Origin of the sequence: Streptomyces sp. ID05-39B (assembly GCF_033794725.1) — a bacterium.
GTDB lineage: Bacteria > Actinomycetota > Actinomycetes > Streptomycetales > Streptomycetaceae > Streptomyces > Streptomyces bobili.
This window is the reverse complement of the sequence record NZ_JARGEF010000011.1, coordinates 1-57,671: the sequence shown is the minus strand read 5'-3', so window position 1 is coordinate 57,671 and position 57,671 is coordinate 1. Positions and strand designations below refer to the sequence as shown.

Below are 57,671 nucleotides of genomic sequence, written 5' to 3'. Positions count from 1 at the left end.
GTCGTGGCCCATGGCGACACCGGCCTGCACAATGCCCTGTTTTCCGTACACGAGTTCGGCGGCGGCCATGACGTGCTGACGGGTCCAGCGGTGATAGACGAGCCAGCGTGTTTTCAGGCGGCCGAGTCCCCCGCGGGGTGAGGTGGCGGCCAGGGCGAGGTCCATCGCATAACTGCGTCCGGCGCTCAAGTCCACGATGATGACGTCGAATTCGCGCTTCAGGCGCAGCACGAGATCGATGCAGCGGTGCAGGTTCTCCTCGTCGGTGACGAATTCGCCGCCGGTGCGGTCGCCGGGCAGCAGGACGAGCCGTCCCGAGCCGCCCGGCCGGCTGCGCAGCACGGGGTGTTCGGTGCGCGACCAGACGTCGACGCGCAGGGGTTCGCCGGTCTTGCCCTTGAGGTAGGAGTGCAGTCCGCGCCCCTCGGCCTCGGAGAGGACGTCGGGCAGGTCGAAGACGGCCGCCGCGGTGGGCGAGCCGAAGTCGAAGTCCAGGTAGCAGACGTCGTCCCCGTCCAGGGCGCGGTGGTAGGCGAGGTTGGCGCTGGTCACGGACCGGCCGGTGCCCCCCTTGTCGGAGGCGGCGAACACGAGCACGCCTCAGACCCCCCGGTAGCCGGAGCCGCCGCGGGCCCGGGAGAGCGAGTCCAGCCGGCTGAGCACGCCGAGCGCCAACGCGTAGGCGGTGCCGGGCTGTTCGTCGACGAGCAGGCGGGCCCGGCGCAGGTCGGCCTCGATGCCCTTGACCTCTTCACCCTGGGGGCTCTTGGGGGCGGGCGCTGGCTGTTGCATCTGCTCCTTGCCGAAGAGGTGGGCCGCCTCGCTGATCAACGCGCGTGCGAGCAGGGAGAGTTCGGCGCTGCGGATGGGCGGCTGGTCGTAGAGGGCGTGGGCGGCGACCATGCACTCGGTGACGCGTTCGGTCATGCTCCAGGACACCGGGCCCTGGCGGTGCGGGGATTCGGGGTAGACGGCGTGGACGTTGTCCCAGAGGCCGACGCCGGGTCCTTCACTGATGCGGCGCCGCCAGAGGTGGTCGAGGATGTCCTCGGCGAGCCGCAACAGCCGGTCCTGGGAGGCGATGTTGCGGGACAGCGAGCAGAGCTGGACGGTCCTCTTGAGCAGCTGGGCGGAGAAGTCGGTCATCGTCCACTTCATGGGCGGGCCGACGGCCTCGCTGCCCAGCAGGGGCAGGGTGACACCGGGGTTGTGCAGGCCGACCGCAGGGTCCTCGCGGGTCATGCCGCTGGTGATGCGGCCGCGTTCGGCGAGGCGTTCCATGACGGCGACGGTGCGGGTGAGGTCGTCGTCGGTGGCACGGCGGCGGACCAGGTCGTGGACGAGGATGGAGGCGACGGAGAGGGAGAAGTACTCCGACTCCAGTTGCTGGAGCGTGGTGCGCCAGGGGATCTCCTCCAGCGGCCAGGTGCCGTCGCCGAACCGGGCGATGGCCGACCAGTACTGCTGGGTGATCTCCCAGCGCAGCCGCAGGGCGTCGGCGAGTTTCTGCTGTTCGGCGGTGAGCAGGCCGAGGACGAGGGTGCGCTCGGAGAACAGGTCGGGGATGCCGTCGAGGGCGACCACGGTGAAGTACAGGTAGGGCGTGGGGTGGGCGACGCCGGCGGGCTGCTTGCCGATCGCCTCGCCGGTCTGCGGTTCCACCTCGACCTCGGGGGCGCCCTTCACCAGGCTCCAGGCCCAGCCGCACTCGAAGAGGCGGTTCTCGTTGCGCAGGTCGTCGGTGACGTCGGTGTCGAGACCGAGGGTGACGCTCTCGCTGATGACGGCACGCAGGGCCTTGAAGCGCTCCTGGAAGCTCTGGACGACCTGGCGTTCGGAGAGCCGGCCCTGGCCGAGCAGCCGGGTGAGGGACTGTCCCTGGTCGGAGGAGACGTCGACGACGTTGACGGTGAAGGAGCGCAGCAGGCTCACCATGGCGGCGGTCAGCCGGGCGCTGGTGGAGTCCCAGAGCCGGTCGATCTGCTTGATCGTGCTCGCGCGCTGGGTCTTGCCCCGGTAGACCTTGAGGAAGCCGAGGGTGGCGAGGCACAGGGTGACGGACATGGAGTAGCTGTCGACCACCCCCAGGTCCCGCTGTTCCTTGGAGAGTTCCTGCTTCGGGTCCTGGGCCGCGAAGTAGGCGCCGCCGGAGAAGGTGGGGTTCTCCTCGCCGCGGTGCTTCTCCATGAAGTCGGCGAGGACCTTGACCAGGTTCCCGGGGATCTCGCTGGAGTCGCCCGCGGTCCGCAGCGAGCGCTCCACGTCCCGCTGGGTGGTGTCGGGGTCGTCGAGGCGGAAGGCGGCGATCTCGGTGGCCGGGTACAGCATGCAGAGCAGCCGCTCGGCGTCGGCGACGCTGCTCCGGCCGCCCGCGTCCCCCCAGTCCCATTCACCGTCGCCGAAGGAATGACGGGCGACGGCCTGCCATACTTCGAGCAGATTCTGTCTCGGCTTGATCTGCATGCCCATTCCCCTCGCACAGGCCCGTCACACGCGATTCCATGTATTACCCCGTGATGGAACGCTGGGACGTCACTTTTTCCGTCGCCGGCCGCAGGCCAGAATCATTCCGGTGTATCCGTGGCGGATCAATTGCTTCGGATTGTCCAGGCAGGCGACCGTCATGTCCGCTTCGGCATACGGCCCGAGTGCGGTACGCACTTCCTCGTCGTCGATATCGCGGGCCGGAAACTCCTGCGCACCCACACTGTATCCCTCGGAATGCTCCATGAACGCGGCGGCGAAAGGCGCACCTGGTTTCAGTGCATTCATGAAGCAGCCCACGCCCTCTCGGAATTCTTCGAGCGAGGTGGTGATGGATTCGGCGACGAAGAACATCGTGCCGAGATCCCAGGCGGGCTTTCCCCCGCGGAGGTCGAAAAGACTGCCCGGCAGGGGCTCCTGGACGACTTCCGCGAAGCGCGCCCTGGGGTCTGCGCCGAGTCCCGTGTAGGCCGCGCCCTCGCCCTGCGCGCCACTTCGGAGAACCTCCCAGAACTGGTCCCAGTTGGCGTCGTAGCCCGAGAGCTGACCGCGGAGGTATGCGAGGTTCTGCTCGGCCCGCTCCAGGAGTGTGATCCGGCCACACCAGGGGAGCATCGCCAGGGCCGGATAGAGATTGGGTCCCGCGCCCACGTCGATACCGGAGCCGCCACGACCGCCGTGCTTCGCGAAATGATCACTGAAGTGATCTCGCACCCGGGTGAGGATCGCCCTGTCCACGGGCTGGATCTCCAGGTAATTCCGCTTGATGTACTCATCGGGATCGAAGGCGTCCCAGGGCACATCGGCATTCAGCTTTTCGGCGGTGGTCGGCGATCCCGAGGTCATTGGTTCAGCCTAGCAGGACGACGAGGTCTTGAAGGAGTGGATGCATCAGGCAATGATGAACCGTCAGGGTATGCATATCGGACAAGAGTGAGCACGCACGTCATTCACTTTGTCGCTCCTTCTCGATCCTTCACAAGGGGACCGTATGACTCCTCTTCCGCGGGTTCCCGGGCTTCCTGGAGGTCCCGGAGATCTTTCCCGGTCGGTCGCCGGTTCGACAGTGGGCCAGGTGTCCCAGGAAGCGCGATTACGGATCAGAGCGGCCACCGAGGAGGATCTCCCCCGCATCGTCCGGCTCGACGAGGAGGCCTTCCCGACCGCCCCGTACCCCTACTTCGTGCTGCGCCAGCTCCTGGCGTCGTTCCCGGACTTCGTGTTCGTCGTGGACATGGGCCAGAACCTGGGCGGTTACGTGCTCTCGACGCCGCCGAACGCGGCGCGGAGCTGGATCCTCAGCCTCGGCATCTCCCCGCCGCTGCAACGGCAGGGCCTGGGACGGCAGTTGATGACCAGGATCCTGGGGCATCTCCGCACCCAGGGCGTGCACTTGGTCACCCTCTCGGTGGAGCCGCGCAACGACACGGCGATCGCCCTGTACCGCTCCCTGGGCTTCGCCCCGGACCCCGGCGGCCCCCGCCCGGACTACTTCGGCCCCGGCGCCGACCGCCTCCTCATGACGCTCGCTCTGTGAGCCCCTCGAACCGCCGCACATAGCGACGCTGCCAGGGCGTCTCCACGGCGTGCCGGTCATAGTTCCGGCGCACGAACTCCACGGCCTCCGAGGCCGGTACGCCGTCCAGCACCGCCAGACACGCCAGCGCCGTCCCCGTACGGCCGCGCCCGCCGCCGCAGGCGACCTCCAGCCTGTCGTCGGGTGCCCGCCGCCACGCCTCGGTGAGCGCCGTACGGGCGTCGGCGCGGTCCGCCGGCAGCCGGAAGTCGGGCCAGCGGATCCAGCGCGCCTCCCACGGCACCGCCGGGGGCTCACCACCGAGCAGATAGAGGCCGTACGTCGGGACCGGCGCCGCCGCGTCGAGAGCCCGGCGCAGCCCGCGGCCGCGCACCAGCCGCCCGGACGGCAGCCGCAACACGCCGGACAGCTCGGCCGGCCAGGTTTCCCGTCGCGTCTCTTCCACGGGCTCATTGGAACCCGTCTCCTCGCGTGCGGGCAACCGGTTCGGACCGACCGGTGGCCGCGGTCCCGTCCGCCCGGAGAAGCATCGCCGGGTCCGGACACCGGCACGGGCCAAGGCCAGGGGAGCGCAGGGCCGGGCACCCCGACGAGGCCGGATCAGGGCGCCTCGAACACAAGCCTGGGCACATGGGACTGGTAGCCCGGGACCGGCGTGCCGGAAGGCAGCACGGTGCGCAGCCGGTCGAAGACGGCCGCGACGCGCTCCGGCCCGTACTCCCTGATGTCCTCGGTCGCCTGGAGCAGCACGCCCCCGCCGCTCAGCGGCACGACACGGGTGAACGCGGCGGATTCCTTCAGGGACTCCGCACCGCCCAGTCGCCGGGTCACGCCGTCGGAGCACACCGTGACCCACGAGTAGCCGCGCAGGACGGAATCGAGTTCGGGGACGGTCTCGTCGGCGAACAACCCCAGAGCGGCTTCCAGTTCCGTTCGGTTGGTGCTGCTTTCGCCGTCGTCGGCGAGCGAGCCGAACAGGACCTCCGGATCCGCCGCGAGCCGCCGGTGGAGGAAGTCGAGCCAGCGCCGCTGAACCTCCTCGCTCGTCGCGGGATCGGTGAACTCCTGGCTGGAACGCCGGACGGAGAGGGTCCCGAAGTCCGGCGCGTCGACCTCGCGAACCATGTATGCCTGCCAGTGGACCGGACCGGGGAATCCGTCCCCCGCGAGCCGGTGCATCGACACCCGCGCCTTCATCGGCACTTCTTCCAGCCGGCCGAGAAAGGCGTCCCAGTTCTTCGGGGTCCACACCTGGCCGGAAGACTTCGTGGACCGCCCCGGCCTGTACGCCGGGTCCACCCACAGCGTGCCCCAGAGTTCGCCGGGTTCGCCGTAGGGGACTCCTGGACGCCGCAGCACCGACGCCCGGCCCTTGAGGTCCAGCGCGTTCGCGAACGGGTCCAGATCCGGACCTGTCAGAGTGCCCAGCGCATCCAGCATCCACGACTCCACCCAGGAGCGGAACGCGGACGGGGTGGCCGGCAGAGCCCGGCTGACCTTCACGGTCACACTGTCGTTGAGCCGCGTCAGAAAAGCGCTGTCGGACATGTCGAGTTCGTCCTCGGGTCGGCGTTGATCAGGTCGGTGCGGGCGGCACATGGTGAGCGCCCGGCCGGTGTGGCCCATCCCGCCCGGCCGCCGCCCGGCCGCCGCCCGGCCCCGTCGGAGGGTCCGGGCGGCGAGATCCTATCCGGATCAGCAGGTGGCGCAGCCGGTGGCGGTGTGGAAGATCCCTGCGGCGACGAAGAGCAGGCCGGTGCCGACGGCGGTGGCTGCCTGCTTGGCGTCGATACCGCCGGTGTTCCACTCCAGGGACCACTCGTTCACGTCACCGGTGTTCACCGAGGTGTCCGGGTGGGCGGGTACGGGGGCTGCCTGCGGCGCGGGCTGGGGTACCAGCACGGGTTTCGGCTCGGGGAGCTGTTTGGGTTTCGACTCCTTCGCCTTGCCGTGCGTGTACAGCTCGATCCCGGACTCGTCGGACGAACTGACGGATATCAGTTCCCGGACGTTCCCCTGGTTCGTGCCGACCTGTGGGCCCGGCAGCTTGAAGCCTGCCACCACCTGTCTGTTGTCGCCGGCCTTGCGCAGCTGCTTGGTCAACTGCCTGATGTAGTTGTCCAGTTGGTCGGGACCCTGCCGCTCGGCGCCCCCGCCCTTGTGCTTGATCTCCCACACATAGACCTTGTCCTCGGTCCAGTAGATGAGGTCGGCGTACCCGGGCTTCTTCTTCTTGTCCGGCTTGCCCCTCGTCTCGTAGGAACCGCCCCTGATGAAGTTGTCCTTCCTGCTGGTGGTGACCCTGCCCGTCTTGATCCTGTGCAGGAAGATCCAGGCCCGCAGCAGGAGCGCCCGCAGCATGACCGCCGTGTCGTGGCGATCGGTCCACATCTTCCGCCAGTTGAATTCCTTCTGCTTCTTGGCGGCCTGCTGTCGCTCGTACTCGCGCTGATCGGGATCGAAGAGGCCGGTGGGGTCGCTGCGGGTGATGGGGCTGTTGTGGCTGTAGGCGTAGCCGTTCATCTGGAGCGGGTCGCCGATGTCCAGCAGGGGGTCCGCGGAGAGGAAGCGGCCGGTCGACTGGTCGTACTCGCGGGCGCCCAGATGGATGAGGCCGGTCGCCTCGTCGTCTATGCCGACGCCGAGATAGCCGCGTCTGGTGGGCCAGTCGGGTGTGGGACCTCTCTTCTCGCCATAGGGCTTGAAGGTGCGCCGTACGACCGGTTGACCCGGCGACAGTGCGACCACGGTGGTCGCCGTGCCGAGATGGTCCTCCAGCAGGACGGACAGCTGGTGCCCGGTGGCCGCTCCGCCGGTGGTCGTCCGCAGTACCGGCGGTGCGCCCTCCTGGACGTACGCGCGGGCCGCCTTGGTGATCTTGCCGGCCGCAGTGGTGATCTCGGTCTCGCCGAGGTAGAGGGTGCTGCCCCGGGGCGAGCTCTCCAGGATGCGGTTGCCGTCGGCGTCGTAGACATACGTCGTGGTGACTCCGTCGACCGTGGCCGACTCGACCTTGTTCTCCAGGTTCCAGGCCAGGTTTTGAGTGACCTCGGGGAGATCGCGGACGGTGGTGTTGCCCGCCGCGTCGTAGCTGTACGCGCTGCCCGCGCCCGTCTTGGTCGAGGAGATCCAGGCGAGCGTGTGCGGCTGGGTCGAGAGGAGAGCCGGAGCCCCGTCCTGCGCGGGCGTCCTGCCGTACCCGTAGGTGGACGTGACTGCCGCTCCCGAGTCCGCCGCGTCGTGGGTGGTGTGCGACCGCCGGTTGCCGATGACGTCGAAGGTGTAGCTGTCCCAGTAGGAGGTGGCGCCGGTGGACACGGTCCCGGCCGCCGGGGCCGCCGCCTGGAGGGTGTCCCTGAGCGACTGATCGGGCGACTCGGTGTCGGCGGTGGCGTCCGCCGCGTCGGCCACCGGTCCGGCGGAGGCGATCCCGTCCGTCCGCGGTCCCCATGCGCTGCCGCCGGACGACTTGCAGCCCGTGCCGCGGCCGGTCACCGCGAGGTTCGACGTCCAGGCGTGGACGAGTTCGCCCATCGCGTCGTAGGTGAAGCACTGGTTGTCCCACACGGACGTGGCGCCGTCCGTCAGGTTGCGGGCGTTGGCGGTGACGTTGCCGACCACGTCGTAGGCGTACTGACTGTCCTGGATCCGATGCGAGTTCGCGGTTTCCCGGTCGGCGACGCTCCGTTGCAGCCGCCCACTGTGTTCGTCGACGAAGTTGGTCGTCCACACCCGGTAGGGCTGCGGGCCGCTCACGGTCCTCAGCGGCTCGCCGTAGGGCGAGTAGGTGACGTCGGTCGTGTACCAGTCGCGGCCGGAGGTGGACTCCGCCAGGCCGTCGCTGTTGTACCGGGTGATCACCTTCTCCGTCGCCAGCCCGCCGACCGCCGGCATGGTGACGGACAGCGGCTTGCCGGTCGGTGTGTAGGTGTAGCCGTAGCCGTAGGTGCCGGAGAGGCCCTGCGTCATGGAGTTGGCCGGTATCACCACCTGCCGGCCGGTGGGCCGGTAGCCCGCGTCGTACCCGGTGATCCGGTTGACGTAGTCGCCGCTCTTGTCGTGGCGCACCGAGGACACCGGCTGGCCCAGTGCACCGGGCAGACTGTCGTAGGTGTACTCCTTCACCGGTGCGGCGGTCTTCGAGCCCTCCCGCACGGCAGTGGTCCGGCTCAGCGCGTCGTAGCTGGTGTAGGTGGCGCCGCGCGCGTCGCTCGCGACGATCCGCCGGTCCGCGTCGTCATAGGTGAACGAGGAGGTGCCGGTGTCCGGATCGGTGGCGCGCACGAGGCGGCCTCGGGCGTCGTAGGTGTACGTCCACTCGTTGCCGGCCGGATCGGTCACCTTGTCGCGCATGCCACGGCCGTCGTAGCCGTACCTCGTGGTGCGCCACTGGTCGGTGTCGGTGTTGGTGTAGTGCTGGATCTGCAGGATCCGGCCGCGCGGATCGGTCCACGTGTTGGTCGCGGGGGCGGCGCCCCCCATCGGCGGTGACGTGTAGGTACTGGTGTCGCCGTAGCTGGTGACGGAGGAGTGGACGGCCTTGCCCGTGTGGAAGGTCGTGACCCTGACCGGCCGTTCGAGGCCGTCGAAACGGGTCCGGGTGAGACTGGGCACCAGGCTGTCCGACGGGCGCTTGAACTGGGCCGGCTCCGGGTCGCCCTGGGCGAGGTAGGGACTGGTCTGTTCGTACGCCAGGCCGTGATCGTTGTAGCGGGTGTCCGTGATGACGCGACCCGCTCCGTGCGCCTCGCTCTGGCTCTGGACCGAGCGCATCAGACCGTCGTAGACGGTGACCTGCTTGGAGTAGGCACCGTTGTCCCCGAGGGTCTGGACGGTGACGGTGGTGGGTTTGGTCTCCTTCGGTGTGGCGACCGCCATCTGGTAGGAGATCTTCACGTCGGGGGCGGCGCCCGCCCCGGAATTGCCCGCCGACCATCCCCTGACCAGCCGGCCCAGCGCGTCGTACTCACTGCGGGTCACCCGGCCGTTGGCGTCCGCGGCCGAGATGGGCACCCCGCGGCCGGCGTCCATGGTCGTGACGGCGGCGTGTCCCATGGGGTTGATCGTCTTCACGGAGGTCACGGCACCGCCCGTGTCACCGGGGGTGTACTGGGTCTCGGTGACACCCACCTCCGGCTCCGTGACGGTCCGGACGCGGCCGAGGGGGTCGTACGTCATGGTGGTGTTCACCGAGTACGAGGTGCCGGCACCGTTGATCTCGGCGGTCGTGGTGGCCAGCCCCTTCTTGGGGGCCACGTTCCAGGCCTGGTTGTCGTAGGACGTGCGGGTGGCGCCGGTGAGCTGGGTGGCGGGGTCGGCCGAGTCGTAGGCCGAGCACGGTGTCGCCGTGGAGCGCACGAGCGAGGGCAGCCCGATGATGTTGGCGTCCACGTTGTGCACGTACTGCGCCTTCGAGCACGCCTGGTCGCTCAGCACCTCGCCGGTACCGCTGGGCTTGACGACGGAGCTCTCCGCCTCGACGGCCAGGCCATGGTCGGGGTCCACCTTGGTGGTGGTGCGGACCGCCTGCCAGCTCGCGCCGACCGTCCGGATGTCGTCGGTGCGGCGGACTCCTGTCCGGTGCGCCAGGAGCGGGTCGGTCCCGTCCCGGACGCGGGAAGCCGTCTGCTTCGACCACGGAAAGGTGAGGGTGCGGTTGAGCAGGCGGCCGCCCGCGCCGTCGTAGGACAGCGTCTCCGCGATCTGACCCGCGTACTGCGGCTGGTCGTCGTCGACGAGGGTGACCGCTCCCAGCGAGTCCTTGACCGGGCCGCCCCTGCCGAGGAAGTACCTGCTGACCGCATACGACTGCGTCTGCGGCCGGTCGACGGAGGGGATGTTCTTGCTGCCCTTGACCGTGGCGACCTGCTGGAAGCCGCGCCATTCGCTGTAGGTGCGCAGCTCGGGCTTGGTGAACTCGTCGTCGCTCTTGCCCCAAGCGGCACCGGAGTACGTGTACTTGGTGGTGATCCGGTCCGAGACGCCGGTGATCTTGTCGGTCTCGGTCACCGAGTCCACGACGTACTTGTTGAACCAGGAGAGCGCCGGCTTCTCCTCTTCACCGTCCGGTGACCAGCTCATGGGGAAGCAGGTGCCGGTGTTCTTGTCCGGGGCCACGTTCGGCTGGAACCGGCAGCCGCCCTTGTAGACGACCTCGATGTCGGCGCCGTGCTCCGTGGCGACGGTGCCGATGCGCGGTCGGGTGAAACCGGGGCGCGGGTCGCTCGACGACCTGGGGACCAGGTTGGGGAGCTGCCGGTCCTTGAGGTGGGCGCGCAGCGGGTGATCGCTGCCGACCACGTAGGGGCCGAAGCTGACACCGGCCTCCGACAGAAGGGTTCCGGTGGCGTCACCGGGGGCGAAACCCCTGCGGGTGATCTTGTTGAGCCACAGGCCCGGCGAGGTGTCGTACCAGTCCCGCGGGAAGCTGTGGTGCAGCGTGTACGTGTCGACCTTGGCCAGCGCCGCCGATCCGGGCCGTACGGCTTCGGTGGTGACGGACTCCAGGCGCTTGCTGGTCCAGAAGGACGGGAAGGAGGGGCAGAGCTTCGAGCCCGCCTTGCAGTTCAGGTTGCCGGGGACGTCCCACCAGGAACGGTAGGAGGCCGGGTCGGCGGTGTTGTTGAACTTCGCTTCGTCGCAGACGCTTCCGGTCTCGAGGCAGCGTTCCCTGGCGTTGAAGACGACCCGCGCCGAGGGCGTGGTCAGCGACGTGGTGCGCAGTCCGTACTCGGTGCTCGTCGGGTAGCCACCGCGGACGTAGCTCTCGGGCGACTTGAACTTCTTGTTGGGAGCGTAGTGGTTCAGTTCCTGGGCCCAGTTGACGATCAGGGCGTTGCCGTGGACGTCGACGACCTTGTCCAGACCCCAATGCCAGGCCTGCTGCTTCTTCTCCGTCCCGGCCGCGCAGCGGGATGCGGCAAAGGTCGCGGCGTGACAGGGCTCACCGGGGTGGTTGCCGTACACGGGGACGGTGAAGGCGGACTTCGTGTCGGCGTGCCCGCCGCCGACCTTGTTGAGGCCGAAGAAGTTCTGCGTTCCGTCAGGGCTGGTGACGATCCAGTACTCGCCGTCGTTGTCCCCGTTGTCGCCGCCGGACTTCAGCTCGACGCGAGTGCCGTCGTCGTGCTGCGGACGGTAGAAGGCGGTCGCACCGATGCGCACCAGCTCGGTCGTCCTGCCACCCATCGACATGACCGCGTTGTAGGAGACCCAGCACAGGTCGGAGGTCTTGTACTTCTTCTCCTTGTTGTTGGGCGTTCCGGCAGCTGTGTCCTTGCGGTCGTCCTGACAGGTGCGGTAGCGGCGCTCGATGTGACCCGGTTCGTAGCTCCATCCCTCGCCCACCCACGACGCCTGCGGCGAGCTGGTGGACGTCTTGCCGTCGACGGACTGCGAGGAGTAGCCGAAGGTGACGTCCGGTACCGGGCCGGCCGGGGCCGGCGGCACGGCCAGCGGGTAGCTCCACTGGAAGGCACCGGACGAGCTGCCCGCCGACCACTTGCCGTCCCCGATCAGCGGCGTCGCCTTGAACGAACCGCCCTCGCCCGCACCGGAGTCGACCGCGCCGATGACCGCCCTGTCGCCGCCCGCGGCCACTGCCGTCGGGTGTCGGTACGCCGCCTGCACGACCCCGGACCGAGCCTCGGCCCGCGGTGCCGCGGCCGGAGTGACGGTGCCGTCGGCGGCGGTGTCGACCGTTGCGGTGATGGTCTTGCCGTCCGTGTCGTTGACGGTCTCCAGTTCCTCGTAGGTGCGGCACTCCTCCAGGTCCGGAGTGGATACGAAGCACTCGGGGAACTGGACGAAGCGCAGGCGGGAGGCCCAGTCCGCGCCGTAGAGGTTCTGGTATCTCTTGTAGTCCAGCTGGACCGAGACCGGCACCGAGGTCCCGGTGGGCGCGGTCACCGTGACGACCGCGCCGTCGACACCCTCGGACTCGGCGGCAGTGCGTGCGGAGACCCCCACCTGCCAGGTGCCGGTCGGCATCGCGGCTCCGGGGGCCTGCCCGAGCTTCACCGGAAGGTCGCCCACGGGGACGGGGTCGGCGGCGGACTGAGCCGAGGTCAGGCCTGTCCGCAGGGCCGACTGCTGGACGGAGCTGCCAAAGGTGACGGACGCGGTGCTGGCGGCGGGCGGCGTCGTGGTGCCTGCGGGGGCTTCCGTGGCGCTCTGGGGCGCCTCGACCTCGATGCTCTCGAGGTGCGCGTTCCGGGCGGCGCCCTCGATCAGCTCCTCCTGGTCGAGCTTCTCCAGGACGAGTTCCTCGCGGGGCACCTCCGCCTTGGCGGGGTCCGGAGGAAGCGCCAGCGCCTGGGACGACAGCGCCAGTACCAGTGCCGCCACCATCGCCGCGAGCACGGCTGAACAAGTGCGCCTGCGGCGCGCGGACAGAACGGGCACGACTTGGTCCCCCCGGACGGCAAGGTGCGGTGCCCCGGTGGTCCACAGAGCACGTCGCATATGAACGCGCCGATTCTGTAAGGGTGTTGTGGTGAAAACCAGAGGGATTCGTGATCAAGTGAGAATCGTCACCGCGCACATGCACTCAAGGCACCGCAGTGATCACGAGAGCCACGAAGCCGCACCATGGGACGGGATACCCGGAAAAAACGGCTGATCCTCAGTCAGTCAGCCACATTGGCACCTGAATCGGCGTCAATTCATCCGCGGTTGCGCTCCTTTCATGGAGAAAGGAGTCGAATTGCCGAATGCCGGGAATTCGGAATCTCGCGTTCCTGGTCTCAACGACCCACCGGCGGACATCGTTCCCGGACTCGGCGGCCTCCCAGCGGACGCGTGACGGAACGGGAGGTATGGGCCATGATCTGCTCGCATTCTCACGCTCCGCGGCCGCACCTGCCGGCCTGGGCGTGACGGCTGAAACGTGTCCGGCCGCGGTCCGCCGTACTGCCGGCACGAGGGGGAAGGGGACCTCGCGCATGACGAGCAGATGGCACCGCATGCCCGGACGCAGAGCTACCGCAGCCGCCGCGGCGGCCATCGTCCTGGCCTCAGGACTGACCTACCTGGGCTTCGACGGCAACGACAGGCAGGACGACAGCCGGCCGCGCACCGGCCGGAGTGCACCGCTGACCGAGGCAGCGGCCTCGGTACAGGCGGCCAGGTCGGGGAAGGCGGTGGAGGCTTCGGCCCTGCGCACCCCGTACTCCACCACGTGGGCGCGTCCCGACGGCAAGCTGCAGCGGCGCGTCCACGCCAGCCCGATCCGCGCCCACGTCAACGGTGAGTGGAAGGCGATCGACACCCGCCTGACCAAGGTGAAGGACGGCTGGGCGCCCCGGGCCACCAATGTCCGTACGGTCTTCTCGGCCGGCACCGGTTCCGCCCCCGAGCGGGCCTCGCGCGGCCGCAGCCAGCGGGTCCCGCTGCTCGCCCCGGCGGCCACGACGGCCGAGGGCAGCCCTCTGGTCACCCTGACGACCGGCGGCCACGACATCGTGCTGACCTGGCCCGGACCGATCCCGCAACCGGTCATCGACGGACCACGGGCCCTGTACCCCGAGATCCTGCCGGGCGCGGACCTGGTGCTCACCGCCGATGACAGCGGCTTCGCCCAACTGGTGGTGGTGAAGGACCGTCAAGCGGCGGCCGACCCCCGGGTGGCCCGGCTCTCGTACGGTCTCGCCTCCCCCGACCTGAAGTTCCTGCTCGACCCGACCAGCGGCATCCTCAGCGCCGAAGACACGGACGGCGAGGAGATCGCGGTCTCTCCCACCCCGCTGATGTGGGACAGCTCCGGCACGCCCGCGCAGACCGACGGCCAGGGCGGCGGGGGCGCACCGCCGGGCCCCGAGCCGACGCCGAGCGACGAACCCGGCGGCGAGGAGCCGTCCTCGCCCTCCCCCGAGCCCTCGGGCACCCTCAACGAGGGCGACCGGCAGGACCCTTGGAACGAGGTGCTGCCGGAGGCCACGGACGAAGCCCCCGATCCCTCGGCCCTCGAACCCGGTGGCGCACCGCCGGTCCCGGCCGAGCCGACGCCCGAACCTTCACGGAGCGGGCCCGCGGCGACGCTCGACCTGCCCGGACTGGCCGGCCCGCAGCCGGACGCCCACGGCACCCTGGTCGGGACCGATCTCTCCGGCTCGGACTGGGTTCTGACTCCCGATCAGGACTTCCTGGCCGACGCGGAGACCGTCTACCCGGTCTTCATCGACCCGTCGGTGAAGAAGCACACCAACGACTGGACCACGGCCTACAGCCGCCACCCCAACGCCAACTTCTACAACGGCCGGAACTTCAACAAGGGTGGCACTCACGAGGCACGGGTCGGCTTCGAGTCCGACACCTGGGGCACCTCCCGGTCCTTCTTCACCATCGACTGGGACTCGGACCTGAAGGGCGCCACCGTCCACGACGCGACGCTGCGCGTGCTGGAGACGTACTCCTGGTCGTGCAGCGCCCGGCGAATGGACATCTACCTCACCGGCGCCATCAGCTCGAAGACCACGTGGAAGAACGCGCCCGCGATGACCAGCGCGAACAAGCTGGCCAGCCGCAGTTTCGCGCACGGCTGGAAGTCGAGCTCGTGCCCGGACGCGTACGAGGCCTTCAACGTGAAGGCGACGGCGCAGAAGGCGGTGTCCAAGGGTTTCAAGTCGATCACCCTGGGCTTCCGGGCCACCGACGAGAGTTCCCAGTACTCCTGGAAGAAGTTCCAGGCGGACGGCGGCAACGACCCGTACATCGACCTGCTCTACAACCGTCCGCCCTCCGGACCCACCTCGCTGGACCTCGACCCCGGGCTGAGCTGCGACACCACCGCTCCGTACATCAACCTCGGTGCCTCCCAGATCACCTTCTGGGCCAGCGGCGGCGACAGGGACGGCAATCTGGCCTCCCTGCGTTTCGAGCTGTGGCCGGCCAGCGGCAGCGGCAACCTGCTGGGCAGCAAGTCCGTGGTGTCGGTGGGCAGTCAGTCCACGTCGGCCCGCGTGCACACCGACCCGTTCGCCACCTCCGGGCTGAAGAACGGCACCACCTACTCCTGGCGGGTGCGCGCGGTCGACAAGTTCGGTGCGACGTCCGGCTACACACCCGCGTCGATCCCGTGCCGGTTCGTCTTCGACAACACCAAGCCGATGCCCCCATCGGTCACCTCGGTCCAGTTCCCGGATGCCGACGCGAGTGACAACGGCTTCGGGAACGCGCCCGAGGACACGAAGTGGAGCACCGTCAAGTTCGGCACCGCCGGGACGTTCACCTTCAAGGCCGCGCAGACGGACGTCGTGAAGTTCCAGTACGGCTTCAACCAGGCCGCATACCCCTTCTCGGTGACGCGCACGGCCGGGGCGCCCGTCTCCACCCTGACGAACGTCACCAACGCCAAGCCACCGCTGGCCGGACCCAACGTCCTGTACGCCCGTGCGGTGGACGCTGCGGGGAACGTCTCCGAGCCGACGAAGTACCTGTTCTACGTGACTCCGCGGGACAAGGCAGACACACCGGGCGACTTCACAGGTGACCGGCTCCCCGACCTGATGGTCGTCGACGGCAATGGCGATCTGCGCACCTATCCGTCCGAGGCCACCACAGACCTCGCCAAGGGCACCGGCCGTCTTGCCTACTCCATGCCGGGCGCCTACCGCGGCAACCCGGCCCGGGACCCGAACGGCGGCGACGAGCCGCTCTACGCCGCCGTGCCCTCGGGCTACTGGAAGAACACCCTGATCACACATCTGGGAGACATATACGGAGGGGACGGTCTACAGGACCTCGTGGCCCGCCGCGAGGGCAAGCTGTGGGTCTACCCGGGTGACGGGTACGGCGCGGTCAACATCGACAAGCGCCAGGAGATCCTGCTGCCCTCCAACGCGCCGAAGCCGGACACGATCACGCAGATCGTCTCCGCGGGGGACGCCACCGGCGACGGCAGAACCGACTTCTTCCTGAAGGTCGGCAACGCCTTCTGGGCACTGGTCGGTTACAACGGCGCCACGGTCGAGCAGGCCGTGCAGCTCTCCAGCTCCCCCTGGGAGGAGCGGGACATCGTGCTCGTCCAGGACGTCACCGGCGACGGCGTCACCGACCTGGTGTATCGCACCGACGTCTCTGGACGGCTGCTCCTGCGCACCGGGAAGAAGGCCGCCGCCGGCGGGGTCGACCTCAACTCCCTGGCCGCCGCGGTCAACTCCGCGGCGGGCGAGGACACGGTGTACGGGGCGAGCGGCTGGGGCCGGACCAACATCCGGCTCTTCCACGGGACTCCGGACGCGACGGGCGACGGAATCCCGGACATCTGGACGCTGCGGGTCGACGGCGGTGTCCGTGTCTACTCCGGCAGCAGGACGGCGATGGCGGGCGCCGGCACCCTGATCGCCACCGGCTGGCAGGCCAAGCTCGCCATCGGCTGACCTCGCCGCGCCGGCGGGGCCCGGTCAGAACACCGACGCAGTGGGATGTCCCGCGCTCACGTGACGTCGGCTCCCGAGACCAGGTGGTCCTGGGAGCCGACGTCGTCGCTCGGGGAGAGCGTCGATGCCGATGCGTCCGGGCGGGCGCGGGAAAGTCCCGGCGGGGAAGACGCGGGTGACGTCGGCGGCCTGTCCGAGGCAGGCGGGGCGGGCCCGGCAGGCACGGATGGCGGCAGGCACGGATGGTGGCGGGCACGGATGGTGGCAGGCCTCGTTCGGTCCGGCGGGACGTAGAGGAGCAGGTCACCGTTACGAGAGGACCTACGCCCGCGAGCCGGTGTCCGTCGCCCCCGGGGTCACCAGCCCCGACTCGTAGGCCACGATGACGAGTTGGGCCCGGTCCCGCGCACCCAGCTTGCCCATGATGCGGCTGACGTGGGTCTTCGCGGTGAGCGGGCTGAGGCCGAGGGTGTCGGCGATCTCCGTGTTGGTGAGCCCGCGCGCGAGCAGGGCGAGCACCCCGCGTTCCCGTTCCGACAGGCACTCCGGGCCGCCGGTCGCGGCCGGTCCGGACGGGCTGCTCAGGAAGCGGGCGATCAGCCGGGCGGTCGGACCCGGCGAGAGCAGGGCCTCACCGGCGGCGACCGTGCGGATGGCGTCGAGGAGGTCTGCGGGCCGGGTGTCCTTCACCAGGAAGCCGGAGGCGCCCGCGCGCAGCGCCTCGACGATGTTCTCGTCGGTGTCGTAGGTGGTCAGCACGAGCACCTTCACCCCTGCGAGGTCCTCGTCGGCGGCGATCAGCCGGGTCGCCTCGATGCCGTCGAGGTCGGGCATGCGGACGTCCATCACGACCAGGTCGGCACGCTCGCTCCGGGCCAGCTCCACGGCCTCGCGGCCGGTGCCGGCCTGGCCGACGACCTCCATGTCCGGCGCCGACTCGACGAGCATCGCGAACGCGGCGCGCACCAGCGTCTGGTCGTCGGCCAGCAGCACCCGGATCGGACTCATCTCTGCTCCCCCATGCCCTGCTCCCTCATGCCCTGCTCCCCCGTGGTCTGCTGCCCGAGGGGCAGCACGGCGCTCACCTCGAAGCCCGTCCCCTCCCGCGGTCCCGCCTCCAGGACGCCGCCGATGCTGCGGGCCCGCTCCCGCATGCCGACCAGTCCGAATCCGGGCACCTCCGCGCCGGTCCCGCTCCCGTCGTCGGTGACGGTGACCCGCAGGGCACCCGCGTCGCCGTGCACGGCCACCCGCACGCTCAGGTCGTCCCGCCCGCCGTGGCGTACGGCGTTGGTGAGGGCCTCCTGCACGATCCGGTAGGCGGCCGCGCCGACCGCCGGCGGTACGTCCGCGCCGCGCACCGACAGGTCGACCCGCGCCCCGGCCGCACGGGCGGTGTCGGCGAGGTCGGACAGTCCGTGCAGGCCGGGCAGCGGTCCGCGGGCCTCGGGTCCGCCCGCGTCGCGCAGCACCTCCAGCGTCGTACGGAGTTCGCCGCGGGCGCTGCGGCAGGTCTCGGCGATGTCGTCGAGGGCCTTGGCGACGGCCGTTCGGTCGAGGCGGTCCGGGTCGGCTGTCAGGACGTGGGCGGCGACGGACGTCTGCACCCCGATGAGGGTGATGCTGTGGGCGAGGAGGTCGTGCAGGTCGCGGGCGATGCGCAGGCGTTCCTCGGCGACCCGGCGGCGGGCCTCCTCCTCGCGGGTGCGTTCGGCGCGTTCGGCGCGTTCCAGCGCGGCGGCGGCGTTCTGCCGGTGGATGCGGAGGTAGCCGCCGAAGAGCAGCACCGAGACGATCCAGCCGGAGATCTGCAGAACCTCGGCGGCCTGGTGCGGATTGACGAACGCGTTGACGGCGAGCGGGACGCTGAGGACCGCGACGCCGGTGTGCAGGGTGCGGCGGGCGCTGCCGCTGACGGCGACGGAGTAGAGGGCGATCATCCCGACGGGTACGGCGGCGCTGTGCGTGTAGTCGAGCGCGTGGTACGGGCCGACGCACGCGACGACCGCGAGCATGACGAGCAGGGGGTACCGGCGGCGGGCCAGGAGCGGAAGCTGGGCGGCCAGCAGCAGCGTCCAGCCGAGGAGGTCCGGGCGTCTGCCGTCCTCGACGGACAGGGCGAGGAGGACGGCCACCGCGGCGGAGGCCGCGGCGAGGCAGGCGTCCGCCCGTGTCTGTCGTATCCGGAGTTCGCGCACCACTCCCCCTTTCCTCGCGGCCATCCTGCCCGAGCGGGGCGCCCCTCCGGTGGGGAGGGGCGCCCCCGGTTCAGCCGGCGACCGGTTCACGCGCGGGCGCCGGTTCCGGCTCGGGTGCGCGCGACAGCCGGCCCGGCCACCAGACCTTCCGCCCCAGCGCCACGCTCGCGCTGGTCACCAGGTAGGTGCGGACGAGGAAGGTGTCCAGCAGCACCCCGACGGCGATGACGAAGCCCAGCTCGACGAGTTGCACGAGGCCCATGTTGGTCAGCACGGCGAAGGTCGCGGCGAGGACCAGTCCGGCGGAGGCGATGACCCCGCCGGTGGTGCGCAGCGCGGTGAGGGCGGCGGCGGCCGGTTCGGCGCCCCGCAGGGACTCCTCCCGCATGCGGTGCATGAGGAAGATGCCGTAGTCGACGCCGAGGGCGACGAGGAACACGAAGGACAGCAGTCCCAGCCCCGGGTCGGTCCCCTCGAAGCCGAACACCGGACCGAACAGCAGCCCGCCGAGGCCCAGCGCGGCACCCCACACCGCGACGACGGCGGCGGTCAGGAGCAGCGGGGCGACCAGGGAACGCAGCAGGACGACCAGGATGAGCAGCACCGACAGCAGGACGAGCGGCACGACGATCGTCCGGTCGCGGGCGTTGGTGTCCTTGAGGTCGATCTGCTGGGCGCTGGCACCGCCGACGTAGGAGCCGTCGAGGCGTTCCCGCAGCCGTTCGATCGTCGCGGTCTCGGCAGCCGTCTGGGGCGGGGCCGCCGCGGTCACGGAGATCTCGGTCCAGCCCCCGCCGGTACGGCCCTTGCGTACCTCGGCGACGCCTTCGGTGCCGCGGATCGCGGCGAGGGTCGCTTCGGTCCGGGCGGCCGGGGTGAGCACGTCGACGGGCTGCCCGGAGCCCTCCGGGTAGGCGCGGCCGAGGGTCCGCATGGCGGCGACGGACTCGGGACGGTCGACGAAGGCGTCCTCCTGCTTGACCGTGCCGGGCAGGTTCAGGGTGCCCAGGGCGAGCGTGCCGAGCAGGACGGCCCCGCCGGCCAGCACGGTGAGCGGGCGGCGGCCCGCTGAGCTGCCCATCGCGGCGAACAGCGACCGGCGGGCCTTGGGGGTGCTGCCGTAGGCGGGGACCAGGGGCCAGAACACCCGGCGGCCCAGCAGGACGAGGACGGCGGGCAGCAGGGTGAGCATGGCGACGAGGGCGCAGAGCACGCCGACGGTACCGAGCGGGCCCATCGCCCGGTTGGAGTTGAGGTCGGCGGCGAGCAGGCACAGCAGTCCGGCGGCGACGGTCCCGGAGGAGGCGAGGACGGCGGGGCCGCAGCCGCGCAGGGCGGCCCGCATGGCGTCCAGGGGCCGTTCGAAGCGGCGCAGTTCCTCGCGGTAGCGGGAGACGAGGAGGAGGGCGTAGTCGGTGCCGGCGCCGAAGACGAGGATGGTCATGATGCCGGAACTCTGGCCGGAGACGGTCGTGCCGAAGGCCTGGTTGAGGCCGTAGGCGACGCCCATGGACAGGTAGTTGGAGACTCCGGCCACCACGAGCGGCACGAGCCACAGGACCGGGCTGCGGTAGATGAGGATCAGCAGTACGGCGACGACGGCGACGGTGGTGTAGAGCAGCGGTCCGCCGAGCGAGTCGTAGACCTTGCCCGCGTCGGTGGCGAGCGCTCCCGATCCGCCGACCTCGACCGTCAGCCCTGCCTCGCTGTGCGCCTCCTGGCGTACGGCCTCGACGAAGGCGTCCCGCTGCTTCTCGTCGGTGCCGGGCTCGTTGCTCGCGACGGGGTACATGAGTGTGGTGCCGTCGTCGGAGGGGACCCCCCGTGGTGTCCCGGTCAGCGTGTGTTCCCCCGCGACCCGCGTGACCTGCTCCTGCGCCGTGGCCCGGTCCGCCGGGGTGAGCCCGCTGTCGCGGTGGTAGACGAGGACCAGTTCGGTGCTCTCGCCGCCCGGCAGCTGCTCCTGGAGCCTGGCGGCCTTGGTGGAGTCGGCGCTCGCGGGCAGGTAGTCGGTGATGCGGTCGTGCTGGACGTCTGCGAGTTTCGCGGCGAACGGCGACATGGCCGCCAGCACCCCGATCCACAGGGCGAGCACCACCCAGGGGATGGCGCGGTTTCCCTTGGTTTTTTCGGCCCCCATGAGACGGGCCCTCCCTTCGGCACGGATGTCCGGTGACGGGTTCCAGACTTCCGGCCGGCGGGCGGCGGATCGTCGCGCGCAAGGGCGAGTTCGGGTGTACCGCGGCGGGTGACCGCGGGGCCGCGTTACTCCCTGGGGAGTATCAGGACGGGGTGCGGGCCGCGGCCAGCAGCCGGGTGACCTCGTCGGCGCGGATGGTGAGGGCCGCGCCGACCGTGGCGAGGACCTCACGTTCGGCGGGGGTGTAGGGGCCGTCGGCGAGGGCGATGCCGGCGCCCTGGAGCAGAATCGATTCGCGGCCGACGGGGGCGAGGTGCGGGGCGAGCGGGTCGAGGGCCTCGTGCAGCTCTATGGCCAGCCCGGGGGTGCAGGGTTCGCCGTGGACCCGGCCGGTGTCGGCGGCGAGGGCGTCGACGAGGGCGGCGAGCTGTTCGCGGGTGCAGTCCGGGAAGCCGGCCGCGCGCACCGCGACCGCCGCCGTCTCCAGGGACGTACGGGCGCAGTTGCCGTTCGCGGAGAGGACGGCGAGGGCGACGGTGTGGACGGCGTCGCGGAGCATCGCGGAGAAGCGGGTGGTGGTGGGGTGGTCGAGGGCGTCGGTGCCGTAGTGGCGTTGGCAGGAGGCGCACTCCACGACCGGGCCGGTCTCGCCGCGCGGCAGGACGGGCAGGCCCAGCAGGGTGAAGCGGCGCCGGCCGGTGAGCCGCTGGTAGTTGCGGTCGCCGCCGCAGCCGGGGCAGAAGAACTCTCCGTCCCCGACGGGTGTCCAGGCGGTGCGGTGGCCCAGCACGCGGGCGAACCCGGTGGCGGCACGGCCGTCTTGTCCCCGTTCTGGCAGCACGTCGCACCTCCGTAACGCCGCGGCAACATCGCCACGCGCTTTCGTGATGTTAGCCACATCAGTGAGGCGGAGTCAGCACCCAGGACGAGACCTTTCCGTGACCTCCACGCACGGATGGCCGATATACGACGGAGCCCCGGCCGCCGTTTTCCGGCGGCCGGGGTCCGCGGACTCCCGGTGAGGGTGATCAGCGCGTAGCGCGGTTGACGGCGGACACGACCGCCTTCAGCGAGGCCCGCGTCGTGTTGGCGTCGATGCCGATGCCCCACAGGACCTTGTCGCCGATCGCGCACTCGATGTACGAGGCGGCCTGCGCGGAGGCTCCCTCGCTCATCGTGTGCTCCTGGTAGTCCAGCAGACGTACGTCGATGCCGATGGACTCCAGGGCGTTGAAGAAGGCCGAGATCGGACCGTTGCCCGAGCCGGACAGGACGGTGTCCTCGCCGTCGACGACCGCGTCCACGGTGAGGGTGTCCACGCCGTCGGTGTCGGTGGTCGACTGGCCGTTGCGTACCTGGATGCGGCCCCACGGGTTCTCCGGGTTGGGCAGGTACTCGTCCTGGAAGGTCGCCCAGATGGCGCCGCCGGTGACCTCGCCGCCCTCGGCGTCCGTCTTCGCCTGGATGATCCGCGAGAACTCGATCTGCATCCGGCGCGGCAGGTCCAGCTTGTGGTCGTTCTTCAGGACGTAGGCGATGCCGCCCTTGCCGGACTGCGAGTTGACCCGGATGACGGCCTCGTAGGAGCGGCCGACGTCCTTCGGGTCGATGGGCAGGTACGGCACGGCCCACTCGATGTCGTCCACGGTGACGCCCTTGGCGGCCGCGTCGGCCTCCATCGCGTCGAAGCCCTTCTTGATGGCGTCCTGGTGGGAGCCGGAGAAGGACGTGTAGACCAGGTCGCCCACGTACGGGTGGCGCGGGTGGACCTCCATCTGGTTGCAGTACTCCCACGTACGACGGATCTCGTCGATGTCGGAGAAGTCGATCTGCGGGTCGACGCCCTGCGAGAACAGGTTCATGCCCAGGGTGACCAGGTCGACGTTGCCGGTGCGCTCGCCCTGGCCGAACAGGCAGCCCTCGACACGGTCGGCGCCGGCCATCAGCGCCAGCTCGGCGGCGGCGACGGCCGTACCGCGGTCGTTGTGCGGGTGGACGGAGACGCAGACGTGCTCGCGGCGGGAGAGGTTGCGGCTCATCCACTCGAAGCGGTCGGCGTGGGTGGAGGGCGTCGAGCGCTCGACGGTGGCCGGCAGGTTCAGGATGATCTCGCGGCCGGGGCCGGGCTGGTAGACGTCCATCACCGCCTCGCAGACCTCCAGCGCGAAGTCCAGCTCGGTGTCGGTGAAGATCTCCGGGCTGTACTGGTAGCCGAACTCGGTCTCCGGGCCCAGCAGCTTCTCCGCGTACTCCATGACCAGGCGGGTGCCGTCCACGGCGATCTGCTTGATGTCGTCCTTGGAGCCGCGGAACACGACCCGGCGGAAGACCGGCGCGGTCGCGTTGTAGAGATGGACGGTGGCGCGCCGGGCGCCCTTCAGGGACTCCACGGTCCGCTCGATCAGGTCCTCCCGGGCCTGGGTCAGCACGGAGATCGTGACGTCGTCCGGGATCGCGCCCTCTTCCTCGATGATCGAGCGCACGAAGTCGAAGTCGGTCTGGCCGGAGGCCGGGAAGCCGACCTCGATCTCCTTGTAGCCCATCTTGACCAGCTGGTCGAACATCCGGCGCTTGCGCTCGGGCGACATCGGGTCGATCAGGGCCTGGTTGCCGTCACGCAGGTCGGTGGAGAGCCAGCGGGGGGCGACGGTGATCCGCCGACCGGGCCAGGTGCGGTCGGGGATGTCGACCTGCTCGTACTGCCCGTACTTGTGGATCGGCATGGAACTGGGCTGCTGGCGGTTCGCCATGATGCGGTGGCTCCTCAGGGTGTCCGACAAGGACGGCCGACGCATTGCCAAGCTCCGCGGGGAGGGAGTCGGCCTCGACTACAGGCCCTCGCCGCGGCAGCTAAGGAGAAGCAGCCCGAAACGCATAGTGCTCCGCACTTTAGCCGAGCCCCACGGGGCGCGTGGGCCTGTTCCAGTATGCGGGACCGAGCGGACGAACCGGACGAAAAGTGCCGTATACCACTCACAGGCGCACCTCCGGGCTGTTTGTCGGCGCATTTCACCAATCATGGTTGCCGATGGTGACAGGGGGGTCACGCGGTGCGAAGGTGCCGGGCATGACGACTCACGGGGGCCTCGAGCCCGTCTTCTGCACCGTCGTTCCGCCCCATGTCCTCGACCGCCTGGCGCGCAGCGACGACCCCGCACGCTCCGGACCCGCCCGGCGCACCCTGGTGCGCGACAGCGAGCTGCGCTCCCGGCGCCGCGTGACCAGCGAGTTCCGCCTCGCGGCGGCCCCGGCGGCGAAGGCACCCTCGGACCAGCCGCTGCGCACCGTGTACGACGCCGGGCACGGCACGGTCCTGCCCGGCACCAAGGTCCGCGGCGAGGGCGAGGACCCGGGCCAGGACGCCACGGTGAACCGCGCCTACGCGGGCCTCGGCGCCACCTTCGAGCACTTCCTCAAGGCCTACGGCCGCCACTCGATCGACGGCGACGGCCTGCCCCTGGACGCCACCGTCCACTACGACCAGGACTACAACAACGCCTTCTGGAACGGCGAGCAGATGGTGTTCGGCGACGGCGACGGCGAGATCTTCGTCGACTTCACCAGCTCCATCGACGTGATCGGCCACGAGCTGACCCACGGCGTCACCCAGTACACGGCGAACCTCACCTACTACGGCCAGCCGGGCGCCCTCAACGAGTCGATGTCCGACGTCTTCGGCGCGCTCATCAAGCAGTACACGCTGAGCCAGACCGCCGCCGAGGCCGACTGGCTGATCGGCGCCGAGTTGCTCGCACCGGACGTCACCGGCCAGGCCCTGCGCTCCATGAAGGCCCCCGGCACCGCGTACGACGACGACGTGCTCGGCAAGGACCCGCAGCCCGCGACCATGGACGACTACGTCCGCACCGGCCGCGACAACGGCGGCGTCCACATCAACTCGGGCATCCCCAACCACGCGTTCTACCTGGCCGCCACCGCCCTCGGCGGCTTCGCCTGGGAGAAGGCGGGCCAGATCTGGTACGACGTGCTGACCGGCGGCGAGCTGACCGAGAAGGCGTTCTTCACCGACTTCGCGAAACTCACGGTGAAGGCCGCGCGGGAGCGCTTCGGCGACGGCGGCGAGGAGTTCCAGGCCGTGGAGAAGGCGTGGGAGCGGGTGGGGGTGCGGATCCTGTAGATCCGTACTAGACACGGTCCCATGCGCATTCATGTGAGACGCACGGGCGGGTTCGCGGGCATCGAGCGCGCCGCCGAGGTGGACACCTCGGGGCGGCCCGATGCCCCCGAATGGCACGCCCTGGCCGAGAAGGCGGTCGCCGCCGGCCGGGGCGTGCCGCCGGCCGGCGTGCCGGACGGCTTCAGCTACCAGCTCACGGTGGACGGGACCACGGTGTACTGCTCGGACCCCCGGCTGACGGAGGAGCAGCGCAAGCTGATCTCGAAGGTCCTGAAGGAAGGCGCGTGACCGCTCTCGCGGAGGCGCGCAACTCGTCGTTCACCCCTGCCCGTTGACTTCCTTACCCGTGAGTACGGATGATCCGGCGCATGGCGAAGAACCCGATACCCCAGTTCCCGGACGGCTTCCTCTGGGGCGTCTCGACCTCGGCCCATCAGATCGAGGGCGCGGCGGACGCGCGCGAGCCGTCCGTCTGGGACGCCTTCACGGCCGAACCGGGCCGGATCAAGGACGGCTCCACGGCCGCGGTGGCCTGCGACCACTACCACCGCTACGGCGAGGACGTGGCGCTCCTGGCCGGCCTCGGCGTGGACGCGTACCGCTTCTCGATCTCGTGGCCCCGGGTGAACTCCCCCGGCGGCCTCGACTTCTACGACCGCCTGGTGGACGAGCTGCTCGCGGCCGGCGTACGCCCGGTCCCGACCCTCTTCCACTGGGACCTGCCGGCCCGCCTGGACTGGCTGGAACGGGACACCGCGCACCGCTTCGCCGAGTACGTCTCCGTCGTCGTGGACCGCCTCGGCGACCGCGTCAAGAAGTGGATCACCATCAACGAGCCCGCCGAACACACCTTGCTGGGCCACGCCCTGGGCACCCACGCCCCCGGCCGGCAGCTCATGTTCGACGCGCTTCCCGCCGCCCACCACCAACTCCTCGCCCACGGCCTCGCCGTCCAGGCGCTGCGGGCCGCCGGCGCCCGGGACATCGGCATCGCCAACTCCCACGGCCCCGCCTGGCCCGCCTCTCAGGAACCCGCCGACCTGGAGGCCGCCGCCTTCTACGACGTGCTGCTGAACCGCCTCTTCGCGGACCCGCTGCTGCTCGGCGAATACCCCGAAGGACTCGGCGAGTTGATGCCGGGCGACGTGGCGTCCGACCTCAAGGTCATCGCGGAGCCCCTCGACTTCTACGGCATCAACTACTACGCCCCCACCCGCGTCGGCGCCCCGCAGGGCACCGAGATCGAGTTCGGCGGGGTGCGCATCCCGGCCGAACTCCCCTTCACCGTCCAGCAGATCGAGAACGTCCCGGTCACCGACTTCGGCTGGCCGGTGGTGCCGGAAGGCCTCACCGAACTGCTCACCGGCTTCAAGGAGCGCTACGGCGACCGCCTCCCGCCGGTCGTCATCACCGAGAACGGGTGCAGCTACCCCGGCATCGACGACCAGGACCGCATCGCCTACCTCGACGGGCATCTGCGCGCCCTGCACCGGGCGGTGGAGGCGGGCGTGGACGTGCGCGGCTACTTCGTGTGGTCGCTGCTGGACAACTTCGAGTGGGCGGAGGGCTACGAACGCCGCTTCGGCCTGGTCCACGTGGACTTCTCCGACCCCGGCGTCCTGAAGCGCACGCCCAAGGCGTCGTACGCGTGGCTGCGGGAGGTCCTGCGGAACCAGAGGTGAGGAAGGGGGTGGCGTCGGCAGACCGGGTGTCTCGCCCCCGCCGCCCCTTCCCGTCCCGACCTGGGGGCTCCGCCCCCAGACCCCGGCCGCCCCCAGGTACGGCTACCGCCGCGCGGCAGCCGTACCGAGGCCTAGAAACCGAGCTTGCGCAGCTGCTTCGGGTCCCGCTGCCAGTCCTTGGCGACCTTCACATGCAGGTCCAGGCTGCATCCATGGGCGGCTACCGCCGCCGGCAGCCGTACCGAGGCCTAGAAACCGAGCTTGCGCAGCTGCTTCGGATCCCGCTGCCAGTCCTTGGCGACCTTCACGTGCAGGTCCAGGAAGACGGCTGTTCCGAGGAGTGCCTCGATCTGTTTGCGGGACTTGATGCCGACGTCCTTGAGGCGCTTGCCCTGGGGGCCGATGATGATGCCCTTCTGGCTGGGGCGCTCGATGTAGATGTTCGCGTGGATGTCGAGGAGCGGCTTGTCGGCGGGGCGGTCCTCGCGGGGGAGCATCTCCTCCACGACGACCGCGATGGAGTGCGGCAGCTCGTCGCGGACACCCTCCAGCGCCGCCTCGCGGATCAGCTCGGCGACCATCACCTGCTCGGGCTCGTCCGTCAGGTCGCCCTCGGGGTACAGCGGCGGGCTCTCCGGCAGCATCGGGACGAGCAGGTCGGCGAGCAGCTGGACCTGCTGGTCCCCGACGGCGGAGACGGGCACGATCTCGGCCCACTCGAAGCCCAGCTCCTTGCCGAGCTGGTCGAGCGCGATGAGCTGCTCGGCGAGCGTCTTGGAGTCCACGAGGTCGGTCTTCGTCACGACCGCGACCTTCGGCGTCCGCTTGATCCCGGCCAGTTCCTTGGCGATGAACCGGTCGCCGGGGCCCAGCTTCTCGTTGGCGGGCAGGCAGAAGCCGATGACGTCGACCTCGGCCCAGGTGGTGCGTACGACGTCGTTCAGCCGCTCGCCCAGCAGGGTGCGCGGCTTGTGGAGCCCGGGGGTGTCCACGAGGATCAGCTGCGCGTCCGGCCGGTGCACGATGCCCCGGACCGTGTGCCGGGTGGTCTGGGGACGGTTGGAGGTGATGGCCACCTTCGTCCCGACCAGAGCGTTCGTGAGGGTGGACTTGCCCGCGTTGGGGCGGCCGACGAAGCAGGCGAAGCCGGCCCGGTGGGCGGCCTCGGCCGGCTGTTCGGATGACTGGGTACGAACGCTCATGCCGCCCATTCTCCCTGATCCACGAAGCCCTGCCGTACAACCGCCCGAGAGCACCCCCGGACGTGAGTTTCCAGAAACCCGTACGCAATGAAACGTCACGGAAACACACCCGTACGCGACCGGAAACGCATGCCCGTGAATCTCTGACGAGCCCCCACACCGTTGGAGACGACCGTGACGCCCGTGACTCTCGCCGCCGCACAGATCGACACCGGCGACACCGCCTGGCTGCTCGCCGCCACCGCCCTCGTCCTGCTGATGACGCCGGGCCTCGCCCTGTTCTACGGCGGCATGGTCCGCACCAAGAGCGTCCTCAACATGCTGATGATGAGCTTCGTGTCGATCGCGCTGGTCACCGTGGTGTGGCTGGCCGCCGGATACTCCCTCGCGTTCGGCCCGGACGCCGGAGGCGGGCTCATCGGCACCCTGGAACACGCCGGGATGGCCGGTCTCGGCCCGGACAGCGTGCAGGACACCGTGCCGACCCTGCTGTTCGCCACCTTCCAGCTCACCTTCGCGATCATCACGGCCGCCCTGATCAGCGGCGCGATCGCGGACCGCGCGAAATTCGGGGCCTGGCTGGTCTTCGTGCCCCTCTGGGCGCTCCTCGTATACGTTCCCGTCGCCCACTGGGTGTGGGGCCCGGACGGCTGGATCCTGAGCGGCCTCGGCGCCCTGGACTTCGCGGGCGGACTCCCGGTGGAGATCACCTCGGGCGCCTCGGGCCTGGCGCTGTGCCTGGTCCTCGGCCCGCGCCTCGGGTTCAAGAAGGACGCGATGCGCCCCCACAACCTCCCCATGGTCATGCTGGGCGCGGGCCTGCTCTGGTTCGGCTGGTTCGGCTTCAACGCGGGTTCTGCCCTCGGCGCGAACGGCCTCGCCGCCGCCGCCTTCCTCAACACCCTCACCGCCGGCTGCACCGGCCTGCTCGGCTGGCTCTTCGTCGAGCAGCGGCGCGACGGCCACCCCACCACCCTGGGCGCCGCCTCCGGCGCGGTCGCGGGCCTGGTCGCGATCACACCGTCCTGCGGCTCGGTCTCGCTCCTCGGCGCCCTGGTCGTCGGCCTCGCCGCCGGCGTCGTCTGCTCCTACGCCGTCGGCTGGAAGTTCAAGCTCAACTACGACGACTCCCTCGACGTCGTCGGCGTCCACCTGGTCGGCGGGGTGATCGGCACCCTCCTCATCGGTGTCTTCGCCGTCGAGTCGATGACCGGCGGCCCCGAGGGCCTGCTGTACGGCGGCGGCCTCACCCAGCTCGGCAAGCAGCTGGTGGCCGTCCTCGCCGTCGGCGCGTACGCCTTCCTCATGTCGTACGGCATCGCCAAGCTGCTCGACCGCACGCTCGGTTTCCGGGCGGACGAGGAGCACGAGCACACCGGCCTGGACCTTACGGTGCACGCCGAGACCGCATACGATCACGGCGTCCTGGGCCACGGCGCCCCGGTCGGCGCGTCCTCCGTCCCCTCCGCTCAGAAGGTCAAGCCCCAGGCATGAAGCTCATCACCGCGATCGTGAAGCCGTACCGCCTCGACGAGGTCAAGACCGCCCTCCAGGAGCTGGGCGTGCACGGTCTGACCGTCACCGAGGCCAGCGGCTACGGCCGGCAGCGCGGCCACACCGAGGTGTACCGCGGGGCCGAGTACCAGGTCGATCTCGTGCCGAAGGTCCGGATCGAGGTCGTCGTCGAGGACGCGGAGTCCGAGACCGTCATGGACGCGATCGTCAAGGCCGCGCGGACGGGGAAGATCGGCGACGGAAAGGTCTGGTCCGTGCCGGTCGAGACGGTCGTGCGGGTCCGGACCGGCGAGCGCGGCCCCGACGCGCTCTGACCAGCAGCACCCCGCCCACCAGGCCGGCGAGGAACGCCACCGCCACCACCAGCCAGGGCAGCGCGAGGAACGACGTGCTCGCCGACTCCCGGGTGTCCTTGGCGCTCGCGGTCAGCGTCACGTCCCCCCAGTCGAGCTGGGGCGCGTCCCGCCAGGCCTCGGTGAGCCGGACCCGCTGGCCGGGCAGCAGCTCGGAGGGCACCGCGGTCAGGTCGCGGGCCAGCAGCGTACGGCCGAAGAGGCCGCGGGCCCGTAGCTCCACCTTCGGGTCGAGGGTGACGTTGCCCGTGTTGTGCAGGGTGTAGGAGATCGTCGCCGTGCTGTCGCCGAAGCCGGGGACGAGCGGCCGGTCGTGGCCGAAACTGACGTCCTCGACGGCCAGCGCGGGCAGCGTCGGGCCGCCGACCTGGAGGTAGACGCGGGCGCCGACGGCCCGCCGCACCCCGAGCGCGACCCCGCCGCCGGCCTGCTCCACACGCTCGTCGAGCGCCACGATCGCGCCCGGATGGTCGCCGGGCTCGGCGTCCGCCGGCACCCGGATCGTGAACGGCACGGTGACGGACTTCCGGCCGGGCACGGTGACCCGGTCCTTCGCGGGCTTCGCCCACGCCCCCACCCCCCGCATCCGCTCCCCCGGCGTCCGTACGGCGAACCCGCCGTCCCGCGCGGTGTTGTAGGCGTCGGCGGCGTACAGCTTGAAGGTGAGGGGCCGGTCCGTCTTGTTGACGACGACGACCTTGTCCTCGATCGTCTGGCCGCGGTCGGCGGAGACGTAGAAGTACGGCCGCGCGGCGACGGCCGAGGAGACGGGCTGCACGGACCAGCTGCCGTTGTCGGCGGCACGGGCCGGGGCGGCGAGGAGGAGAGACACAAGGAGCGGCAGGAGAAGGGCGTACGGCTTGCGCATGGGTGCGGACCCCCGCGGACATCGGGCACGGCGGGGTGGTCGGGCGGGTGCGGACCCGCGTACGAGGGTGCGCCCGGCCACCGGTGGACGTGGGTCAGGTGAGCGTCAGGGTCAGGACGCCAGCGTACGTGCCCGGAGGCGTGAACGCCGGTACGTCGAGGGAGAGCTGGGCGTCGGCGGTGAACTCGCCGCCGGTGAGCGTGGCGTCGGGGGCGGAGGCCAGGGTCGCCCCTGCCGTGCCCACCACGCCCGCCGAACCGGCCCGGCAGGTGCTCGGGCTGCCCGCGTCGGTCGCGCACGCGGGTGTCCAGCTCAGCTTGCCGGCGTCGATCTTGGCGCCGGGTCCGGTGAAGTCGGTGACCTTGCCGGTCAGCGACCAGCCGGCGGGCCCGCCGCGGAAGTCCTTGACCGTCACCGTCTTCAGGGTGCCGGTCGAGGCGCCGCCGGTCCCGAAGTCGACCGCCGACAGCTGGACGGCGTCCCCGGCCTGCGCCATCGACAGGGTGCCCGCCTTCACGGTCGTCGTCAGCTTCTGACTCCCGTCCGGTACGGGCGTGTCGTCGAGGACGATGTAGGCGACGGGCCCGGCGCCCTTGTCCGCGCTCCACGCGCCGCCCTCGTAGGCCACCACCCCGGTCGTGGTGCGGTCGGCGACGGCGAGGGAGCCGCTGAAGCCGCCCTGCGCGTTCGCGGTCACGGTGGCCGTGTCCGCGGTCTGGGCGCTCCCGGAGCGTCCGGCGAGGGTGACGGTGGCGCCCGGAGTGAAGTCGCTGCCCGTGACGGTCACCGCGGCACCCGGCGCGCCGGAGGCCGAACCGAGCGAGATGGCCCGGGTGTTGGCGGGCGGGTTGTCCCCCGCCGTGATCGTCTCGGACACCGGCGCGGGCGGGCTGGTCACCGTGCAGGGGGTGTCCAGTTCCAGGATGTAGCTGGTGTGGATGTTGTAGTCGCCGGGCGACAGGGTGATCGCGCCGGGTGCGGTGACGGTGAAGGTGCCGGTCATGGAGAAGGACGGGAAGGGGCCCTTGCCGGGCACCGGGTCGTTCTTCTTCGGCCCCGCGACGGTGACGGCGCCGGTCTGCGCCCCGCCCAGGGTGACCATGCCGGTGGGCGTCATGATGTCGGCCGGCAGGGCCAGGTCGGTGGGGTTGCTCGCGGCGGGCTTGACCACCGTGTACGTCACGGTGACGGTGTCGCCGACCTGGGGAGTGGCGTCGTCCACCGTGATCTTCCCGGTGGTGGTGCCGTCGATCGGCGGAATGCCGGCGATGGGCGGCGGGACGCAGTGCGTCGGAAAGTCCACGTCCACCGCCGCGGCGACGGCTGCGGGCGCCGCCAGCGCTCCGCCCGCGGTGACCGCGAGCGCGGTCGCCCCGAGCAGCGCGGTCCAGTGCCGTCTGCGGGATCTTCGGGAACTCTGGGGTGTCGGACCCATGGGTGCCCCCTCCTGAGGGATGCGGGCGCAGCGGCTCGTCTGCGCCGACAGGGGGCATTGAGAGGGGGATCGCGCGAGAAGTCAATGGACTCGGCAGTCTCCACTGACGAACCGTCAGTTTCCTTGTCCTGTAAGGAAACTGACGGCTCCATGGCACTGTTCACTACTGCGGTCAGTCGAAGACGAACGGTCCCGGCGACTGCGGCCCGGTCGCCGTGCACGTGACGGTGATCCCGAAGACGACCATCTTCAGGGAGCCCTGATAGAGGTCCAGCTTGTCACCGGCGGCCACGGTCCCGCCGAGCGGTCCGACCACGATCGGGTCCCCGACGGCCATGGCCGGGTTCACGGTGCCGGTGAAGACCCTGGCGGACCCGGCCGAGTTCGCCATCGTGAGCGTGGAGGTGATGCTGTTCGCGCCGATCGCGATCGGCGCGGTGATCGCGGTGGACGAGAGCTTGAGGGTGGCGGAGGTGCCGCTCTGGGTGGCCGTGAGGGTGGCCGCACCCCCGCCGAACAGACCGCAGTTCGCGGTGACGGTCGCCGTCGTCGGAGTGACGGCGGCGGCAGAGGGTGCGAGCGCCAGTCCGGTGACCGCGAGGGTCCCCGCCAGCAGTGCCGCACCTGATCCGATTCGCTTGCCTCTCATGGAGTTTCCGGCTCCTTCCGGATGTGGGGAGACGGACGGCCGAAGCGGAACGGGTGGGTGCGGTCACCGGTGCCGAGGGGGAGTGCATCTGACGGTCCGTCGGATTTTACGGTTCCATTGACGCGTGGCGACGGAAGAACGACAAGGTTGAATTCCGGCCTACCTGCGTGTCGGGCGGCTCAGTCGGCGGAGACGGCCGCCCGGACGACACCGTCGGGCCCGGCCACCAGCAGCGGCGTCCCCGGCCCACCGAGGTCGGCGACAGCGGCCAGATCCGCCTTCGCGGCGGCCTCCGCGGCGGTCACCACCGCGGCCGCCTCCAACGACTCCGCCCCCGACGCCACCGCCATCGCCACCGCCGTCTGCACCGCGCTCAGCTTCAGCGAGGGCAGATCCACCGTCCCGGCGACATACGTCCGTCCCGTCTCGTCCCGTACGGCGGCCCCCTCGGGCACCCCGTTGCGGGCCCGCGCCGAGCGGGCCAGGGTGACGATCTTGCGGTCCTCGGGGTCAAGCGCGTTGATGTCGGTCATGCCCCGAGCATACGAAGAGCCACCGCCGGCGGATGCTCAGGGTGACGTCTGGACGGGTCCTCGGGCCCGTCTCAGGGGCACGTCCGGACGGGTCCTCCGACCGTCTCAGGGTCAGATGGGGACGGGTCCTCCGACCGTCGCAGGGTCACGTCCGGACGGGTCCTCCGACCAGGCCTCAGGGCCGGTCGAGGCGGAGCCGTTCCGACCTCGGCAGACCCGCCACGACCAGGTCGTAGGAGTCCTCCACCAACTCCCGGACCAGCCGCTCCGGGAGGCCCCCGTCAACGGTCACCGTGTTCCAGTGCCGCTTGTTCATGTGATAGCCGGGGGCGATCAGAGCGGGGTACTCCCCACGCAGCCGGATCGCGTCCTGCGGATCACACTTGAGGTTCACCGTCAGCGGCTTCGCGTCCAGACTCGTCAGCGCGAACAGCTTGCCGCCGACCTTGAACACCGAGATCTCCGGGCGGAAGGGGAACTCCTCCACGACCGCGTCGAACGACAGGCACAGACCGCGCAGCTCCTCGGGCGTCACCTGACTTTCGCCTCCTCGTCCTTCGGCGGCTCCACCGGCTCCACCAGCACCGTCACGATCTTGTTGCGGCGGCCGGCGGCGGCCTCCGCGGTCAGCCGCAGGACGCGGCCGTCGGGCAGCTCTACGGTCGAGGAGGCCCCGGCGATCGGCACCCGGCCCAGCGCCTTCGCGAGCAGCCCGCCGACGGTCTCCACGTCCTCGTCGTCGTACTCCTCCAGCCCGTACAGCTCGCCGAGGTCGGTGATGTCGAGACGCGCGGTGACCCGGAACCGGTCCTCGCCCAGTTCCTCGACGGGCGGCAGCTCACGGTCGTACTCGTCGGTGATCTCCCCGACGATCTCCTCCAGGATGTCCTCGATGGTGACGATGCCCGCGGTGCCGCCGTACTCGTCGATGACGACGGCCACGTGGTTGCGCTCCTGCTGCATCTCGCGGAGCAGGTCGCCGGCGTTCTTGGTGTCGGGGACGAACGTGGCGGGCCGCATCGCCGTCGACACCAGGTCGCTCTCCGCGTCCCGGCTGATGTGCGTCCTGCGGACCAGGTCCTTGAGATACACGACGCCGACGATGTCGTCCTCGCTCTCCCCGGTGACGGGTATCCGGGAGAAGCCGGAGCGCAGGGCGAGGGTGAGGGCCTGACGGATCGTCTTGTACCGCTCGATGACGACCAGGTCGGTGCGCGGGACCATCACCTCGCGCACCAGCGTGTCGCCCAGCTCGAAGACGGAGTGCACCATCCGGCGCTCGTCGTCCTCGATCAGCGACTCCTTCTCCGCGAGGTCGACCAGCGCGCGCAGCTCCGCCTCGGAGGCGAACGGGCCGCGCCGGAAGCCCTTGCCGGGCGTGAGCGCGTTGCCGATGAGGATCAGCAGCGACGGGATCGGGCCCATGATCCGCGCCAGCGGCAGCAGCACGTACGCCGCCGCCGTCGCCGTGTTCAGCGGGTGCTGGCGGCCGATGGTGCGCGGGGAGACACCCACCGCGACGTACGACACCAGGACCATCACGCCGATCGCGGCCAGCAGCGCGGGCGCCGTGCCCTCGATCGACTTCAGGCAGGCGTAGGTGACCAGCGCGGCCGCCGCCATCTCGCAGACCACACGGACCAGCAGCGCCACGTTGAGGTAGCGGGTCGGGTCGGCCGCGACCTGGGCGAGTTTCGCGCTGCCGCGCCGCCCGGAGCGGACGGATTCCTCCGCGCGGAAACTGGAGACCCGCGCGAGGCCCGCCTCCGCGCAGGCGGCGAGCCAGGCGACGACGACCAGGGCGATCGCGCCGGAGACGAGGGGAAGGCTCATGACACGGTCGGGGCCGGGGACGGGCCGGTCATGCCCTTCTCCGCCCGCCAGCCGTCCACGATGGCCGCCTGGAGACCGAACATCTCGGCCTTCTCGTCGGGCTCCTCGTGGTCGTAGCCCAGCAGGTGCAGCACTCCGTGGACGGCGAGCAACTGGAGCTCCTCGTCCATGGAGTGCTTCGTCGGCGCTTCGTCACCCTGCTTCTTGGCGACCTCGGGGCACAGCACGATGTCGCCGAGGAGGCCCTGCGGGGGCTCGTCGTCGTCCTTCGACGGCGGACGCAGCTCGTCCATGGGGAAGGACATGACGTCCGTCGGCCCCGGCAGGTCCATCCACTGGATGTGCAACTGCTCCATGGCGTCGGCGTCCACCACGATCACCGACAGTTCGGAGAGGGGGTGGATGCGCATCCGTGCGAGGGCGTAGCGGGCGATGTCGAGGATCGCCTGCTCGTCGACCTCGGTTCCGGACTCGTTGTTGACGTCGATCGACATGGTGGCGCTGGTCTACTTCCGCTTGTCACGGCCCTTGTGGGTGCCGTTCTCCGTACCGTTCTCGTTGTCGTACTTCTCGTACGCGTCGACGATACGGCCGACCAGCTTGTGCCGTACGACATCGTGGGACGTGAGCCGCGAGAAGTGGACGTCGTCGAGGCCCTCCAGGATGTCCTGGACCTGGCGCAGGCCGGACTTGGTCCCGCTCGGCAGGTCGACCTGGGTGACGTCACCCGTGACGACGACCTTCGAGTCGAAGCCGAGCCTGGTCAGGAACATCTTCATCTGCTCGGCGCTCGTGTTCTGGGCCTCGTCCAGGATGATGAACGCGTCATTGAGCGTGCGACCCCGCATGTACGCCAGCGGCGCCACCTCGATCGTCCCCGAGGCCATCAGCTTCGGGATCGAGTCCGGGTCCAGCATGTCGTGCAGCGCGTCGTACAGCGGGCGCAGGTAGGGGTCGATCTTCTCGTAGAGGGTGCCGGGCAGGAATCCGAGCCGCTCGCCCGCCTCGACCGCCGGGCGGGTCAGGATGATGCGGTTGACCTGCTTGGACTGGAGGGCCTGGACCGCCTTGGCCATCGCCAGATAGGTCTTGCCGGTACCGGCCGGGCCGATGCCGAAGACGATCGTGTGCTTGTCGATCGCGTCGACGTACCGCTTCTGGTTGAGGGTCTTGGGGCGGATGGTGCGGCCGCGCGACGACAGGATGTTCTGCGTCAGTACCTCGGCCGGGGTCTCCGGGCCGTCACCCGTCCCGTTCTCACTCACCCGCAACATGGCGATCGAGCGTTCCACTGCGTCCTCCGTCATCGGCTGCCCGGTGCGGAGCACCAGCATCATCTCGTCGAACAGGCGCTGGATCATGGCGACTTCTCGCGGGCCGCCGACCATGCTGATCTCATTGCCCCGGACATGGATGTCGGCCGCCGGGAAGGCCGTCTCGATCACGCGCAGAAGTGAATCTCCGGACCCCAGCACGGTCACCATCAGGTGCTGGGCGGGAACGGTGAACTGTGCTCTCGCCTCGCCCTGCGCGGGCGTGTGAGCTGTCGGTGTCTGAGTCATAGGCCGGCCCGAAGGCCTCTACGTCCTCCCGGATGCGTCTCCCCTGCCACGAGGGCAGCCTGGCGATTTCCAGGGTACGCCAGGGGGCTGACAACGCCGTAGGGCTTTTCGAACAGGGAGGTCCGCGGGCGGCGGGCCGCCGGTGGGGCGGGCCGGTCAGGCCGAGCGGCCGAAACCGATCGTCGGGACCGCCCTGAGGCGGGGCCACGGGGTGGCCTGCTGGGTGGGGAGCAGATCCTCCAGGAACGCGTACCGGCGCAGCGCCTCCGGGTTCTGGCCCTCCGCCGACTGCACGCGGCGCCACCACTCGGCGACCTCCGACCAGCCCGGCGCGGACAGCGAGCCGCCGAACTCCTGCACCGACAGCGCGGCGGTCAGGCCGGCGAACGCCAGCCGGTCCGCGAGCGGCCAGTCCGCCAGCGTGCCCGTGACGAAACCGGCCACGAAGACGTCCCCGGCGCCCGTCGGATCCAGCGCCTCGACGGCGATCGCGGGGACCTCCGCCGTCTCGCCCGTGCGGCCGTCCACCGCGTACGCACCCTCCGCGCCGAGGGTGACCACGGCGAGCGGTACGTACTGGGTCAACGCGCGGGCCGCGGCGCGCGGGCAGCCGGAGCCCGTGTAGCGCATGGCCTCCTGCGCGTTCGGCAGGAACGCCTCGCAGTGCTCCAGGTCGGGCAGGCCCGCCAGGTCCCAGGCGCCCGTGTCGTCCCAGCCGACGTCCGCGAAGACGCGGGTCCCGCGGCTCGCCGCCTGCGCGATCCAGGGTGCCCGTTTGCCGGGGACCAGCGAGGCGACGGCCGCTCTGGCGTGCGGCGGAGAGGCGGGGTCGGGTTCCTCGGGGGGCGGTTCGTGGCCGTGGGAGACCATCGTGCGCTCGCCCTCGTACGCCATCGAGACCGTGACCGGGGAGTGCCAGCCGGGGACCGTGCGGGACGCGGTCAGGTCGATGCCCTCACCCTGCTCCAGGGTGTCCCAGCAGTACTCGCCGTAGTGGTCGTCGCCGAAGGCCGCCGCCAGGGACGTCCGCAGGCCGAGGCGGGCCAGGGCGGCTGCCATGTTCGCCACGCCGCCGGGGCTGGAGCCCATGCCGCGGGCCCAGGACTCGGTGCCGCGCACGGGGGCCGAGTCCAGGCCGGTGAAGATGATGTCCAGGAAAACGGTGCCGGTGAGGTAGACGTCCCACGGCGGGTCCGTGGACGCGCGCCGGGCGGCCAGGGGGTCTACCTGGGCCTGGCGTGGGTGTCGGTGGTGTCCCTCTCCGGTGGACGCGGTCACGGTGTGCTCCCTGACGTGGTGCCGATTCGGCCAGTGTGCACCACGGGGCTGACAACGGGGGGTGCGTCGGGGAAGGGGCGGGCGGGTGTCGCTGGTGGGCGGGGGTGGGCGGGTGCTACCAGCGGGGCATCGGCGGTGTCCTCCACGTCGGGGTGGCCACGCGCATCGCCGATTCGTCGTCGCGGTCGTGGTAGGTGCCGTCGTCGTCCAGCCAGCGTCGGTGGAGGTGCTGGAGACGGTCCCGGTCCAGGTCCACGCCCAGGCCCGGGGTGTCGGGGACGGTGATCCTGCCGTCGGTGAAGGTGAGGCGCTCGGTCAGGACGTCCTCGGACTGCCAGGGGTAGTGGGAGTCGCAGGCGTGGTGGAGGCCCGGGACGGTGGCCGCCACGTGGGTCATGGCGGCGAGGCTGACGCCCAGGTGGGTGTTGGAGTGCATCGACACCCCGACGCCGAAGGTGCGGCAGATCGCGGCCAGGTGCTGGGTGTTGCGCAGCCCGCCCCAGTAGTGGTGGTCGGAGAGGACCACCTGGACGGCGTCGCGGGCGAAGGCCTCCTTGATCTCCGCGAAGGTCGTCACGCACATGTTCGTCGCGAGCGGTACGTCCGTTCCCGCCGCCACCTCGGCCATGGCCGGGGTGCCCAGTGCCGGGTCCTCCAGGTATTCGAGGACGTCCCGCAGTTCGCGGGCCACCCGCAGTGAGGTCTCCACGCTCCAGGCCCCGTTGGGGTCCAGGCGGAGGGGGTGGCCGGGGAACGCCTCGGCGAGGGCCCGTACGGCGGCGATCTCCTCGTCCGGCGGGAAGACACCGCCCTTGAGCTTGAACGAGGTGAATCCGTACCGCTCCTTGAACGTACGGGCCTGCTGCACGATGCCGGCCGGGTCGGTGGCCGCGCCCCAGTCGTCCCTCTCGTGAGGCACCGCCTCGGGATGGTCCGCCCACTTGTAGAAGAGGTAGGCGCTGTACTCGACGGCGTCGCGCACCTTGCCGCCCAGCAGCGCGTGCACCGGCAGGCCGAGGGTCTTGCCGAGGGCGTCCAGGCAGGCGACCTCGAAGGCCGAGACGACGGACAGACGCAGCTTGTCGGCCGTCTGGACGCCCCGCAGGCCGCCCACGTCCACCTGGTCGGAGATCCGTGACCGGTCCACGTCCACCTCGTCCCCGAGGGTGAACAGCGCGTTCACGTCGCTGACCTTCCGGCCGGGCAGCTTCTTCGCGTAGGGGCGGGCCAGGTCCAGGTACTTGGAGTCGCCGTAGGTCTCCCCGACGCCCGTGACGCCGTCCGCCGTCACGACCTCCACGATCAGGCGCGGGGTGTACGGCTGGTGCACGCCCTGCGTGTTGAGGAGGGGCGGGTCGGCGATCAGGATCGGCGTGAGCCGTACGTCCTTGATGGTGAGGTCCACCCGGCCATCTCCCTATGTGAAAGTCGTCCACGTATGGAGATGCAGGCTAGGTACCGGTTTCCTTCGCGTCAACGGAGCCCCGACGGAGGGGCGCGCTCTTACCCGGAACACCGGCGACCAAACTTTCTGTGATCCAGATCACCCACTCCCCACTTCTGTTGAGAACTGCGTGCTTGATACAAATTGGCGGCGCGTTCCTGTCCGTCGACGGTCGTCGCTCCTCCCCCTCTCTTTCTGAGCCGCCGCTCCTTTCGCCTGCCCTGGAACGCCCGTGTTCGCGCCCCGCACCACTCCCTGGCCCCTCGTCGCCCTTTTCACGGCCGGGTATCTCGCTCCCTATCTGCTGCCCACCGTCGTGGGACGGCTGGACTCGGGGCTTCCCCTGTCGGCCACGCAGTCCGGTGCCGTCGGCAGTGCGCTGCTGCTGAGTGCGGCCTCGGCCGGGTTCGCGCTGGCCTCGCGCGTCGAGCGGACCGGGGCCCGCGCCCTGGCCCGGATCGGCCTCGTCCTCGCCGTCCTCGGGTACGGCGGGGCCGCCCTCGCCGACAGCGTCCCCGCGGTCGTCGCGGGTGCCGTTCTCGGCGGCTTCGGGTCCGGTACGGCCACCACCGTCGCCGCCACCCGGATCGCCGCCGAGCCCGACCCGCACCGCGCCTCCACGCTCGGTCTGCTCGGGGTGTCCGCGCTCGCCGGTGCCGTCTATCTGACGGTGCCGCACCTCGGCGCCGGGCACGGGCAGCCGCTGGCCGCGATCGCCCTCACCGCCGTCGCCGTATGGCCGCTCACCGGGCGGCTTCCGGGGCGTAGGGCCGTGGCGGCGGCCCCGGCCGAGGGGCGTGCCGCGCGGCTGCCGCATCTGCGGTCCGGGCTGTTGCTGGTCGCCGCCATGCCGTTCTGGTCGCTGGTGCAGAACTCCCTGTGGGGCGTCAGCGGGCGGATCGGTCTCACGCAGGCCCATCTCAGCGAGGCCGCCGTCGGAGTCGTCTTCGCCGTGGCGCTCGGCGCCGGGCTGCTGGGCGTACTGGGCGCCGGTGCGCTGGGGGCGCGGCTGGGCCGGGCGCTGCCCATCGGCGGCGGGACCGTGCTGATCGCCGGGTGCGTCGTGGCGAGCGCCTCGGCGACCGGGCCGGCGAGTTTCGCGGCCGGGGAGATCGCCTGGAACGTCTTCTACCCGATCGTGCTGTCGTACCTCATCGGGCTGGCCGCCTCGCTCGACCCGCGCGGGCGCTGGGCGGTCCTCGTCGGCTCGGCGGCCTCGCTGGGGACGGCGGCGGGGCCGATCACCGGGAGCCTCCTGTCGGCGCGGGCCGGTTTTCCGGTGATGGGGCTGGTGCTGGGCGCCGGGCTGCTGGTCGTCGCGGTGCCGATGACCGTCGTCGCGCTGCACACGAGCGGACGTCCGCTGCTGCCGGGCGCGGTCCGGCGGCGCGGCGGGACCCCGGCGGCCCTCCTCGCCGCGTCCACCGGCACGCCCAGCGGGGCGGTGCCGCAGGTCGGCGCGGCGGAACAGGAGGTCGTGGAGATTCCGGTGGATGCTGCGGCGGGTGTGTCCAGCCAGGGGGCGTACGACACGGCGGGGCCCCGGCACGCGGGGGGCGCGCCGGGGGCCGGGGTCTAGCTTTCCGGGTACGGCTCGGAACCTGGCGTCCGGATCTGGCTGCCGGTGGCGGCCTCCCGGTCGCCGTCCCTGGCGGTGCCGAGGCCGCGAAGGGGTGGTGGAAGAGGACGCCGTCCCCGGCGAGGGGCCGGGCGATCTGGCTGACGACGCGTTCGAGCACGGTGCCGCCCGCGCCGGGGGACCTCGTGAGGTGGGTGAGGACCTTGCCGTCGGCGGCGTCGAGGACCCACAGGCCGCGCTCGTCGACGTCCCCGGTGTCGACGACGTCGTCCGAGCCGGCGTAGAGCTTCCCGGACTCGGGGTGCAGCAGCAGGTCGCGGACCTTGCCGGCGGTGGGGAAGTCGGTCTGCCTGACATAGCGGACGGTGCCGGGCGGCACGTCGACGCCGTCGCCGCCGCCGTTGCCCTCACCGGGGCCCTGGCTCTCGAAGGTGACCGGGATACGGACGTCCTGGGAGCGGTCGCCCGCGTTGCGGTGGTCGACGCGGGGCCTGAACCGCCGCGTCGTCGGCATGGAGGACGGCGTCCTGCTCGGCTTCGGCCCGCGCACCCCGCTCGTCATCGACATCCTCGTGGACCGGGTCCACCGGGAGGGCCGGGCGTCCTAGAACTCGTACGCGTCGACCTCGGCCAGGTACCGCGCCCGCAGCTTCTCGTCGTCCTCCAGGAAGGAGGCGGTGAAGGAGTTGCGGGCCAGTTCGCGCAGCCGCTCCTCGCCCAGGCCCAGCTGCGACCGTACGGCGTCGAAGTTGTCGCCCGCGTAGCCGCCGAAGTAGGCCGGGTCGTCGGAGTTGACCGTGCAGAGCAGCCCGGCGTCGAGCATCGCGGGCAGCGGGTGGTCGGCGAGGACGTCGACGGTCCGCAGCCGTACGTTGGACAGCGGGCACAGCGTCAGCGGGATCCGCTCCCGCACCAGGCGCTCCACCAGCGCCGGGTCCTCCATGCAGCGCAGTCCGTGGTCGACGCGCTCGATCCCGAGCACGTCGAGGGCCTCGGTGATGTACTCCGGCGGCCCCTCCTCACCGGCGTGCGCGACCCGCCGCAGGCCGAGGGCCGCGGCGGCCTCGTAGACCTCGCGGAACTTCACGGGCGGATGCCCGACCTCCGCCGAGTCCAGCCCGATGCCGGTGATCCGGTCGAGGTACGGCTTCGCGGCGTCGAGGGTCTCCAGCGCCGACTCGGCGGACTCGTCGCGCAGGAAGCACATGATCAGCCGGGTGGAGACGCCGTGGTCCGTCTCGCTGCGGCCGAGCGCCCGCCACAGGCCCTCGACGACCGTGCCCATCCCGACGCCCCGGGCGAGGTGGGCCTGCGGGTCGAAGAAGATCTCCGCGTGCCGCACGCCCTGCGCGGCGGCACGGGCGAGGTAGGCGTCGGCCAGGTCCTCGAAGTCCCGCTCGGTGCGCAGGACCGCCATCAGCTCGTAGTACAGGTTCAGGAACGACTGGAGGTCCTCGAACCGGTACGCCTCGCGGAGTGCCTCGGTGTCGGCGTACGGCAGCTCGACACCGTTGCGGGCGGCCAGCTCGAAGGCCAGCTCCGGCTCCAGCGTGCCTTCGATGTGCAGGTGCAGTTCGGCTTTGGGGAGGGGCATCGAAGCATCGTACGGGTGCATTAGCGCGGTTTCAGAACCTACCGCCGTTTCGGAACGGGCACCCGCAGCAGGTCGTGTGCCACCGTCAGCTCCCCCACGAACCCGGCGGCCCGCGCCTGCCGCTCGAACTCCTCGGGTTCGCTGTAGCGCTGGCTGAAGTGGGTGAGCACGAGGTGCCGGACACCGGCGTCCCGCGCGACCCGCGCCGCCTGACCGGCGGTCAGATGGCCGTGGTCCACGGCGAGCTGCTCGTCCTCGTCGAGGAACGTCGACTCGATGACCAGCATGTCGCAGCCCTCCGCCAGCTCCCCCACCCCGTCGCACAGACGGGTGTCCATGACGAACGCGAACCGCTGACCGCGCCGCACCTCGCTGACCTCCTCCAGCGACACCCCGCCGACCGATCCCTCCCGCTGGATCCGGCCGACGTCCGGCCCCCGGACACCGCGCGCGGCGAGCCGGTCGGGCAGCATGCGGCGGCCGTCGGGCTCGGTCAGCCGGTAGCCGTAGGACTCCACCGGGTGCGAGAGCCGGCGGGCGTCCAGCGTGTACGACGGCGTGACGGCGAGGGGTCCGTCGCCGTCCACCGGGACCTCCGTGACGCCGACGGTCTCGCGGTAGGCGGTGGCGTACCGGAGCCGGTCGAAGAAGCGCTGCCCGGACCGCGGGAAGTGGGCGGTGACCGGATGCGGGACGCGGTCCAGGTTGACGCGCTGGATCACCCCGGCGACACCCAGACAGTGGTCGCCGTGGAAGTGCGTGACGCAGATCCGGTGCAGGTCGTGCGCGGCGACCCCGGCCCGCAGCATCTGGCGCTGCGTGCCCTCGCCGGGATCGAAGAGGATGCCCTCGCCGTCCCAGCGCAGGAAGTAGCCGTTGTGGTTGCGGTGCCGGGTCGGGACCTGGCTGGCGGTCCCGAGGACGACGAGTTCACGTACGGACACGGATCAGCCGGGGGGCCACTGGAGGCCACGGCCGCCCAGGACGTGAGCATGGGCGTGCCAGACGGTCTGACCGGCGCCGCTGCCGGTGTTGAAGATGATGCGGTAGCTCTCCAGCTTCTCGTCGTCGGCGACCGCCCGCGTCTCGCACAGGACGTCCGCGGCGAGCTGCGGCGCCTCGGCGGCGAGGGCGGCGGCGTCCACATGGTGCGCCTTGGGGATCACGAGGACGTGCGTGGGCGCCTGCGGGTTGATGTCCCGGAAGGCGACGGTCGTCTCGGTCTCGCGCACGATCGTCGCGGGGATCGTCCCCGCCACGATCTTGCAGAACAGACAGTCGTCCTGCGGCTCGCCTGGCATTCGGATCCTCCTCGCACCGGTGATCTCTTACGGGGCATCGTAGCGACGGCCGGCACGATGCAGCGCGGACCGTCGTCATGCGGCCCGTCCGGCCCTCGACGGCGAGACGGTCCGGGCCCGGGAGCGGCGGGGCGGAGCGGCAGCCGCGAGGGACGGCCACCCCGGCCCCGGCGGGCTACGACTCCGGGAGCGGCGGAGCCACCTTCGCCGGTGTCTCCTGCAGTGCCAGCAGCGCCAGCCGTACCGCCTCCTCCAACTGGACGTCCCGCGCCGCCACATGGTCCTGCGGGCGCACCACGACCTCCACGTCCGGATCGACGCCGTGGTTCTCCACGCCCCACCCGTAACCGTCCAGCCAGATCGCGTACTTGGGCTGGGTGACCAGCGTCCCGTCGACCAGCCGGTACCGGCTGTCGATCCCGATCGTGCCGCCCCACGTGCGCGTGCCGACCACCGGTCCGATGCCCAGCGCCTTGACCGCCGCGTTGACGATGTCGCCGTCGGACCCGGAGAACTCGTCGGCGACCGCGACGACGGGCCCGCGCGGCGCGTCCTCCGGATAGCTGGAGGGCCGCATCCCGCGCGGCACGTCCCAGCCGACGATCCGCCGCGCCAGCTTCTCCACGACGAGCTGGGAGGTGTGGCCGCCCCGGTTCTCCCGGACGTCCACCACGAGCCCCTCGCGGGCCACCTCCACCCGCAGGTCACGGTGGATCTGCGCCCAGCCGGGGGCCTGCATGTCGGGCACGTGGAGGTAGCCGAGCCGGCCGCCGGACGTCTCGTGCACATACGCCCGCCGGCCGGCGACCCAGGCGTGGTAGCGCAGCGGCTCCTCGTCGTCGACGGGGACGACCACCGGGTGCCGGGGTTCGCCCCCGCCGGACGGCGAGACGGTCAGCTCGATCGCCTTGCCCGCCGTACCGACGAGGAGCGGTCCGGGTCCGGCGACCGGGTCCACGGGGTGGCCTGCGACGGCGAGGATCGCGTCGCCCGCGCGCACCGCGACGCCGGGCGCGGCGAGCGGGGAGCGGGCGTCGGGGTCGGAGGTCTCCGAAGGCAGCACCCGGTCGATGCGCCAACTGCCGTCCTCGTGACGGGAGATGTCGGCGCCGAGCAGGCCCTGCCGGGCTCCGCCGCCGTAGCCGCGGGGCACGACGTAGGCGTGCGAGGTGCCCAGTTCGCCGTGCACCTCCCAGAGGACGTCGACGAGGTCGTCGCGGGTGGCGACCCGGTCCAGGAGCGGCCGGTAGCGGTCCAGGACACCGTCCCAGTCGATGCCGCCGAGGCCGGGCAGCCAGAAGTTGTCGCGCATGAGGCGGCCGGTCTCGTCGTACATCTGGCGCCACTCGGCGGCCGGGTCGACGCTCTGACGGACGCGGCCGAGATCGACGGTGAGGTTGCTCTCGCTGTCCTCGTCGCCGGAGGCGCGCCGGTCGCTGGGCACCACCTTCAGCTTGCCGTCGGCGCGCAGCAGCAGCCGCTTGCCGTCGCCGCTGACCTCGAAGGCGTCGGCGTCGGGGGCGAGGTGTTCGAGGCGCTGCTGGACGAGGTCGTAGCGCTCCAGCTCGGTGTCCGGGTCGGGATCGTCGGGGGTGGCGCGGGAGGCGCCGAGGACACCGCGCACGGGGTGGCGCAGCCACAGCACGCCGTCCTTGGCGGCCCGCAGCCCTGAGTAGCGGCCGGCCTCGACGGGGAACGGCACTATCCGGTCGGCGAGGCCCTCCAGGTCGATCCGGGTGGCCGGGGTGCCCTCGCTGTCGGGTGTCTCGTCCTTGTCGGGGGCCTCGAAGGGGCGGCCGTGCCGCTGCGGCCCGAACGGCGAGGGGGTGGTCGCGGCGAGCGGGATGAGGTGCGGGCGGGCCCCTTCGATGAAGGAGAGGTCGAAGGCGTGCTCGTCGTAGACCGGGTCGAAGGCGCGCGTCGACAGGAACGCGAGGTGCTTGCCGTCGAGGGTGAACGCGGGCGCGTAGTCGTGGAAGCGCAGCGGGGTCGCCTCGGTGACCGACAGGTCGGCGGTGTTGGCGAGTTTGAGCTGGCTGAGCGGGCGGGGGCCGGGGTGCGACCAGGCCAGCCAGGCCGAGTCGGGCGAGAAGGCCAGGCCGGACACCTCGCCGTCCTCGCTGCGGTCGACCTCGCGGACCTCGCCGGTCTCCCGCTCGACGAGCAGCAGCCTTCCGTCGTGCGCGGCGACGGCGGCCCGGCTGCCGTCGGGGGCCATGGCCAGTTCCAGCACCCGGCCGAGGCGTCCGGCGGCCAGCCGGCGCGGGGTGGCGCCCGGTGCGAGGCCGGTGGCGGGGGCGAACTCCAGGGCGTCGTCGCCCTCGGCGTCGGTGACCCAGACCACCCACTCCTCGCCCTCGGTGCGGAAGGTGCGCGGCAGCCGGGCGCGGACGCCGGGCTCGGCGGCCAGGGCGCGGGCGGGTCCGTGGCGGTGGGTGACCCAGTGGACGGCGCCGCGCACCTCCACGGCGCTGCCGCGGGCGGTGTGGTCGGGGGTGGCGGAGCCCAGCCAGCGGGCGGCCGGCACCGGGTACGGCCGCCGGTCGGTGCGCTGCCCGCCGAGCCGGACGTCGATGCGGCGCGGCTCGGCGCCGTCGAGGTCGTCCAGGATCCACAGTTCACCGGCGGAGCAGTACACGACCCGGCTGCCGTCCCCGGCGGCGTGCCGGGCGTAGAAGCCTTCGAGTGGGGTGTGCCGTCGCAGGTCGGAGCCGTCGGCGAGGGAGGAGTACAGCGCGCCGGTGCCCTCGTGGTCGGAGAGGAACGCGATCCGGTCGCCCGCCCACACCGGGTACTCGATGTTGCCGTCCAGGTCCTCGTGCAGCCGCGTGAACTCCCCGTCGCCCTCCCGGTCGATCCACAACTTGCCCGCCGTGCCGCCCCGGTAGCGCTTCCACGCGGCGGCCTCGCGGCCCATCGACGCGGACACCAGCACGGTGTGCGGGCCGAAGGCGACCCCGCCGACGGGCCCGTACGGCAGGGTGGTGGCCGGTCCGCCGTCGAGCGGGACCGCACGGGCCCAGCTGCGGCGCAGGCTGGCCTGGTCGTGCGTGCTCAGCACGAGCACCCGGCCGTCGGGGGTCCAGCCGCGCACCCTGGTCTGGGGACTGCCCCAGTACGTCAGCCGGGTGGCGGGTCCGCCGTCGACCGGGGCGGCGTGCACCTCGGGGGCACCGTCGCGGGTGGAGGTCCAGGCGACGGTGGTGCCGTCGGGCGAGATACGGGGCAGGGTGACCGGCATGTTGTCGGCGCTGACGCGCCAGGCGCGCCCGCCGTCGAGGGGCGCGAGCCACACGTCGTCCTCGGCGGTGAAGGCCACCAACTCACCGTGCAGATGCGGGAATCGGAAGTACGCGGCAGGCGTCACGGGCTGTGTCACCCGATCACTCTAGACCGCGGGGCAATGGGAGGGTGGGGGAAGGAGCGGGCTCTGGTGCGGGCAGCTGCAAGGCGGAGGAGGAAGTGATGGCGGAGCCGGTGGGCCCCTCCCGCTCGAGCGGAGCCGAGAGTCGGTCCTCTGCAGGGCGGGGTGACCGACAGGTGTCCGGATCAGTGGCTCGTTCAGGTCACTTGGTGCCGGCGGGCCCACAGCGGGTGTCGCCGTCGCACCGGACCGTCTCGGTGACGGTCACGGTGACCGTGGGCCGCCCCGGTTCCGCGGGCTGTGCGGAGCGGGGCGGGGCGAGCGGCGAGGGGGTGGCGGACTTGCAGTCGCCGAGCCCGCCCACGCGGAACAGCTGCTTGTCGCCGACGTCCGCGCGGAGGTCACCGCGCACGCAGGAGCCGCTGACGGCTCGCGTGACGCGGCCGGCGACGGTGATGTCCCGCCCGTTGCCGGTCTCACCCTCGCAGTCGACGGAGGCGACCGTCTCCCGGGTCCCCTCGTCGGCGGCGTCGCCGTAGTCGGCGGTGCAGGTCAGCCATCGCACGTCGACGTCCCGGCGCTCGATCTCGGCCGTCGCCGCCTCGTCGGTGGTGTACGCGACGGCCGCCGAGCCGATCCCGCCCGGTTCGCACGCCACCGCGCCGCCCACGGCGAGGACCGCGAGCCCCGCCACGGCCACCGCACGTGTCCCGCGCGCCCGGCCCCGCATCCGTCTCCTCCATGCCCCCATGGAAGGCAGCCTGCCACCGCCGGCGGGGGCGCGGTAGAGCACTTAACGCCATGCGCCGCACCACCGCCCCCGTCTACGGTGACCGCATGCGCGACCACCGACGCCTGAGGAAACTGACCGTCGACGACACGACCACCTACCTGTGGACGGTCCGCCACCGGCACCGCGGCGGCCAGGGCTGCCGGGACGTCCTCACCCTGGCCCGGGACGGCGTGCGCACCCGGATCGTGTTCCGGGAGGGCGAGGGCCGTTACGTCGGCGGCGGCGCGTACACGCACAGCGGCGGCGTCGGCGACCGCACCCACCACCTCAACCTGCACCAGCCCGCCACGGTGCGCGCCCTCCTCGACGAGGCCGTCCGCCGCGGACTGCTCCCGCAGGAGGGGCGCGAGGCGGAGCTGGACGGCTGGATCCTGTTCGACGCCGTCAGCCGCGCGGCGGCAGCCACTTCGTAGGTCCGGTCAGGACCAGCGGCCGGTCCGGCCCAGGATCAGGGCGGCGGCCGCCGTCCCGGCGGTCGAGGTCCGCAGCACGCTGCGCCCCAGCCGGTACGCCTTGGCGCCGGCCTCCTCGAAGAGTGCCAACTCCTCGGGCGAGACGCCCCCTTCGGGTCCGACGACGAGCACGATCTCGCCGTCCGTGGGGAGTTGGGCGGTGGCGAGAGGCTCGCTGCCGTAGTCGCGGTCCTCGTGGAGCACGGCCGCGAAGTCGGCACGGGCCAGAAGTGCCGCCACCTGCTTGGCGGTCGCCGCGTCGGCGATCTCGGGGAAACGGACCCGGCGGGACTGCTTGCCGGCCTCACGGGCGGTGGCCCGCCACTTGGCGAGCGCCTTCAGCCCGCGGTCGCCCTTCCACTGGGTGATGCACCGGGAGGCGGCCCACGGCACGATCGCGTCGACGCCGGTCTCGGTCATCGTCTCGACGGCCAGCTCCCCCCGGTCGCCCTTCGGCAGCGCCTGCACGACGGTGATCCGCGGCGACCCGGCGGGCTCCTCCGCCACCCGTGTCAGCCGGACGACCAGCCGGTCCTTGCCCTCGGCGGCGACGACCTCGCCCTCGGCCCAGCGGCCGGTGCCGTCGGTGAGGACGACCTCCTCACCGGCGCGCAGCCGCTTCACCGAGACGGCGTGCCGCCCCTCGGGCCCGTCCAGCACGAACTCGGCCGGACCGCCGGGCAGTTCCTCGACGACGAACACGGGCGCGGTCATCGCACACCGCCCATACCGGCCGCACCGGCCGCGCCGCCGCCCGACAACGCTGTCCTCGCCGTGTCGAGTTCGGCGGTCAGCACCTCCACCAGCTGCCCGGCGGGCAGGGCACGGGCCAGCCGGTGTCCCTGGCCCGCCCACAGCGCCATGCCCTGCGCGTCGCCCGCCTTCGCGGCGGCCTTGCGCAGCGGCGAGGTCAGGTGGTGGACCTCCGGATAGGCGGCGGGCGCGTACGGGCCGTGCTCGCGCAGGAAGCGGTTGACCAGGCCGCGGGCCGGACGCCCGGAGAAGGCGCGGGTGAGTTCCGTGCGCACGTAGAGCGGGTTGGTCAGCGCCTCCTTGTGGACGGCGGCGGCGCCGGACTCGGGGGTCGCCAGGAAGGCCGTACCGAGCTGGGCGGCGCTCGCTCCGGCGGCGAGGACGGCGGCGATCTGGCTGCCCCGCATCAGACCGCCCGCGGCGATCAGCGGCAGGCTCACGGCCTCCCGGATCTGGGCGAGCAGCGCGAGCACGCCGATGCCGGAGCCGTCGTTCTCGGGAATGTCCCGGTGGGTGCCCTGGTGGCCGCCGGCCTCCACACCCTGGACGATCACCGCGTCCGCACCCGCCCGCTCGACCGCGACGGCCTCCTCGGCGGTGGTCGCGGTGACCAGCGTGAACGTGCCGGCCCGGCGCAGCGCGTCCAGCACGTCCGGACGCGGCACGCCGAAGTGGAACGAGACCACCGGCACCGGGTTGTCGAGCAGTACCGCCAGCTTGGCGTCGTAGCCGTCGTCACGGCCGCTGTCCGGATCGCCCAGCTCGCTCTGGTACCAGGCGGCCTCGCCGGCCAGCTGATGGGCGTAGACCTCGACGGCGCCGGTCTCCGCATGCTCCGGCTGCGGCATGAACAGGTTCACGCCGAAGGGCCGGGAGGTGAGACTCCGCAGCTGTTTCATCTCCTGGTACAGGCCGTCGGCGGTCTTGTACCCGGCGGCCAGGAACCCCAGCCCGCCGGCCTCGGACACGGCGGCGGCGAGCTGCGGGAGGGAGACGCCGCCCGCCATGGGGGCCTGCACGATCGGGAGAGGGAAGAGATCGGTCAGTGCGCGGGACATGACGGCATGTTGTCACGTACCCGGGACAACGCCGAACCCACCAGCCCGTCCGGGGGTGCGGGGACGCAAGGGGTCCGGGGGCGCAGCCCAGGGACGGGAACGGGAAGGGGCGGCGGGGCGAGAAAGGCCCCACCGCCCGCCACCACACCCGCCGTCACCGCCCGTTGAACGCGTCCTTCAGCCGGGAGAACAACCCCTGCTGACCGGGCTGGAACTGCCCGAGGGGCCGCTCCTCCCCGCGCAGCTTCGCCAGCTCCCGCAGCACCCGCTCCTGCTCGGGGTCCAGCTTGTTGGGCGTCTGCACCTCGACATGCACGATGAGGTCACCGCGCCCACCGCCCCGCAGATGCGTCACTCCGCGCCCGTGCAGCGGGATCGACTGCCCGGACTGGGTACCGGGCCGGATGTCGACCTCCTCCAGACCGTCGAGCGTCTCCAGCGGCACCTTCGTGCCGAGGGCCGCCGCGGTCATGGGCAGGGTCACCGTGCAGTGCAGATCGTCGCCGCGCCGCTGGAACTGCGCGTGCGGCAGTTCGTGGATCTCGACGTACAGGTCACCGGCGGGACCGCCGCCGGGCCCGACCTCGCCCTCGCCGGCGAGCTGGATGCGGGTGCCGTTGTCGACGCCGGCCGGGATCTTCACCGTCAGCGTGCGACGCGAGCGCACCCGTCCGTCGCCCGCGCACTCCGGGCACGGGGTCGGTACGACGGTGCCGAAGCCCTGGCACTGCGGGCAGGGCCGCGAGGTCATGACCTGGCCGAGGAAGGACCGCGTCACCTGCGACACCTCGCCGCGACCGCGGCACATGTCACAGGTCTGCGCGCTGGTCCCCGGCGCGGCACCCTCGCCGCTGCACGTGGTGCAGACGATCGCCGTGTCGACCTGGATGTCCTTGGTCGTACCGAAGGCCGCCTCGTCGAGGTCGATCTCCAGCCGGATCATCGCGTCCTGGCCGCGGCGGGTGCGTGAGCGCGGCCCGCGCTGCGACGCCGTGCCGAAGAAGGCGTCCATGATGTCGGAGAAGTTGCCGAAGCCACCGGCCCCGAAGCCGCCCGCGCCGCCCGCCTGGGACAGGGGATCGCCGCCGAGGTCGTAGACCTGCTTCTTCTGCGGGTCCGACAGCACCTCGTAGGCGGCGTTGATCTCCTTGAACCGCTCCTGGGTCTTCGGATCGGGGTTGACGTCCGGGTGCAGCTCGCGTGCGAGCCGCCGGAAGGCCTTCTTGATCTCTTCCTGCGACGCGTCGCGGCGCACGCCGAGAACGGCGTAGTAGTCCGTGGCCACTTACGACTCCGCCAGGATCTGTCCGACGTACCGTGCCACTGCGCGTACCGCTCCCATCGTTCCCGGGTAATCCATGCGGGTCGGTCCGACCACGCCGAGCTTGGCGACTGCCTCGCCGCCCGAACCGTAGCCGACCGACACCACCGAAGTGGAGTTGAGCCCCTCATAGGCGTTCTCGTGACCGATGCGTACGGTCATGCCCGAATCCCCGGCCTCGCCCAGGAGCTTGAGGAGCACGACCTGCTCCTCCAAGGCTTCCAGGACGGGCCGGATGACGAGGGGAAAGTCATGTCCGAAGCGGGTGAGATTGGCGGTTCCGCCGATCATCAGCCGCTCCTCGTTCTCTTCGACGAGCGTCTCCAGCAGGGTGGAGAGCACCGTCGTGACCGTGCCACGGTCCTCGTTCTCGAAGGCGTCGGCCAGGTCTTCCACCAGGCGCGGCACATCGCTGAAGCGACGGCCCGCGACCCGGCTGTTCAGCCGCGCCCGCAGATCCGCCACCGAGGCCTCGCCGAAGGGCGCCGGGCAGTCCACCATCCGCTGCTCGACCCGCCCGGTGTCCGTGATCAGCACCAGCATCAGCCGGGCCGGCGCCAGCGCCAGCAGCTCGACGTGGCGCACGGTGGAGCGGGTCAGCGACGGGTACTGCACGACGGCGACCTGCCGGGTGAGCTGCGCGAGCAGCCGTACCGTCCGCGCCACGACGTCGTCGAGGTCGACGGCGCCGTCCAGGAAGTTCTGGATGGCGCGCCGCTCGGGCGCCGTCATCGGCTTGACGCCGGCCAGTTTGTCGACGAACAGCCGGTAGCCCTTGTCGGTGGGGATACGCCCGGCACTGGTGTGCGGCTGGGCGATGAACCCCTCGTCCTCCAGGGCGGCCATGTCGTTACGGACCGTCGCCGGTGAGACGCCGAGGTTGTGGCGCTCGGTGAGCGCCTTGGAACCCACCGGTTCCTCGGTGCCGACGTAGTCCTGGACGATGGCGCGCAGCACCTGCAGTCTGCGTTCGCTCAGCACCCGCGCTCACCTCCAGAAAAGTCGTCCCCGGTCCCCCGGGCGTCTCGTCTGGCACTCTTCACATCCGAGTGCCAGCGTTCCCCGGCCAGTGTACGGCTGTGGGGTACACCCGGGGCAAGGTCGGTCGCCCGGGCGGGCTGCCAGGGCTAGCGTCGCGGTATGACGGTGACTTGGGAAGAGCTGGGGTGGGAGCGGATCGCCACGGGGGTCGGCCGGTGCCGGCTGCCCGGCTGGGACTGCACGGCGGGGCTGGTCGTCGGGGAGGGCCGGGCCCTGTTGGTGGACGCGGGATCGAGCCTCGCGGAGGGTGCCCGGCTGCGCATGCACGCCGAGGAACTCGCAGGTCACCGTGTGACCGATCTCGCGCTCACGCACCCCCACTTCGACCATGTCCTGGGGGCGGCGGCCTTCGCGGGTGCCGAGGTCTACGCGGCGGTGGGCGCGGAGAACGCGCCGGCGCAGGAGCTGCGCGCGGACGCGGTCCGCAACGGTCTCGACGCGGACACGGCCACGGAGGCCGCGGACACGCTGGTACGGCCCCGCCACCTGGTCTCCGGCGAGTGGACCCTCGACCTGGGCGGCGGCCGGCAGGTCCTGCTGGCGAACGTCGGCCCCGGTCACACCCCGCACGACCTGGCCGTCCTCGTCCCCGCGGGCCCCGGCTCGCCCGAGGTCGTCTTCTGCGGCGACCTCGTCGAGGAGTCCGGTGAGCCGCAGGCGGGCCCCGACGCCGTACCGTCGCACTGGCCCGCCGCCCTCGACCGGCTGCTGGCCCTCGGCGGCGAGGACGCGCTGTACATACCCGGTCACGGCGCGGTGGTGGACGCGGCGTTCGTCCGCGCCCAACGGGACGTGCTGGCCGCGCGTTTCGGCGTGTCGCTGTGAGCGTGCCGACGCTTCTCCTATCGTCATCCGAATGCGCCAGTACTCCGCCGACCTGACCCCTCCGTGGAAGAAGCCGCAGCCGGTACCGGAGGTCCCGGCCGACCCCGGCCTGGTGGTCGAGGAGCCCGGCACCGGTTTCTGCGGCGCGGTGATCCGCTGCGAGGCGGGCACGGTCACCCTGGAGGACCGCTTCGGCAAGCACCGCGTGTTCCCGCTGGAGCCCCGCGGCTTCCTCCTGGAGGGCCGGCCCGTGACCCTGGTCCGCCCCACCTCGTCCGCTCCGCCACGGCCCGCCCGTACCGCCTCCGGTTCGGTCGCCGTGCCCGGCGCCCGCGCCCGGGTGGCCCGCGCCGGACGGATCTACGTCGAGGGCCGGCACGACGCCGAGCTGGTGGAGAAGGTGTGGGGCGACGACCTGCGCGTGGAGGGCGTGGTCGTGGAGTACCTGGAGGGCGTGGACGACCTGCCGGCGGTCGTCGCCGAGTTCGCCCCCGGCCCCGACGCCCGCCTCGGCGTCCTCGTGGACCATCTGGTCCCCGGCACCAAGGAATGGCGCATCGCCCGGTCGGTGACGAGCGAGCACGCGCTGGTGGTGGGCCACCCGTACATCGACGTCTGGGAGGCGGTGAAGCCGTCCGCGGTGGGCATCACGGCCTGGCCCCGCGTCCCGCACGGGCAGGACTGGAAGACGGGGGTGTGCCGGGCGCTGGGCTGGCCCTCGGACAACACCGGCGCGGTGTGGCAGGCGATCCTGAAGCGGGTCGGGTCCTACCGGGACCTGGAGCCGGAGCTGCTGGGCCGGGTCGAGGAGCTGATCGATTTCGTCACGGCGCCGGGTGAGGCCTGACGGCCGGGCCCTCGCCGCGGCGGGCCCGAGGGCGCGACGGCCGGCTCCGGGCCCCTCAGTCCACCAGGTCCCGCACCACCGCGTCCGCCAGCAGCCGCCCCCGCAGGGTGAGCACAGCACGCCCCCGCTCGTACGGACCCTCCTGAAGCCGTCCGTCCGACAGGGCCCGGCGCGAGGCCGCGAGCCCCTCCGGCCGCAGCAGCGACAGCGGCACGCCCTCCTTCAGCCGCAGCTCCAGCAGGATCCGCTCGACCCTGCGGTCCTCGTCCGAGAGGATCTCGCGGCCCGCGCCCGGTGAGCGGCCTCCCGCCAGCGCCGCCGCGTACGCCCCCGGGTGCTTCACGTTCCACCAGCGCACGCCGCCGACGTGGCTGTGGGCTCCCGGACCGGCGCCCCACCAGTCGGCGCCGCGCCAGTACAGCTCGTTGTGCAGGCAGCGGCCCGCTTCGGAGGTGGCCCAGTTGGACACCTCGTACCAGTCGAAGCCCGCCGCGGCCATCGCCTCCTCGGCGATCAGGTACCGGTCGGCGTGGACGTCGTCGTCGGTCATCGGGACCTCGCCACGACGGATCCGGCGGGCGAGCTGGGTGCCCTCCTCGACGATCAGGGCGTAGGCGCTGATGTGGTCGGGTCCGGCGCCGAGGGCGGAGTCCAGGGAGGCCCGCCAGTCGTCGTCCGACTCACCGGGGGTGCCGTAGATCAGGTCCAGGTTGACGTGCTCGAAGCCGACCCCGCGGGCCTCCGCGACGCAGGCCTCGGGGCGGCCGGGCGTGTGGGTGCGGTCGAGGACCTTCAGGACGTGCTGCCGGGCGCTCTGCATGCCGAAGGAGATCCGGTTGAAGCCGCCCTGGCGGAGCGTGGCGAGATAGGCCGGGTCGACGGACTCCGGGTTTGCCTCGGTGGTGACCTCCGCGTCCGGGGCCAGCCCGAACTCGTCGCGGATCGCGGTGAGCATCCTGACCAGGTCACCGGCCGCGAGCAGGGTGGGCGTACCGCCGCCGACGAAGACCGTGCGGACCTCGCGGGGGTCGTCGCCGAGGACCTTGCGGGCCAGCCGGATCTCGTCGATCAGGGTGTCGGCGTAGTTGTCGCGGGAGGCGAGGACGCCGCCGGTGCCGCGCAGCTCGGTGGCGGTGTAGGTGTTGAAGTCGCAGTAGCCGCAGCGGGTCGCGCAGTAGGGCACGTGCAGGTAGAACCCGAGGGGGCGGTCGGCGGCCCCGGCGAGCGCGGAGGCGGGCAGCGCGCCGTCGGTGGGGACGGGCTCGCCGTCGGGAAGAGCGGAAGGCATGTCCTCCATTGTCCCGTACGCGGCACGAAGGTCCCCCGGGCGCTGTGGGGCGCTATTCCGCCTGGAGGACCAGCAGGGCCAGATCGTCCTCGGGGGGCCGGCCGCCGAACTCGTGGACCAGGTGGCGGATCCGTTCGGCGATCAGTTCCGCGTCCAGCCCGGCGCAGCCGGACAGGGCGAGAGCCAGGCCGTCGCCGTCGTCGAACTGCCGGGAGCCCGAGCGGCGCTCGGTGACGCCGTCGGTGACGCACAGCAGGGTGTCGCCGGGCCACAGGTCGAGGCTCTCGCTGACGTACGTGGCGTCCTCGATGACGCCGAGGAGGGTCTGCGGCTGCGCGACCGTGGTGACGCCGCCGTCGGGCCCGAGGAGCAGGGGCAGCGGGTGGCCTGCCGAGGCGAGGGTGCAGCGGACGCCTCCGTCGAAGGGCACGAGTTCGCCGTAGAGGAGGGAGAGGAAGCGGGTCTGCGGGCCGTCGCCGGGGCCCGCGGGGCCGACGAAGGCGCGGGCCGCGGCGTCGGCGGCCTCGGTGGCGTCGTCGAGGAGGAGCTGGTTGAGCCGGTCGAGGACGTCGGCGACGCCGTATCCCTCGCGGGCCAGCAGCCGCAGCCAGGGGCGGGCCAGCCCGATGACGACGGCCGCCTCCGGGCCCTTGCCCTGGACGTCCCCGACCGCGAAGCACCAGCGGCCGTCGCCCACCGGGAACAGGTCGTAGAAGTCACCGCTCGGCCCGCCCTGTTCGCGCGGCTCGTACACCAGGGCGCTGCGCAGGCCGGGGATCTCGGCGACCGCTCCGGGCAGCAGACCCCGCTGGAGGACGGCGCTGATGGTGGCCTGGCGGGCGTACTGGCGGGCCGCGCCGATGGCGAGCGCCACCCGCCGGCCGAGGTCCTCGACGAGCCCGGTGACCTCGTCGGGGAAGCGCAGCAGCCCGGCACGGCCGATGACGAGGATGCCGAGCGGGCGGCCGCCGGCGACCAGCCGGTAGGCGAGGGCGGCGCCGTGCGAGCCTAGGGCGGCGCCGGGCCAGGGATGGGCGGTGGGTCCGGAATCGGGGCCCTCGGGCGGGCGCGGCGGGTCCTTCTCCAGGGCGCGGCGCAGTTCCTCGACGTGGTTCTCGCTGACGTGCCAGGCACGGGCCAGCCGGGGCCCCGGCCCGTCGTCCCAGCCGGCGCGGGAGCCGAGTTCGTCCTCCAGCCAGACCGCGCACCAGTCCGCTAGGCGCGGCACGATCAGCTGGCCGGTGAGGGCGGCGACCAGGTCCTCGTCGAGCTGCCCGGCAAGCAGGTCGGAGGCCTCGGCGAGGAAGGACAGGGCGCCGCGGCCGAGCCAGTCACGGTCGTGCGCGGCGGACCGCGCTTCGGGGGCGAAAGCCTCGGCGAAGGCAAGGGGGGAGGCGGGGACGGGCGGGCCGGAGTCCGCGTCCCAGGGCTCGCGGGAGTCGCCGTACTCGTCCACCGGACGGGCCGGCAGGCGCGCCCACACCGTCTTCGCTCCCCTGCGGTACGTCACGCCCCACGCGTCGGCCAGCGTGGCCACCAGGCGCAGGCCACGGCCGTACTCGGGGGTCTCGTACGGCGGGTCGGGGCTGCCGCCGTCGCGCGGGGCGCGGGAGGGGTGGCGATCGGTGACCTCGACGACGACGGCACAGGTGTCGGTCTCCGGTTCCGCCTCCAGCCGGCACACCAGGTCGACGTCGGTGCCGGCGTGCACGACGGCGTTCGTCACCAGCTCGCTGACGACGAGTATCGCGTCCTCGGCGAGCCGTCCCCCCAGTTCCCGGGCCCAGGGCAGGCCGAGGCCGGTCCACTCGTCGAACGCCGTGCGGACGAGGTCGCGGGCGGCGCCGGGCGCGAGGGAGCCGCCGGCCAGGGTCGCGTACGCCTGCGGGTGCCCTCCCGCGTGCGCGGGCGCACCACTGGCACGGGACACGGTCTCCCGTTGCGTGGGAATGGCCCCCATGAGCGGCTCCCCGGCGATCGGACGATTGGGCCTCGGTCCGCGGGCGCCACCCCCCGACCGATGCCGACAGAGTGACAGACCGGCCGCGCCCATACGCGCTGAGTTACCGAAGTGGGCCGCCTTGAGGGGGAACTGGGTGACGAGTGTGTCCGAACAGGACCGGTTCGACGACGAGTTCGAGCACCACCGCCCCCGGGCGTGCACCGGAGCGTGGGAGGACACGGGGGCGTGGGGGAACGCGGGAGCGCGGGGAAGACGGTGGCGCGG

At 71.6% G+C, this 57,671-nt stretch carries 45 protein-coding genes (1 of these 45 running past the window's edge); 12 read left to right on the top strand and 33 right to left on the bottom strand.

Features of this window, described 5'->3' with window-relative positions; all coding sequences use genetic code 11:
* The 3 genes from P1P75_RS04960 to P1P75_RS04950 all read right to left on the bottom strand — a co-directional run.
* Nucleotides 1–597: the 5' portion of an SCO2523 family variant P-loop protein gene (locus P1P75_RS04960; protein WP_319252176.1), read on the bottom strand. The gene continues 324 nt to the left of window position 1, outside the view; only the first 597 of its 921 coding nucleotides appear in the window; its start codon is at nt 595–597; its stop codon lies off the left edge, out of view.
* A gap of 3 nt (nt 598–600) precedes the next feature.
* Nucleotides 601–2,463 (bottom strand): SCO2524 family protein, encoded by a 1,863-nt coding sequence (locus tag P1P75_RS04955; protein WP_319252175.1) that lies wholly within the window; start codon nt 2,461–2,463, stop codon nt 601–603.
* A 69-nt stretch (nt 2,464–2,532) separates the two neighbouring features.
* Complete coding sequence (locus P1P75_RS04950) at nt 2,533–3,330, bottom strand: SCO2525 family SAM-dependent methyltransferase (protein WP_319252174.1); 798 nt, start codon at nt 3,328–3,330, stop codon at nt 2,533–2,535.
* A 229-nt stretch (nt 3,331–3,559) separates the two neighbouring features.
* Between P1P75_RS04950 and P1P75_RS04945 the strand changes: the two genes are divergently transcribed.
* Complete coding sequence (locus P1P75_RS04945) at nt 3,560–4,021, top strand: N-acetyltransferase (protein ID WP_319252173.1); 462 nt, start codon at nt 3,560–3,562, stop codon at nt 4,019–4,021.
* Here the strand turns inward: P1P75_RS04945 and P1P75_RS04940 are convergent.
* The 3 genes from P1P75_RS04940 to P1P75_RS04930 form a co-directional block, all read right to left on the bottom strand.
* Nucleotides 4,002–4,466, bottom strand: a complete 465-nt coding sequence (locus P1P75_RS04940; protein WP_319252172.1) for a protein phosphatase — start codon at nt 4,464–4,466, stop codon at nt 4,002–4,004. The genes P1P75_RS04945 and P1P75_RS04940 overlap by 20 nt on opposite strands.
* 155 nt (nt 4,467–4,621) lie before the next feature.
* The gene (locus P1P75_RS04935; RefSeq protein ID WP_319252171.1) at nt 4,622–5,569 is read right to left on the bottom strand and encodes a hypothetical protein; all 948 of its coding nucleotides are present in this window, start codon (nt 5,567–5,569) and stop codon (nt 4,622–4,624) included.
* 147 nt (nt 5,570–5,716) lie between these two features.
* Nucleotides 5,717–12,370, bottom strand: a complete 6,654-nt coding sequence (locus P1P75_RS04930; RefSeq protein ID WP_319252170.1) for an RHS repeat-associated core domain-containing protein — start codon at nt 12,368–12,370, stop codon at nt 5,717–5,719.
* 593 nt (nt 12,371–12,963) lie between these two features.
* On the opposite strand from P1P75_RS04930, the gene P1P75_RS04925 reads away from it, so the two are divergent.
* Complete coding sequence (locus P1P75_RS04925; protein ID WP_319252169.1) at nt 12,964–16,398, top strand: DNRLRE domain-containing protein; 3,435 nt, start codon at nt 12,964–12,966, stop codon at nt 16,396–16,398.
* Between the two features lie 321 nt (nt 16,399–16,719).
* Here P1P75_RS04925 and P1P75_RS04920 read toward each other — a convergent pair whose 3' ends face one another.
* The 5 genes from P1P75_RS04920 to leuA all read right to left on the bottom strand — a co-directional run bounded on the left by P1P75_RS04920 (nt 16,720) and on the right by leuA (nt 23,486).
* The gene (locus tag P1P75_RS04920) at nt 16,720–17,406 is read right to left on the bottom strand and encodes a response regulator transcription factor (protein WP_319252168.1); all 687 of its coding nucleotides are present in this window, start codon (nt 17,404–17,406) and stop codon (nt 16,720–16,722) included.
* Nucleotides 17,403–18,599, bottom strand: coding sequence for a histidine kinase (locus P1P75_RS04915; RefSeq protein WP_319252167.1), 1,197 nt, complete (start codon nt 18,597–18,599; stop codon nt 17,403–17,405). The genes P1P75_RS04920 and P1P75_RS04915 overlap by 4 nt, the downstream gene beginning before the upstream one ends.
* A gap of 67 nt (nt 18,600–18,666) precedes the next feature.
* On the bottom strand, nt 18,667–20,736 hold the full coding sequence (locus P1P75_RS04910; protein ID WP_319252166.1) for an MMPL family transporter: 2,070 nt from the start codon (nt 20,734–20,736) through the stop codon (nt 18,667–18,669).
* A 142-nt stretch (nt 20,737–20,878) separates the two neighbouring features.
* On the bottom strand, nt 20,879–21,577 hold the full coding sequence (locus P1P75_RS04905) for a TerB family tellurite resistance protein (RefSeq protein WP_319252165.1): 699 nt from the start codon (nt 21,575–21,577) through the stop codon (nt 20,879–20,881).
* 187 nt (nt 21,578–21,764) lie between these two features.
* Complete coding sequence (gene leuA / locus P1P75_RS04900; RefSeq protein WP_319252164.1) at nt 21,765–23,486, bottom strand: 2-isopropylmalate synthase; 1,722 nt, start codon at nt 23,484–23,486, stop codon at nt 21,765–21,767.
* A 317-nt stretch (nt 23,487–23,803) separates the two neighbouring features.
* Here leuA and P1P75_RS04895 point away from each other — a divergent pair, with 317 nt between their 5' ends.
* From P1P75_RS04895 to P1P75_RS04885, 3 genes are all read left to right on the top strand, one after another.
* A complete protein-coding gene (locus P1P75_RS04895; RefSeq protein WP_319252163.1) occupies nt 23,804–24,874 on the top strand; it encodes a M4 family metallopeptidase in 1,071 nt (356 codons plus the stop codon).
* Nucleotides 24,875–24,895: 21 nt separating this feature from the next.
* A complete protein-coding gene (locus P1P75_RS04890; protein WP_319252162.1) occupies nt 24,896–25,162 on the top strand; it encodes a protealysin inhibitor emfourin in 267 nt (88 codons plus the stop codon).
* A gap of 68 nt (nt 25,163–25,230) precedes the next feature.
* Nucleotides 25,231–26,556 (top strand): GH1 family beta-glucosidase, encoded by a 1,326-nt coding sequence (locus P1P75_RS04885; RefSeq protein WP_319252161.1) that lies wholly within the window; start codon nt 25,231–25,233, stop codon nt 26,554–26,556.
* Between the two features lie 248 nt (nt 26,557–26,804).
* On the opposite strand, the gene era is transcribed toward P1P75_RS04885, so the two are convergent.
* The gene (gene era / locus P1P75_RS04880; protein WP_319252160.1) at nt 26,805–27,758 is read right to left on the bottom strand and encodes a GTPase Era; all 954 of its coding nucleotides are present in this window, start codon (nt 27,756–27,758) and stop codon (nt 26,805–26,807) included.
* Nucleotides 27,759–27,941: 183 nt separating this feature from the next.
* Between era and P1P75_RS04875 the strand changes: the two genes are divergently transcribed.
* Together P1P75_RS04875 and P1P75_RS04870 are read left to right on the top strand one after the other, a co-directional pair.
* Nucleotides 27,942–29,252, top strand: a complete 1,311-nt coding sequence (locus tag P1P75_RS04875; protein ID WP_319252191.1) for an ammonium transporter — start codon at nt 27,942–27,944, stop codon at nt 29,250–29,252.
* On the top strand, nt 29,249–29,587 hold the full coding sequence (locus P1P75_RS04870; protein WP_319252159.1) for a P-II family nitrogen regulator: 339 nt from the start codon (nt 29,249–29,251) through the stop codon (nt 29,585–29,587). Before P1P75_RS04875 ends, P1P75_RS04870 begins: the two co-directional genes overlap by 4 nt.
* Here P1P75_RS04870 and P1P75_RS04865 read toward each other — a convergent pair.
* The 10 genes from P1P75_RS04865 to P1P75_RS04820 all read right to left on the bottom strand — a co-directional run bounded on the left by P1P75_RS04865 (nt 29,481) and on the right by P1P75_RS04820 (nt 39,189).
* Complete coding sequence (locus P1P75_RS04865) at nt 29,481–30,494, bottom strand: DUF916 domain-containing protein (protein ID WP_319252158.1); 1,014 nt, start codon at nt 30,492–30,494, stop codon at nt 29,481–29,483. The genes P1P75_RS04870 and P1P75_RS04865 overlap by 107 nt on opposite strands.
* A gap of 94 nt (nt 30,495–30,588) precedes the next feature.
* The gene (locus P1P75_RS04860; RefSeq protein ID WP_319252157.1) at nt 30,589–31,929 is read right to left on the bottom strand and encodes a beta-xylosidase; all 1,341 of its coding nucleotides are present in this window, start codon (nt 31,927–31,929) and stop codon (nt 30,589–30,591) included.
* 172 nt (nt 31,930–32,101) lie between these two features.
* The gene (locus P1P75_RS04855) at nt 32,102–32,578 is read right to left on the bottom strand and encodes a hypothetical protein (protein ID WP_319252156.1); all 477 of its coding nucleotides are present in this window, start codon (nt 32,576–32,578) and stop codon (nt 32,102–32,104) included.
* A 179-nt stretch (nt 32,579–32,757) separates the two neighbouring features.
* Nucleotides 32,758–33,111: a cytidine deaminase gene (locus P1P75_RS04850; protein ID WP_319252155.1), complete on the bottom strand. Its 354-nt coding sequence runs from the start codon at nt 33,109–33,111 to the stop codon at nt 32,758–32,760.
* Between the two features lie 175 nt (nt 33,112–33,286).
* Nucleotides 33,287–33,646 carry an MmcQ/YjbR family DNA-binding protein gene (locus P1P75_RS04845; RefSeq protein WP_319252154.1) on the bottom strand — a complete coding sequence of 120 codons (360 nt, stop codon included), beginning with the start codon at nt 33,644–33,646 and terminating at the stop codon, nt 33,287–33,289.
* A complete protein-coding gene (locus P1P75_RS04840; protein WP_319252153.1) occupies nt 33,643–34,944 on the bottom strand; it encodes a hemolysin family protein in 1,302 nt (433 codons plus the stop codon). Before P1P75_RS04840 ends, P1P75_RS04845 begins: the two co-directional genes overlap by 4 nt.
* On the bottom strand, nt 34,941–35,438 hold the full coding sequence (gene ybeY / locus P1P75_RS04835) for an rRNA maturation RNase YbeY (protein ID WP_086768572.1): 498 nt from the start codon (nt 35,436–35,438) through the stop codon (nt 34,941–34,943). Before ybeY ends, P1P75_RS04840 begins: the two co-directional genes overlap by 4 nt.
* A 12-nt stretch (nt 35,439–35,450) precedes the next feature.
* A complete protein-coding gene (locus P1P75_RS04830) occupies nt 35,451–36,506 on the bottom strand; it encodes a PhoH family protein (protein WP_319252152.1) in 1,056 nt (351 codons plus the stop codon).
* A 156-nt stretch (nt 36,507–36,662) separates the two neighbouring features.
* Entirely contained in the window at nt 36,663–37,784 is a 1,122-nt protein-coding gene (locus P1P75_RS04825; RefSeq protein ID WP_319252151.1) for a PfkB family carbohydrate kinase, read from the bottom strand.
* 115 nt (nt 37,785–37,899) lie between these two features.
* Nucleotides 37,900–39,189 (bottom strand): glucarate dehydratase family protein, encoded by a 1,290-nt coding sequence (locus P1P75_RS04820; protein ID WP_319252150.1) that lies wholly within the window; start codon nt 39,187–39,189, stop codon nt 37,900–37,902.
* Between the two features lie 271 nt (nt 39,190–39,460).
* Here P1P75_RS04820 and P1P75_RS04815 point away from each other — a divergent pair, with 271 nt between their 5' ends.
* A complete protein-coding gene (locus P1P75_RS04815) occupies nt 39,461–40,807 on the top strand; it encodes an MFS transporter (RefSeq protein WP_319252149.1) in 1,347 nt (448 codons plus the stop codon).
* Between the two features lie 431 nt (nt 40,808–41,238).
* A complete protein-coding gene (locus P1P75_RS04810; protein ID WP_319252148.1) occupies nt 41,239–41,415 on the top strand; it encodes a hypothetical protein in 177 nt (58 codons plus the stop codon).
* Here P1P75_RS04810 and P1P75_RS04805 read toward each other — a convergent pair.
* The 5 genes from P1P75_RS04805 to P1P75_RS04785 all read right to left on the bottom strand — a co-directional run bounded on the left by P1P75_RS04805 (nt 41,412) and on the right by P1P75_RS04785 (nt 47,796).
* On the bottom strand, nt 41,412–42,401 hold the full coding sequence (locus P1P75_RS04805; protein ID WP_319252147.1) for an adenosine deaminase: 990 nt from the start codon (nt 42,399–42,401) through the stop codon (nt 41,412–41,414). The genes P1P75_RS04810 and P1P75_RS04805 overlap by 4 nt on opposite strands.
* Nucleotides 42,402–42,439: 38 nt before the next feature.
* A complete protein-coding gene (locus P1P75_RS04800) occupies nt 42,440–43,345 on the bottom strand; it encodes a ribonuclease Z (protein WP_319252146.1) in 906 nt (301 codons plus the stop codon).
* A 3-nt stretch (nt 43,346–43,348) separates the two neighbouring features.
* Complete coding sequence (locus tag P1P75_RS04795) at nt 43,349–43,702, bottom strand: HIT domain-containing protein (RefSeq protein WP_319252145.1); 354 nt, start codon at nt 43,700–43,702, stop codon at nt 43,349–43,351.
* A 175-nt stretch (nt 43,703–43,877) separates the two neighbouring features.
* The gene (locus P1P75_RS04790; protein ID WP_319252144.1) at nt 43,878–47,081 is read right to left on the bottom strand and encodes a S41 family peptidase; all 3,204 of its coding nucleotides are present in this window, start codon (nt 47,079–47,081) and stop codon (nt 43,878–43,880) included.
* Nucleotides 47,082–47,268: 187 nt separating this feature from the next.
* Complete coding sequence (locus P1P75_RS04785) at nt 47,269–47,796, bottom strand: hypothetical protein (protein WP_319252143.1); 528 nt, start codon at nt 47,794–47,796, stop codon at nt 47,269–47,271.
* 71 nt (nt 47,797–47,867) lie between these two features.
* Here P1P75_RS04785 and P1P75_RS04780 point away from each other — a divergent pair, with 71 nt between their 5' ends.
* Complete coding sequence (locus tag P1P75_RS04780; RefSeq protein WP_319252142.1) at nt 47,868–48,272, top strand: hypothetical protein; 405 nt, start codon at nt 47,868–47,870, stop codon at nt 48,270–48,272.
* 6 nt (nt 48,273–48,278) lie between these two features.
* On the opposite strand, the gene P1P75_RS04775 is transcribed toward P1P75_RS04780, so the two are convergent.
* From P1P75_RS04775 to hrcA, 4 genes are all read right to left on the bottom strand, one after another.
* A complete protein-coding gene (locus P1P75_RS04775; protein WP_319252141.1) occupies nt 48,279–49,025 on the bottom strand; it encodes a 16S rRNA (uracil(1498)-N(3))-methyltransferase in 747 nt (248 codons plus the stop codon).
* On the bottom strand, nt 49,022–50,122 hold the full coding sequence (locus tag P1P75_RS04770; RefSeq protein WP_319252140.1) for a nitronate monooxygenase: 1,101 nt from the start codon (nt 50,120–50,122) through the stop codon (nt 49,022–49,024). Before P1P75_RS04770 ends, P1P75_RS04775 begins: the two co-directional genes overlap by 4 nt.
* A gap of 154 nt (nt 50,123–50,276) precedes the next feature.
* Nucleotides 50,277–51,407 (bottom strand): molecular chaperone DnaJ, encoded by a 1,131-nt coding sequence (gene dnaJ / locus P1P75_RS04765; protein WP_319252139.1) that lies wholly within the window; start codon nt 51,405–51,407, stop codon nt 50,277–50,279.
* Nucleotides 51,408–52,424: a heat-inducible transcriptional repressor HrcA gene (gene hrcA, locus P1P75_RS04760; protein ID WP_319252138.1), complete on the bottom strand. Its 1,017-nt coding sequence runs from the start codon at nt 52,422–52,424 to the stop codon at nt 51,408–51,410. It abuts the gene before it with no gap.
* Between the two features lie 159 nt (nt 52,425–52,583).
* On the opposite strand from hrcA, the gene P1P75_RS04755 reads away from it, so the two are divergent.
* Entirely contained in the window at nt 52,584–53,309 is a 726-nt protein-coding gene (locus P1P75_RS04755) for an MBL fold metallo-hydrolase (protein ID WP_319252137.1), read from the top strand.
* Between the two features lie 31 nt (nt 53,310–53,340).
* Nucleotides 53,341–54,156 (top strand): DUF3097 domain-containing protein, encoded by an 816-nt coding sequence (locus tag P1P75_RS04750; protein WP_319252136.1) that lies wholly within the window; start codon nt 53,341–53,343, stop codon nt 54,154–54,156.
* A gap of 55 nt (nt 54,157–54,211) precedes the next feature.
* Here the strand turns inward: P1P75_RS04750 and hemW are convergent, their stop codons facing one another.
* A complete protein-coding gene (hemW, locus tag P1P75_RS04745; protein WP_319252135.1) occupies nt 54,212–55,444 on the bottom strand; it encodes a radical SAM family heme chaperone HemW in 1,233 nt (410 codons plus the stop codon).
* 52 nt (nt 55,445–55,496) lie between these two features.
* Nucleotides 55,497–57,404, bottom strand: a complete 1,908-nt coding sequence (locus P1P75_RS04740) for a SpoIIE family protein phosphatase (protein WP_319252134.1) — start codon at nt 57,402–57,404, stop codon at nt 55,497–55,499.
* Nucleotides 57,405–57,671: the final 267 nt, after the last annotated feature.

Bases quoted from the DNA above. Each gene is read 5' to 3' on its own strand.
- P1P75_RS04775 (WP_319252141.1), bottom strand. From the start codon at position 49,025: ATGACCGCGCCCGTGTTCGTCGTCGAGGAACTGCCCGGCGGTCCGGCC.
- P1P75_RS04770 (WP_319252140.1), bottom strand. From the start codon at position 50,122: ATGTCCCGCGCACTGACCGATCTCTTCCCTCTCCCGATCGTGCAGGCC.
- P1P75_RS04750 (WP_319252136.1), top strand. From the start codon at position 53,341: ATGCGCCAGTACTCCGCCGACCTGACCCCTCCGTGGAAGAAGCCGCAG.
- ybeY (WP_086768572.1), bottom strand. From the start codon at position 35,438: ATGTCGATCGACGTCAACAACGAGTCCGGAACCGAGGTCGACGAGCAG.
- hemW (WP_319252135.1), bottom strand. From the start codon at position 55,444: ATGCCTTCCGCTCTTCCCGACGGCGAGCCCGTCCCCACCGACGGCGCG.
- P1P75_RS04950 (WP_319252174.1), bottom strand. From the start codon at position 3,330: ATGACCTCGGGATCGCCGACCACCGCCGAAAAGCTGAATGCCGATGTG.
- P1P75_RS04935 (WP_319252171.1), bottom strand. From the start codon at position 5,569: ATGTCCGACAGCGCTTTTCTGACGCGGCTCAACGACAGTGTGACCGTG.
- P1P75_RS04780 (WP_319252142.1), top strand. From the start codon at position 47,868: ATGCGCCGCACCACCGCCCCCGTCTACGGTGACCGCATGCGCGACCAC.
- P1P75_RS04895 (WP_319252163.1), top strand. From the start codon at position 23,804: ATGACGACTCACGGGGGCCTCGAGCCCGTCTTCTGCACCGTCGTTCCG.
- P1P75_RS04850 (WP_319252155.1), bottom strand. From the start codon at position 33,111: ATGACCGACATCAACGCGCTTGACCCCGAGGACCGCAAGATCGTCACC.
- P1P75_RS04955 (WP_319252175.1), bottom strand. From the start codon at position 2,463: ATGCAGATCAAGCCGAGACAGAATCTGCTCGAAGTATGGCAGGCCGTC.
- leuA (WP_319252164.1), bottom strand. From the start codon at position 23,486: ATGGCGAACCGCCAGCAGCCCAGTTCCATGCCGATCCACAAGTACGGG.
- P1P75_RS04870 (WP_319252159.1), top strand. From the start codon at position 29,249: ATGAAGCTCATCACCGCGATCGTGAAGCCGTACCGCCTCGACGAGGTC.
- P1P75_RS04805 (WP_319252147.1), bottom strand. From the start codon at position 42,401: ATGCCCCTCCCCAAAGCCGAACTGCACCTGCACATCGAAGGCACGCTG.
- P1P75_RS04910 (WP_319252166.1), bottom strand. From the start codon at position 20,736: ATGGGGGCCGAAAAAACCAAGGGAAACCGCGCCATCCCCTGGGTGGTG.
- P1P75_RS04920 (WP_319252168.1), bottom strand. From the start codon at position 17,406: ATGAGTCCGATCCGGGTGCTGCTGGCCGACGACCAGACGCTGGTGCGC.
- P1P75_RS04830 (WP_319252152.1), bottom strand. From the start codon at position 36,506: ATGACTCAGACACCGACAGCTCACACGCCCGCGCAGGGCGAGGCGAGA.
- P1P75_RS04930 (WP_319252170.1), bottom strand. From the start codon at position 12,370: ATGGTGGCGGCACTGGTACTGGCGCTGTCGTCCCAGGCGCTGGCGCTT.
- P1P75_RS04885 (WP_319252161.1), top strand. From the start codon at position 25,231: ATGATCCGGCGCATGGCGAAGAACCCGATACCCCAGTTCCCGGACGGC.
- P1P75_RS04855 (WP_319252156.1), bottom strand. From the start codon at position 32,578: ATGAGAGGCAAGCGAATCGGATCAGGTGCGGCACTGCTGGCGGGGACC.
- P1P75_RS04890 (WP_319252162.1), top strand. From the start codon at position 24,896: ATGCGCATTCATGTGAGACGCACGGGCGGGTTCGCGGGCATCGAGCGC.
- P1P75_RS04795 (WP_319252145.1), bottom strand. From the start codon at position 43,702: ATGCCAGGCGAGCCGCAGGACGACTGTCTGTTCTGCAAGATCGTGGCG.
- era (WP_319252160.1), bottom strand. From the start codon at position 27,758: ATGAGCGTTCGTACCCAGTCATCCGAACAGCCGGCCGAGGCCGCCCAC.
- P1P75_RS04785 (WP_319252143.1), bottom strand. From the start codon at position 47,796: ATGCGGGGCCGGGCGCGCGGGACACGTGCGGTGGCCGTGGCGGGGCTC.
- P1P75_RS04860 (WP_319252157.1), bottom strand. From the start codon at position 31,929: ATGGGTCCGACACCCCAGAGTTCCCGAAGATCCCGCAGACGGCACTGG.
- P1P75_RS04865 (WP_319252158.1), bottom strand. From the start codon at position 30,494: ATGCGCAAGCCGTACGCCCTTCTCCTGCCGCTCCTTGTGTCTCTCCTC.
- P1P75_RS04740 (WP_319252134.1), bottom strand. From the start codon at position 57,404: ATGGGGGCCATTCCCACGCAACGGGAGACCGTGTCCCGTGCCAGTGGT.
- P1P75_RS04840 (WP_319252153.1), bottom strand. From the start codon at position 34,944: ATGAGCCTTCCCCTCGTCTCCGGCGCGATCGCCCTGGTCGTCGTCGCC.
- P1P75_RS04755 (WP_319252137.1), top strand. From the start codon at position 52,584: ATGACGGTGACTTGGGAAGAGCTGGGGTGGGAGCGGATCGCCACGGGG.
- P1P75_RS04925 (WP_319252169.1), top strand. From the start codon at position 12,964: ATGACGAGCAGATGGCACCGCATGCCCGGACGCAGAGCTACCGCAGCC.